We start from the raw sequence: 57671 nt of genomic DNA, 5'->3' as shown, positions 1-57671 counted from the left end.
ACTAACGTTCTTGCTGGCGGCAGACATAGTTGAATCCACCATAGCGCCCACCCGTGAAGATCTGATCAGACTCGCCGTGATTGCCGTGATCCGAACATTCCTTAACTATTTTCTAGACAAGGACCTTCACGAGTTCAATGCCATAAATCGTAAACAGCAGGAACACCAGGCTTCGCGAAGTTAGGGGGTATTCGTTCACGCGGTGCCGGATTCGATGCCGGTAGCTAGCGGCTTTCGTCCCAATCCGACGAGATTCCATCCAAAGGTCTGCCGCGAATAGTGGCAGGGAGGTACAACTTGCTTGCGCGAAGAATCGATGGGGTAGGTATTTGTACGCGAGTGTCGTAAGTAGAAGTACCGAGGACGAGTCGTGAGTGGTTGGTAGAAAATCTCGGTGCCTTTCGCCCGCGTTGAGGATAAGACCATGGCAGCAAGTAAGCCGAATATCGTAATCATTTGGGGTGACGACATCGGTCAGTCCAACATCAGCGCCTACTCAGATGGAATGATGGGTTACGAAACAGCGAATATCGACCGTCTCGCCGCCGAGGGGGTTCGATTCACCGACTACTATGCTGAGCAAAGTTGCACTGCGGGGCGCTCATCTTTCATTACGGGGCAGTGCGGATTTCGTACCGGAAACACTAAGGTCGGCATGCCTGGTGCTGCACAAGGTTTGCAGTTCCGAGACGTAACCATTGCGCAACTTCTCAAGGCGCAAGGGTATGCCACCGGCCAGTTCGGCAAGAACCACTTGGGTGACCGAAACGAGCACCTGCCTACTGTGCACGGATTCGACGAGTTCTATGGTGCGCTTTATCACCTCAACGCATCTGAGGAGCCGGAGTTGCCCGACTATCCGCCCGCCAAAGATTTTCCAGACTTCCTGGCCAACTACGGTCCTCGAGGTGTCCTGGACTGCAAAGCAACCGATAAGGAAGACGCAACAGTTGATCCGCGTTTCGGCAAGGTCGGCAAGCAGACGATCAAGGACACCGGACCCTTAACCAAACTGCGAATGGAAACGGTCGACGACGACATCGCTGATCGCGCAGTTGATTTCCTGAAGCGCCAGAATGATGCCGGTAAGCCAGTTTTCCTTTGGGTCAACTTCACCCACATGCATTTCCGCACTCACACAAAGCCAGAGAGCATCGGCCAGGCGGGAAGGTGGCAGAGTCGCTATCACGACACCATGATTGACCATGATGAGAACGTCGGCACAGTGTTGAAGGCATTGGACGATCTTGGCATGGCGGAGAACACCATCGTCATGTACTCAACCGACAATGGCCCCCACATGAATTCGTGGCCAGATGCCGCTATGACTCCGTTCCGCAACGAGAAGAACTCGAATTGGGAAGGAGCATTTCGTGTGCCTTGCATGGTCCGGTGGCCAGGTCAAATTAAGCCGGGCACAATCTGCAATCAGATCGTTTCTCATCTTGACTGGGCGCCGACGCTCCTGGCCGCTGCTGGTGTGCCTGACGTAACTGAGCAACTGAAGAAGGGCATGAAGGTGGGCGACACCACGTTCAAGGTTCACCTAGATGGCTACAACCTCATTCCGATGCTCACCGGTAAGACTAAGGAAAGCCCACGGAAGGAGTTCTTCTATTTTAACGATGACTCGAATCTGGTCTGTCTGCGTTACGACAATTGGAAGTTTGTCTTCACGGAGCAGCGTGCAAAGGGAACTTTGCAAGTTTGGGCTGAACCATTTACGACTTTGAGGGTACCGAAACTGTTCAACCTCCGGACAGATCCGTATGAGAGGGCCGACATTACGTCGAATTCGTACTGGGACTGGTGGCTCGACCACGCATTCATTTGCGTGCCAGCACAACACGTCGTTGCCGAGTTCCTGGATACGTTCAAGGAGTTTCCACCGAGCCAGGCCGCCGGTACGTTCGGCGTAGATCAGGTCCTAGAGAAGCTCCGCGAGAGCACAGGGAGCACCTAAAGCTGGATGCAGTTCTCTCTCTCCTTAGCAGTCAACGAAAAGCCGGAAGTTGAGCTTCCGGCTTTCTTGTATGCCTGCATGTGAATGTGCTCGGTGCGCGTGATGCAGCTTGAATCGTTTGAGTCGAGAGTCAACGTCCGCTTCTGGCCGGAACCGGACATCGGTGGGGACGGAGATTTAGGAAGATTTATCGGGGGTACGGCTTGGCAGCTTCCGAGCCCAAGCGGACACTCAGCCGCTGTCAGGCTGGCACCAGGCGAGGCTTCTGGATTTATTGAGGAGTGCGTCAAGCCAGGGGGATAGCCGCCCGTCGGGCTGGTGTCCGCTTGCGACTTTCCCCCTCGTTGGCCGTATCAAATGGCCACAGGGAAATGGGTATGAAGGTTCTCCCGCTAGTCCTTATTCTGCTGTGTGCGGCCTTAGTGGCCGGCAAGGTTTGCGCTCAAAGCTTCTTCTGCAATGGGCAGCCGAGAACCACCTACAGTACGTGTGAGCCTTGCCCCAATTCGTATCAAACGCGATCACAACTTAGGTGCACGCAGCCGACCGACATTCAAGGCAACGGATGCGGCGCAATTACGTGCGAAGGGACATGCACCTGCGAAGAGGCGCCATCCAACGACGCCAGTACCGGCAACGCGGACTGGGTTAGGCAGTTCGAACGCAGGAACAGCGGGGCACCATCTGGGGCCCGTGAGCAAGCAGGTACGCTACCGCAGCAACCCCAGAGAAGCTCCTCCCCGCAACTGCAGAACGCGGAACTACCGGCGGCTGGCGGACCTCGCATTCGTGCTGATGACTCAGTGCCGATGGCCGACGTGGAGATTTCATCATGCCTGCGAAGAGTGGGGAAGGTTGGACCTCTCAACAGGGATGACGCTTCGTTGATCGTTGTTACGCTCCAGAACACCTGCTCCCAGTGCATCTCGGGCAAAGTCCAAGTGACGAATGGTAAGGGAGAGGTGGGAAGAGACCCATTCGGTAGACCGGCACGCCCGTCCTACTTTAGGCCAAACCTTTCTGTGAGCACTTCCTTCAGAGTAGGAGACAACGCTGAGTGGGTTTGGAGAGATGATGTTGCTGTCGACGTTCCTGACGGACGCAAGCGAATCTGCCAGTAAGCAAGAACGTGATCGAAGACTGCTTGAGATCTGAATATGCGCCTACGGTCGGTCGATGATGGGTAATCATCTCACCAGGTTGTCCCATGTGAATGCCAAACGTCCACGCCGAGAATCTTGCCGCGCTAGTGGACTCCATCTTCACTCAGTTTGCCCACACGCCGTGGCACCACGGCATCTGGTTTGTGCCAAGCATTCGCTACGCAAGTGCCCCCCCTAGGTTACGTGTTGCACAACTAGCTTGCATGCGATATTGGCCGCAGGTATGACAGCGGTCAGAGTGCTTCGGTCGTGACCTGCAGTTCCTCGTGGCAGCCCTGCGAACGCCCTGGAACATAGCCAGTGCCTAAGTCCATGCGGTATGTAAAAGGCCCTAACTCGGTGAGTTCTGTCAGCATCGTCGTTGAGGAGGTGGAGTGGTCGTCTGTGCGCTCATGCGGCCGAAGAAGCGGATTCGATTGAGCGCCTGGTCAGTTTCCGCATCCGAGCCAGAAGATGAATAGCTCGCCTACGTTGCCCACCCTGTAATGGGGTTCGAAAAATGCGATTTCAGGCTGTTATCTGTAATTTTGTTATGTTGTAATTCCGGGCACGCCAGGGACGGCACTCCTAGAGATTGCCGTCCCTTTAACTGGGGATTTGCAATGTATAGAACATTGGTCGGTCGCTCCGCATTGAATCTGCTTGCAGCGGCATTTTGTTTACTAGGTAGTGTTCCAGTTAGTGCACAGGACACCTACGAGTACACCTATGAAGGGACGTATGGACAGGGCAAGGACATCGAGAGCCTAGCCTCCGACGGGCTGTTTGGTGACCGGGTCAGTTACATCGACGGCGGTGTGAGCTTCCAGGTTATCGATGTAGCCGCCAAGACCAACGTCAAGCTTCCATTGCAATTCGGTCGCCTTTTAAGGCCCTTCGCGCCGTACTATGCGGACTCGGCGACTCTAGCCACTGACCGCTCGCTCATTCTCGGCACACAGTGGCGAGCCGACATCCCCTACGTCGCTGGCATCTACCGCAAGAACAGCGATTTCTATCGCAACACTCGGCCCCGCTGCAGTGTTGTCGGATTGGTCCCGCAGGCACAACCCGTCCAAGGCCGCCCTCCTATTCTCCAGTACAACTTCTGGTACGGGGTGGAGGCCAATATTCCCGGTTATGGACGTGAAACCTTGTGGCCCATTGCGGCGAATTCTCCGGTACCTAGCTCGGGCGGCCCTTATAGGTACTCCACAATGAGTCATTGGCGGGTCTCGTGCTTACCCGCACTTAAGAACGCTACGGGCGAAGGCTTCAAAATCACACTGCCGGATGGCGCTTCCTACGACTTCGATTGGCTGGCTCTTCGCCCCGTGACGCCATTCACCTCACCGTATGGCGGCGATGCGCGCGAGGAGATGTACTTCATGGCCTCCAAGGCGACGGACCGCTTTGGTAACACAGTGACGTACGAATATGACCCTAGCTTCCCCACGCATGTGACGCGCATGCTTGCCTCGGATGGTGCGGAGATTCGAATCAACTACGGCTCCGACGGGCGCGTTTCCACCGTCACCGACGGGACTAGTACCTGGCAGTATGTGTACGCGGTAATGACGGGAATGACCACGCCAGAGCTAAGCCAGGTCATTCTGCCAGACGGCTCGAAATGGCAGCTCTCACTGCCTCAGTATATTGGCGGCCAAGTCAACCTGCCAACGTTCGGCTATCAGTGCAACTTCTCGCCAGGGCAATACACATCCGCAGGTGACAGTGCACGCATGCGGCAGACCTTCGTGCACCCGTCCGGGGCGGTGGGCGAGTTCACCTACAAGGTCATTGCTCTGGGCTACAACAACGTGGCCTATGGCTCCTGCAATTCTGCTCAGCCGCCGGAGTACCCTCAGGGAAGACCAAAGGCATTTCTGTCAAATCCTCTCATCTCGAAGATGGTAAGCGGGCCGGGCATAACGCCCTTGATGTGGACGTTGACGTATGCCCCGAGCTGGTCGTACGCCACGGAGTGCGCAAGCGGCTGCCCGTCTACTTCGACGACTACCGTTGTGAAGAACGATGGGAGCACGACGACGTACGTCTTCGGCAATGATGCTCAAGTCAATGCCAATCAACTGTTGTCCGAGTCGGTGAGCAGTGGGGGCATCACGCTTACACGGACAGACTACAAGTATCTGGCTTCTGTCACCGGCCAGGCATTCCCCGACTACGTCACCGGCGTGCTAGGTGCTCAAGATCTCGGCACGTTGGCGAACGAATTCTTTCGGCGCAATCGTCCTATGTATGAACGAACCATTGTGCAGGATGGGCGAGCATTCAAATACAAAGTGGACCAATTCGATGCGTTCGCGCGGCCTGTGGCCACCACGAAATCCAGCGCGCCTGCGCCCTGAAAGGAATCAGACCAGTGAACCACAATCTTGCCACCGGGCAACGCCGGCGTTCGTATCGTGCCATTGGCTTGTCGCTTGCCCTTTTGCTCGCCGGGGGCGCAGCCAATGTCGCCAGCGCTCAAACCTACTCCAAAACGCAGACAGTGGAGTACCAGGACGACTTGGGTCTATGGGTTCTAGGGCAGGTTAAGCGCACAACGACAAACAATGTCGAGACATCCCGCACGCTCTATGAGTGGAAGGCGATGCCGACGAAGGTCTATGGCTTTGACAATCAGCTGCGAAAATCGATTGACTATGACCGTACGTCTGCAGTTAGCACCGGGCAGCTGGGCACGGTCAAGACCGTGGCCGACGGACGTAACAATACAACCACACTGACGAGCTGGAAACGTGGAACGCCGCAGCGCATTGACTTCGCCGATGGCCGCTATGCCACCGCTGGTGTAGGAAACAGCGGCCGAATTGATTGGGCGGAGGACGAGAATCGCTCACGTACTTGCTATGCCTACGATGGCATGGGGCGGCTGGCTCGCATCACCTACACGTCCGAGTCGGCCACCAATACTTGCGATACCAGTGCCTGGGCCGAGACCACTTTGAACTTTGCGCCCAGCGCAATCGGACGCTATGGCTTGCCGGCGGGCTACTGGATTCAGTACGTGGATACCGGCAAGGGCCGCACCGTTCGCCATTTCGACGCGCTGTGGCGCCCGGTACTGGAAGAGCAGTTCGACAACACCGACAATCCCACCGCGCTGGCGACCCGCAGCATGGTGGTCAAGCGCTATGACGCGGCTGGGCAGCTGGAGTTCCAGTCATATCCGGTGGCCAGCCTGACCACCATCGGCGACGCCAGCCTGAAGGGTGTGTGGACCGACCATGACGCACTTGGGCGCGTTACCTCCAGCAGCCAGGACAGCGAACTAGGGCTATTGACCACGCTGACCGAGTATCTGACCGGCTTCAAGGTTAAAGTCACCAACCCCAAGCTGCAGAGCTCGACCACCAGCTTCATGACCTATGACCAGCCGACCATGGACTGGCCGGTGCTGGTGGAGCACCCCGAGTCGGCCTTCACCCACATCAGCCGCGATGTGTACGGCAAGCCGAAGAAGATTCGCCGCAGCAACAACGTTAGCCCCACTGGAGGCTCGTTGGCGGTGGACCGGGTCTACACCTACAACACCAAGCAGGAGTTGTGCGCCTCCACCGAACCGGAGACCGGCACCACCTTGATGGGCTATGACGCCGCCGGCAACCTGAGCTGGTCGGCCGCGGGCCTGGCCGCTGGCACGGCGTGCGATGCCACCGGCACGTCCTCGGCGGTGGTGGCACGCAAGGCCGCACGCAGCTACGACGCCCGCAACCGGCTGCGCACACTGAATTTCCCGGATGGCCTGGGCAACCAGGTCTGGACCTATCTGCCCACGGGCAAGCCCGGGGTGCTGACGGCCTACAACGCCGCCAACAATGGCGAGCCGGTGGTGACCACCTACAGCTACAACCGCCGTGGCCTGCTGTACCACGAGCGCCTGGTTACCTCGCTGCTGGACTGGCCCTACGAGTACAAGTACAACGCCAACGGCCACCTAGCCAGCAACAACTGGCACGGCATCGTGGTGGCGTACGCACCCAACCAGCTGGGCCAGCCGACCCAAGCCGGTTCCTACGCCAGCAACGTGCAGTACTTCCCCAATGGCGCGGTCAAGCAGTTCACCTACGGCAACGGCATCGTCCACACGCTGACCCAGAACGCGCGCCAGCTACCGGCGCGCAGCGTCGATGGCGCGCTGCTCGACCTGAGCTACGCCTACGACAAGCACGCCAACGTGGCCAGCATCACCGATGCCACCGCTGGCGCGCGCCAATCGCGGACGATGACGTATGACAACCTCGACCGATTGCTCACTGCCAATGGCCCCAGCTTCGGTGCGGCCACGTATGGCTACGACGTGCTGGACAATCTGAGCAGCGTCAAAGTCACCGGTGGCATGCATCCGCGTGACCACAGCTACCACTACGACCTGGGCAACCGCTTGGACAGCGTGACCCAGGTGCCCGGCAGTGCCATGGTCACTGCCCTGAGCTACGACCCTCAGGGCAACGTGTACAACAAGAACGGCGTGGTCCACAAATTCGACTACGGCAACCGCCTGCGTGAGGTGGTAGGCAAGGGCAGCTACCTTTACGACGCCCACGGCCGGCGCGTGCGCGACACCATCAACGGCGTGGCCGCACACAGCCAGTACCTGATGAACGGCCAGTTGGCCTTCTCCACCGACTCCCGCACGGGCAAGGTCCGCGAACACATCTACCTGGGCGATGACCCGGTCGCCATCCGCGAGCGCGATGCGCCCACCAATGTGTACACCTACCGCTACCTGCACACCGACGGCCTGGGCTCGGCGCTGGTGGAGACCGATGCCACCCAAGCGGTGCTGGAGCGCAGCGAGTATGAGCCCTATGGCGCGCTGACCAATCGGGCGGAGAAGGATGATGTGGGGTATACCGGGCACCGGCAGGATGCGGCGACTGGGCTGACGTACATGCAGCAGCGGTACTATGACTCGGAGGTGGGGAGGTTTCTTAGCGTTGATCCGGTTACTGCTTACGCCTCTCCTGGCTCAAACTTCAATCGATACAGCTATGCTCTCGGCAATCCTTTTAAGTTCTTGGACGCGGACGGTCGGATGCCGACCCAAGCGCAGAATGATCGCGTGCCTGTCGATACTAATGGACGTGGGCTTGCGTATGCTTTCCTAGCTTGGCTCCTCGGGCAAGCCGCGGTTGATGGAGTACAGCAGAATCAAACATCAGATGATGGGAAAGAAGGGACGCGAGAACTCGGCAACTTGGAACCGATTCATGCGCCCAATCATCCGGAAAACAATCCGAAGATTAAAGAGCTTTCGGATCGCGACCTGGGAGAGGCGATCAACAACCCCGCTGATGGAGAAAGCGTTAAGGTTCGGGGAAATACCGTCCTTGATGGAAACACCAGGATCAACGAAGCACTTGACCGTGGTTGGCCGGCGGATACCGTCATCCCAGTCATTGAGTACGAAGAACTACCGGACCCGGACTCAAACCCCCTTGGGCCGTATGGAGACTACGATTGATGGAAGAGGGTTACAAAGAATCGATTGCAAACGTGCGTCGTATCGTTCATTTCATGATGATGTCAGCGTTTGTTGAAATACGAGCGGCGAAGTCGCTGAATGGTGCGGCCAGGTTCGCTGACATCTTCCATAACGTGCCTATGCGCCTCTTGTCATGCGAGGACCTTGAGGATTACGAAGACCTTCTCTCAGACATCATGGCGCGAGCAAGCCGACACAACTTGGTAGCCTACTTAGAAGGATTGAGGAAGTTGGCGATCCGCCATGCTCCCGAAAAGAAATCAAATGATTGAGTCCCGCGTTCGATTTTGGTTCGATACCTGAGGGGCGAGACCACCTGAACTAGCTGCTGAGCAAATCGGGTGAGCAAGAGATCGGCGCGAGAGAATAGGCGTTGCAACGCGCTTGACTATCGCTGCATCGATGGTGACAAAGGTGAATAGAACTACCTTGTGCGCTACGCAAATAGCGTACCTGTGCGCGTGCGGGCCTGTTTGCGGCAAGGTGTGCAGACGCCAGCACTGAGCAGGCATTCACGAATTGGTATCCGCCAGTCGACTCGCGAAAACTGACGTGCTTTTGCGTGGAATCGACTTCCACCCGTCCAGAAGAGAATCGAGGACTACAAAATAGTGAAGTATCCGGGTTTCGATGGACCTGAAGTCCTTTCCAGAGCGGTGCTTCCACATGGCACGAAGTTGCACATAACAGGCGCGCAGAGATGTACGAACTGCTCTCCGCAGCCGGACCTAGCCGCCCTGAGATCGAGCCCTATCAAGGGGATAGCTCGCCATACGTTGTGCTGTGGATGAGTCGTCCCAGGCGCGCCGACGCCCGTCGAATGTCCGCTTTCGACCCAAAGCGGACATTGAGCGAAGGCTATGCAGTCCGGAACCCGAGATGCCCCAGGCCTCGGTCCTGCAATCAGTTGCGTGCCCCAACCTGGCGGCTAACGCCGGTCACCGTACCCGCGTCCATCCGGATACATGCCATTCGTAATGGTAGGGTCGGCGAATCTCCGGCTCTGGCTGTCAAAGAAATCTCGATTTAAGAAGGCTTGCTGATTGCCAGGAACTTCCAGGAACTGATTTCTAACCGTATGCTCAGGACAGTGACGAGGGTTGATGAGATGGAACTCCTACAAAGCCTTCTACAAGGCGTGACGAGCTTTTGCGTTCCTGGCCCGCGCTGCCATCCTGATTGGACGGCATGGGGCGCTATCATTACGTTTCTCGCGGTGCTCGTCCCGGCAATGCAACATGAAAGAAGCCGAACGGACGAAAGAAAGAGCAAGATTAGACGCGGCAGGCAAGCAATCGAGCAATTTGCGGCCGAGGTCAACGACCTGGCCGGCCAGATTGATTCGCATCGCCAGTATTTGCCCGCAATGCCCAGGTTCGTAAGCGGCGTCGGACCGCAGGCGATCGCAGGAATTCTGCGACTCCGAATCTCCATTCCACAATTCGATCCAATCGAGGAATTCGAACAAATAACTCAGGCTTGCAGCAATCTCTCCATCGGAGTGAAGGCATTCAACCAACTGATCGATTTGGGCCTCGCAGTCCCAGCAGTGCCAGGCGTAACGCACGTGTTTTCAAATGTATCAATGTTCGAAAGCATGCTTGATGAGATAGACCGTTCCCTACAGAACGTCATGCATGCGATGGAAAGCACGGTGCCAGGCTCGACGAGCAATATCCGAAGACGCCATGCAAACGGTTAGCACAAGGCGCTACTACCGGCAGTGCTGTGTGGTGTCGACAGGGCATATGTGGATGTGTCCACGCACCAACGTCTGAGCGGAGAAAGTCATTTCCTCTCGGATTGGCGGCCCTTCCCCTCCGGAGGTCCACACCCGACCAACGGAAGTTGCAAAGACCCCTAGTCTTCGTCTAGGGTTCCTCCGGGGAAATTGACAGGGCCGTCAAAATGTTAAAGGCGAAGGCTGGGGCAACCGTTCGTCTGCACGTTTCGTATGCATTAATGTCGCCGTTTATGCGCGAGGGCTGCTCACGGCCCGTCAATCGCGCCTTCTCGCGAGCGCGCAAATCGCCTTCGGCCAGTGCATTTGACGCCTGGCCGCCTCTCCGGAGGCCATACAGGCGGTCTGAGGGCCATCGAAGGCCCTCTCTGTCGCTCGTTTCGTGTCACCCGTTTGGGTCTTGTCAGCGTCTTTACGACGAGGAACTTATACTGTACCCGGTAGGTCACTAATGTAGCTACGTCGGTGGCCGATAGCCGTAAGTGTGCGCGTTGGCACATCTGTACTGAATGGGTTTGTTAGGCTGCGCGCCCCAAGGACATGTGGGGTGCTACGAGAGGGGTGAGGTATGGGCGACGCTATTACAAAATTGAAGACGAAGGAAGCACTACTACAAAACCTTCGAGACGCCAAAAAGCCATCTGCTGCTGAGGTGAGGGAGCAGCGTGTGTCGTTTGTTTTCGGATCGCTCGATTCGAAGAGCCCGATCACTCGCGAGATGGTTCGAAAGGCTTTGGAGAGCGCTTAAGGAACAAGCAAACGAGGGCAAGGGAGGCTTTCGTGATCTTGTATGAATTGACCGGTACGGAGCAAAACCCGGTCTACCAGGCTTTGGAAATCTCAAACGGCAATCGGCAGTACGATTTTCTGCTGTCCATTGTGGAAATGGCCACTGCAGTCGGTCGACCATTTCTCTCAGAGCACGTCATCAAAGCTCTCAACTTCCAGGCGATTACCTGTCTGCACACGAACGCAGGCGAGTATCGACCGTGTCAAGTGACTGTCGGAACGCACACTCCGCCCGAACACTATCGAGTCGACGCGCTAATGGAAGACTTCGTCAACTACGTGAATCGGCATTGGAGTGAATCTGATGCGGTCGCGCTTGCAGCGTTCGTCTTGTGGAGGTTGAACTTCATTCACCCCTTCATCAATGGCAATGGACGTACGGCACGAGCAGCCTGTTACTTCGTTCTATGCCTGCACCTCGGTCAATTGCTACCTGGTAGTACTATCCTACCGGAACTAATCAAGCGTGATCGAGCCGAGTACGTTGCCGCGTTACAGGCAGCGGATCTCTCTCTGTCGACCGGCCAGCTAGATCTTGCTGCTCTTCACCAGTTTCTCGAAGACCGGATTCAAGAGCAGATTCAATCCGCGCAGCCACCGCAGCCACCCCAGCAATCTGTGTCACCGTCGCCGTAACTCTGCTCGATGGGCCCCTCGGCTGCTCGGAACTGACTGGTTACGCCCCGCGCGTAGATGGCATTTCGCCGATGCGGTGCCGGATTGCCCATGAACTTGCGAATCCCCGCAAGCGCCGGAAGCGCCTTCCGAGAGCTATTTCGGCGTAGCCGGGAGCGGATGATTACCCCTTTCCAGAAGCAGCGCCTGAGCCTGGCATGCTCTGAGTTCTTCAGTATTCTTCCGCTCCGGTCGATAGCATCTGTCATGACTGTGTTGCTCGCGTATCCAGTCAAGGGCAATGCCCGCAATCAGCGTCTATGTTGTTGATATATACGGTTTCGCATTCGATCGCTTGGCCGACGCCTGCAGTGGCGCAGGACGCACGGTGTGGGATGACAACTATTGAAGGAAAGCACGGTCAACTTTTGCAGGAATGCACACTCCGCTCCGCGAAGCGTCGAGAAATCACACTGGCCAGCGCAGGACGCTGTGCGCCGCAATATTCGTACTCAAAGAGTCGCCTCGGCGCTCAGGGACTGACGTCAGCCATCGCTTCGTACTGTTCCGCAACACTCGCAAGAATTTCCGGAGTCGATTGAGATTTGTCTGATTCCGCGTCCCGAAGCGGACCGGTAGTCTGGAACATGTAAAAAACCGCATGGGTTCTTTTAGGACAATTCCGATATCCCCCGCTGCCGCCGGTCGCTAGCGTGACCGTGAACGAAGGGGCGCGCCGATTCACCAGACGTGCGCGTGTGCGGAACGAAGGACAGGGGTTAATCGAAGTGCGCAGTGGACGTGGTGGTGGTGGCAAACGCCACGGGCGTTGGATCGGACTGGTGCCGGGCATGGCCACGCTGTCGCTGGCAATGGCGCAGGTGGGGCCGGATGCGCAGGAACTGTTGCGCCAGCAGGAGCGCGAGCGCGCGCTGCGCGAGCAGCAGAAGCAGTCGCCGGATGTGCGCCTGGAATCGCCGACCTCCGCGTTCGAGTCGCTGCCCGCCGGGCGGTCCCCCTGCTTTCGGATCGATGCCATTCGCCTTGAAGGTGAAGACGCTGATCACTTCCGCTGGGCGTTGGAGTCCGCCGATCCGAAGCGCGATCCCGCGACCGGCCGCTGCTTGGGTACGCAGGGCATCAATGTGGTGATGAAGCGCGTGCAGAACGCGATCATCGCCAGGGGTTACGTAACCACTCGTGTACTGGCCGCCCCGCAAGACCTCACCGGTGGCGCGCTCACGCTCAACGTGATTCCAGGCCGAATCCGTGCGATCCGCTTTGCCGACGGCACCGCGCCCAATGCAACGCTGTGGAATGCGGTCCCGGTCAGTTCCGGTGATCTCCTCAATCTGCGCGACGTGGAAATGGCGCTGGAGGTGTTCAAACGGGTACCGACCGCCCAAGCCGATATCCAGATCGTGCCCGCGGACGGACCCGAGGCGCAGCCAGGTCAGAGTGATCTAGTGATCGCCTGGAGCCAGTCGCGGAAGATCCGGGCGAATGTATCGCTGGATGATTCCGGCAGCGAGGCCAGCGGGAAACTGCAGGCGGGAGCGACTCTCTCTGTCGATAACGCCCTGCAAGCCCATGACCTGTTCTACCTCAATGTGGGTCACGACGCTTTCTCCGGCAGCGGCAAGGGAACTGAAAGTTGGGCCGCTCACTACGACCTGCCTGTCGGGTACTGGCTGATCGGGGCCAATGCCAGCGCCTACGACTACCACCAGACGGTGGCGGGGCACTCACAGAACTACGTCTACAGCGGTAACAGCCAAAACGCCGACGTACGTTTGTCGCGGCTGCTCTATCGCAACGCCACCCGCAAGTTCGGTGCGTATGTGCGCGCATGGGCACGGGAGTCGAAAACCTACATCGACGACACCGAGATCGAAGTCCAGCGCCGTCGTACCGGTGGTTGGGAAGCGGGACTCACATGGAAGCAGTTTCTGGGCAAGGCCACGCTCGATGCGAACACGGCCTTTCGCCGAGGCACCGGTGCGTTTGACGCGCTGCCAGCACCGGAAGAACGGTTCGACGAAGGCACCTCTCGCATGAAGGTCATCACGGCCGATGCGCAATTGACCGCGCCATTCCAGATCGGAAAGCAGGTGCTGCGCTACACCGGCAACTGGCGCGCGCAATGGAACCGCACGCCGTTGGTCGCGCAGGACCGGTTCGCCATTGGTGGGCGCTACACCGTCAGAGGCTATGACGGCGAGGTCTCGTTGACCGGCGAGCGTGGCTGGCTGCTGCGGAATGACATTGGCCTCCCCCTCGGCGGCGGGCAGGAAATGTATGTCGCCGCCGACTACGGCCACGTCGGCGGTCCCGCGACCGCATGGCAGCTGGGGGTTCACCTCGCAGGCATGGCCCTGGGTCTGCGCGGCGGCTGGAAGGGTGGCTACTGGGATTGTTTCGTCGGTGCCCCGATAGACAAGCCCAAGGGTTTCCCAACCGCGTACACCACCACGGGTTTCAGCTTGGGCTGGTCGTTCTGACTTCGTCTCCGATCAAGCTGAGCTCCGCGCGACAGCTCGCCGTCGCGCGGCAAGAACAACAACCAAGAAGTACGCACTAGAACAAGAAAAGCACGTTGTGAATCGCATCTATCGTCTGGTCTACAACAAAGTACTCGGGCTCGTACAGGTTGCTTCGGAACTCACCTCGTCCGCACAGGGTGGTTCAGGCGGTGCCGGAGGCGAGCGCACGACGTCTTTGCCGGCGCTGCGAGTGGCGATGTACGTGGGCTTGGGTTTCGTGATCAGTTTGCCCGCGCTCGCGCAGGCGGTGCAGGGCCAGATCAGTGGCGATCCCAACACGCCCGGCAACCAGCGCCCCACGGTGCTGGAAACATCGAACAACGTGCCGTTGGTAAATATCCAGACGCCCAGCTCTGCAGGGGTATCCAGGAACACGTACGACCAGTTCGACGTGGGCACTGAAGGCGCGATCCTCAACAACGCGCGCGCCAATGTGCAGACGCAACTGGGCGGCTGGGTCCAGGGCAATCCGTCGCTGGCCACTGGCACGGCGCGCGTGATCCTCAATGAGGTGAACTCCGCCCATCCCAGCCACCTCACCGGCTATGTAGAGGTCGCCGGCGACCGCGCCGAAGTGATCATCGCCAATCCGAGTGGCATCCAGGTGAGCAACGGCGGTTTCATCAACGCCAGTCGCGCGACGCTGACAACCGGCCGCCCGATCCTCAAAGGTGGGGCACTCGACGGCTACCGAGTCGAAGGCAGTGGCGCTATCCAGGTCAACGGCGCCGGCCTGGATGCCAGTCGCAGCGACTACACCGATCTGATTGCACGCTCAGTGCAGCTCAATGCGGGCGTTTGGGCGAACCGGCTCAAGGTCACGATGGGGGCCAACAAGGTCAGCGCCGACCACACGCAGATCACTAAGGTCGACGGCGACCGTGGCGCTGTCCCGCAGTTCGCATTGGACGTCAGTGCGCTCGGCGGCATGTATGCCAACCACATCGCATTGATCGGCACTGAGGCAGGCGTCGGCGTGACGAACGCCGGCACCATCGGCGCACAGGTCGGCGATCTGACAGTGACGGTCGACGGTCGCCTGATCAACACGAGCGCGTTGCAATCGCAGCAGAACACGCGCTTGAACGCGACGGGCGGTGTCACCAACGCGGGCACGCTCAGCGCCGTACGCGAACTGACGGTCACCACGCCGGCCGACGTGAACAATGAAGGCGGCACGCTCAATGCGCGTCGCATCGAGGTGAATGCGTCGTCGCTCACCAATCGCGGTGGCGCGATCGAACAGAGCGGTGTGCAGGCTTTGGCGCTGAACGCCGGTTCGCTCGGCAACCGAGATGGCGGTCGCATCGGCATGGCGGAATTGAGCGGAGGCAGTGAAGGCGGCAGCGGCAGCCACGGCGAAGCCGCTGGCGGTGACGGTAGCGGAGCGGCCGGCGGCACAGATGGCCCGACGGGCATTGGCGATTCCAGCGCAACAGGTAGCGGCAGCCAATCCAGCGTGATTCCGCTGGCTGACGGTGCACTCAACATTGCCGGGTTGCTCAACAACGATGGCGGGCGCATCCGGTCCAGTGGTGGGATGGACTTGGCTTCAGCGCAGGGCCTCAACAACGACGGCGGCCACCTCGCGTTGCGCCGGTTGACGTTGAAGGGGGGCGACCTGCGCAATGCCGGCGGTGAGTTGACCGTGACGGGTCCGACCACGCTCCACGTCGGTCAGGTGAACAACGATGCCGGCCAGCTCAAGTTGGCCGGTGCGCTCACGCTCGACGCCCATGATTTCAGCAACCGCGCCGGTACGTTGTCGCACAGCGGCGCCGATGCGACGACGCTCAAAGTGGCGGGCACGATCGACAACACCGACGGTGTCGTCGCCAGCAATGCGAGCGCGCTGACCGTCAGTAATACCAACCTCCTCAACGAGCGTGGTCGAATCGAGCAGTCCGGCACGAACGGACTGACGATACGCACGGGCGTGTTGACTGGCGCAGGCGGCACCATCGCCACCGCGGGCGCAGTGAACCTGACGGCCACTCAGGCCAATCATCGCAGCGCGACCCTGAGCGCCACGCAGATCACGCTCAGCGCTGACACTTTCGATAGCCGTGGCGGTCACCTCATTGCCAGCGGCGCGGCAGCCAACATACTCAGCGTGCGCGGCACACTCGACAACGGCGACGGCGGCACGATCGAGAGCAACGGCGATCTGACGATCAGCGCCGCGACCTTCGGCAATGCTGGCGGCACCGTGCGTCAGGCCGGAACCGGCGCGCTCGCGATGACTGCGAATGCGCTGAACGGCGCGGGCGGAACGCTTGGGAGCAACGGCTCGCTGACCATCACGGGCGATACGACGGATCTGCGCGATGGCACCACGTCGGCGCAGCGTATCCGCATCGACACCGGCAAGTTGACGACCGCGGGCGGCACGCTGACGGCCACGGGCGCCGGGTCGCTGGACCTGCGTGTGCGTGGTGCGCTGGACAACGCGACAGGGACAATCGCGACTACCGGCGCCCTGCAACTGGATGCCGCTAGTTTGAACAATAGCGATGGCGTACTCAGTGCTGCCGGAGAGGCAAAATCGCGGATTGAGGTGGCGCAAACGCTGGACAACACCCGCGGCACGATCGCCTCGGCGGAGGCGATGGGTCTGACATCCGATCAGGTCCTCAATCGCGCCGGCATGATCAGCGCCGGTGACGCGTTGGGATTGGCGGTTGCGCAGGCTCTCGACAACCGTGGCGGCACAGTCGTGGCCTCGAGCAGAGCTACCGTTCGCGCGGGCAGCGTGCGCAATGGCGAGCACGGGGTTATCGCCTCCCTCGAAGACGATCTGCACCTCACTGCAGACGGCCTGCTCGACAATGCGGGGGGCGCGCTGCAGGCCGACGGCGATATCGCGCTGGACAGCGCCGGTCTGGAAAACGCGAATGGCCAGATCGTCGGTGCGAACACCACCATCGACACGCGCCAGCAAGCGCTGGGCAACGCCCACGGCACCATCGCCGCCACCTCCGGTACGCTCGCCATGGCGGCGCATTCGGCCGCCATCGACAACAGCAATGGCTACCTGCGCGGCGACAATGTCCGGCTCACTGGCGCCGCGCTGCGCAATGCCGGCGGCACTGTGCAGGCCGGGACGAATCTGACGGCGTCGTTGACGGGCGATGCCGACAATACCGGTGGCCTGATCGCTACCGGCGGCGCGCTGGACCTGACGGCTGTGTCGGTCCTCAATCGCGACACGCTCAGTGCGGATCCGGCCCTGGTGCTGGGGTTGCAGGGCGACAAGGTGACGCTCAACGCCAAACGCGTCGACAACAGCGCCGGTCTGATCGTGGCCAGTACGCATATTGGCGTTGCTGGTTCGGGCACGGGTAGCGCGCTGACCAACACGGGTGGCACGGTCTCGTCGGCGGCCAGCATCGGCGTCACCGTCGACCAGATCACCAATACCGGTGGCACACTGTTCTCCGGAACAAACCAGACCCACACGGCCAACGGCATGACTGGCGACGGCACCGTGCTGTCGCAGGGCGACCTGACGATCGCGCTACAGCAGGACTACGTCCACACCGGCGAGGTCACCGCAAACGGCAAGCTCGACATCCGCACCGCCGGCACGCTGATCAACCACAGCCTGATCCAGGCCGGCGACCTGACCGTCAGCGGCGCGACCATCGACAACGCCGTCGACGGCACGATCAGTGGTGGCCGCACGCACGTGGTGGCCGACACTGACCTCACCAACCGCGGTCTGATCGATGGCGGCGCTACCCGTATCGATGCCGTCACCCTGGCAAATGTCGGCACCGGTCGCATCTACGGTGACCAGGTCGCAATCCAGGCCGGGACCGTCAGCAACCATGATGAAACCGTAAAGGGAGAAACCAAGGCCGCGACGATTGCCAGCCGTGGCGACCTGGACCTCGGCGCCGGCGAACTGGTCACCAGGAGCATGCCAGCTTGATCGCCATGGGCGATGCCCGCATCGGAGGCGCTCTCGATGCCAATGGTATTGCGACAGGCCGTGCCCAATCGGTCCGCAATCTTTCCGCGACAATCGAGATCGCCGGCGATCTGGCCCTGGGTGCCGCGTACTTCGAGAACGGCAACGCCCACTTCCGAGTGAGCGATGCGCCGGTACTGGTTGGCAGCGAGGCCATCACCGACATCTTCGTCAACGACCACGGAGACAACTATGCGGCTGACCTGCCGCAGGACGCGATGGGCCGGCTCTACTCGAACGACGATTTCGCGATGGTGCACGACCGCGAACCCAGAGCGGGGCAGTTGCAGTTCAAGCCTGGCACCGAGTTCGCAGGGCAGCGGGTCAATGCGTGGACGGCAATCGAGTACGAACGCACCACGCAGCAAACCCAGGTGCAGGAGAGCGATCCGGGCAAGGTGTCGGCCGGCGGCAATCTGCACCTGGACGGCGACGACTTCGTCAACGACAAGAGCCGGATCCTGGTCGGCGGCGCCATTACCGGCGCCATCGGGTCGCTTCGCAACCTCGACGCGGAAGGAACGCGCAGCATCCACGACGTGGGCACGACCGTGTTCACCCACGACGAGGGCAGCAGCGGCAGCAAGAAGCGTAACTGGGGCGACCCCTCGCCCTATCAGCAGCGCAAGACGAGCACGATTACGCTGCCGATCGCGGAAGTGAAGCAGAACCTGGACGGCGGCGACCCGTCCGCCACCACAGGCGGATCCGCGAACGGCGCCGCCGACATCCCTCATGGCACAGGTGATCGGGAGATCACGGAGGTCGGACCCACGGTGGCCGTAATCACCGACAGCCCGGAGGCGGCCCACCAGCACGAGGTGCCGCAGGGGCTGGTGGTGACTGACGGTATGACGGTCGATGCCGGCAACCAGGCGACACCGCTGCTGCCGGCCACCGTGCGCACGATCGGCGCCGACACCGCGTTCCCGGACAGCAGCCTGTTTCGTTCGGCACCGGGTGCGAGCGGCTACCTGATCGAAACCGATCCGGCCTTCACCCAGTACCGCAACTGGATGTCGTCGGACTACCTGCTGGGCCAGCTCGGCACCGACCCGGCCACCATGCATAAGCGTCTGGGTGACGGCTACTACGAGCAGAAGCTGGTGCGCGAGCAAATCGGTCAGCTGACCGGTCACCGCTTTCTGGAGGGTTACGCCAGCGACGAGGCGCAGTACCGCGCCCTGCTGGCGAATGGCGCCACCTTCGCGCAGGCGTGGAATCTGCGCCCCGGCATCGCCCTGACCGCCGAGCAGATGGCCGCGCTGACCAGCGACATTGTCTGGCTGGTCGAGCAGACCATCACCCTCCCGGACGGCACGACCACCACGGCGCTGGCGCCGCAGGTGTACGTGCGCGTGCGACCGGGCGATCTAAACGCCAACGGCACGCTGATCTCAGCCGACACCATCAACCTCCATCTCAAAGGCGACCTGGTCAACTCCGGCAGGCTCGCCGGCCGAACGGCCGTGCAGCTGAGCGGCGAGAACCTGCGCAATCTGGGCGGTCGCATCACCGGCGATCAGGTGGGCCTGCACGCCCGCACTGACCTGGACAACATCGGCGGCATCATCGATGCGCGCAATTCGCTGGTCGCCACCGCCGGCCGCGACATCAACTCGGTGAGCACGACCACGTCGTGGTCCACAACGGTCGGCGACAGCAGTTTCAGCAACACCACGCTGGATCGCTCAGCCGGTTTGTCTGTGACCCAGCCGGGCGGCACGCTGGCCGTGGTCGCCGGCCGCGACGCCAACCTGAGCGCCACCCAGGTGTCCAATGCGGGCGAGGGCGGGCAGACCCTGGTGTCCGCGGGCCGCAACATCAACCTGGGCACGATCACCGTCGGTGAGCAGAACCGCAGTGTCGCCGACGCCGACAACCATGCGGGGTGGGGGCACAGCCAGGAGCTCGGCACTGAAATCCAAACTCGCGGCAATGTGCTGCTACAGGCGGAAGGCGACATCACGGCCCGCGCGGCGACGGTCCGCAGCGACAACGGCGCGGTGACCGCGATGGCCAAGGGCAACGTCAACATCACCCATGGTGTGGCCACCACCCATCGCAGCGAGAGCCACTCCTTCACGGATGACCACGCAGTTGGCAGCACCAGCACACTGCAGCGAAACAACGTAGACGCGACCTTCGTCCAGGGCAGCACGTTCAGCGGACGCAGCGTCGGCATCCAAGCTCAGAACATCACCATCGCTGGCAGCAACGTGGTCTCTGACCTGGGCACGACGGTGATCGCGAAGGACAACGTGACGATCGAAGCCGCCTACGGCACCCGCACGGCGAACCGTTATCACCGCAAGGACGAAAGCGGCGTGTTCAGCGATGGTGGCGCCAGTGTCACGGCAGGCACCCGCAGCACCACGCGGGAGACCAACGAGGACAGCCATCATGCGGTCGGTTCAATGGTGGGCAGTCTGCATGGCGACACCACGCTGGCCGCGAACGACGGTGCCCTGCACATCGTCGGCTCGACGGTGTCCTCGCCGGAAGGCAGCACCACGTTGCTCGGCAAGTCCGTCAACATCGAAGAGGCGTACAACACCACCACGTATCAGGAGAAGACCCGCTTCAAGCAGAGCGGTGTGACCGTCGCAGTGTCCGCACCTGCATTGGATGCCGCCATCGGAGCTTACGAGTCGGCCAGGACCCTGGGGCAGAGCAAGGATGATCGCGTCAACGCCATGGCCGCCGCCAACACCGCATACGACACCTATCAGGCAGCTGGAGCGGTGGCCGGCGCCATGCAGGGTGGTCAGGGCGTCAGTGCGTCCATCACCTACGGGCAGCAGCAGTCCGAGAGCGAGACCAACACGACCCGTCGCGAGGCTGTCGGTAGCAAGATCAACGGCAAGAGCACCACGGTGGTGGCGACCGGCGCCGGCGAAGCCTCGACCCTCCGGATTTCCGGTTCGGAGGTGTACGGCCAGGACAGCACCACGCTGTACGCCGACGGCGACATCGACGTGGTCGCCGCGCAGAACACCTACGAGCAGCACAGCACCAACAGTTCCAGTGGCTGGAAGGCGGGTGTGGCGATCTCGTACGGTCAGACCGGCACGGCGATGGGGGTGACGGCCGGTGGCAACGTCGGCAAGGGCCACAGCGACGGCACCACAGTCCACCACCTCAACTCGCACGTCGGCAGCGGTGGCAGCACCACCGTCACCAGCGGCGGCACGCTGACCCTGAGCGGCGGCCAAATCACCGGCGAGCAGATCGCGGTGGATGCGAAGAACCTGGTTATCGAAAGCCGGCAGGACACGCAGACCTACGACAGCAAGCAGAAGAACGCGAGCGCCGAGGTCACCGTGGGCTATGGCGCTTCGGTCAGCGCCACCTACGACCAGTCGAAGATCACTGCCGACTATGCCAGCGTCAATGAACAGAGCGGCGTCCTGGCCGGCGACGGTGGCTACAGCGTCATGGTCAAGGACAAGACCACGCTGATCGGCGGCATCATCACCAGCACGCAAACCGCCGAGGATGCAGGCAGGAATAGCTTCAGCACGGGCACGCTGGAGATCGCCGACATCGAGAACCATGCCGACTATGAGGGCGAAGCGTTCGGCATCAGCGGCTCGCTGGGTGTCAATGGAGGCGGTGAGCGCGGCGAACACCAGATGGCGCAGGGCTCCAAGGACGGCAAAGCCGGCGGCGTTGCGGCGAGTCACGCGGTGGGCTTTGGCCAGGATGAGGACCATCAGCGCAGCACCACGCACAGCGGCATCAACACCAGGAACATCACGATTGCCGATGCTGCCGGGCAGGCTGCGACCGGCAAGAGCATCGATCAAATCAAGGCCGAGGTTGCAACGTCCACCAACACCGACACGGTGGCCGCAAACAGCGGTGCGCTGGTGAACAAGTTCGATGCGGCCGAACTGCAGAAGGAGCTGGATACGCAGGTAGAAGTGACGCAGACCTTCGATCAGAACCGGCAGGAGGCGAAGGCCGAAATCTATGCGCACGTTGACGCGAAGCGTGAAGAGGCGCGCGCGATCCGCATGACAAATGGTGGCTATGACACGCCGGAATCAATCGCGCTGGAGAAGGAAGCCGACAAGCGGCAGAAGAACGCGTTGGTCATTGATATGGCGACCATGGCGGTGTTTACCGGCCCTGATCTGAGCAATGCGTTGATTGGGCAGACCGTGACGCAAATCGACTTGGTGCATCGTGCGGCCACGAGGGACCAGAAGATCCTGTTGCAGAAATGCGACGCCGATGCCCAGAACTGCAGCAGAAAGGAAGTCAGTCTTGACCAGGTCAAGATCGTTGATGGGAAGATCTACATATTCAACAACGGAATCTTCAACGATGAAGAGGAAGCGCTGCACTACGGCTCCCTGCAGAGTGGCGATATGGCTAACAAGGCGGGCGTATACCACATCCTGAACCCAAAGACGGGAACTCCGGTGGCCGAAGCGATCTATGCCATTTACGACAAGATCAACGATATGACGGGTGGAAGATTGCCGCTGACGGAAGCGGAGAAGACCAATCAGGAATTTACGGAAATCGCCAAGGAGAAGGACAGTGTCGTTCAAAGCGTCAATCACAGTCGGGGCAGCATGACCTGGATCAACGCAATCGGGAGTCTTCGTCAGCAAGATAAGAACAATGTTGCGATCGGAAATGTGTACTTCTTTGGCGCTGCAGCCAATGCGCAGGAAGCGTCCGATACCGCTTGGATTCTCAGTGGTGGCACATCGAACCAGTATCAGGCCACGCACCCAACCGACTTGGTGGGACGCGTGCCATTGATCTTGGGAGGAAACCCGGCCACGGGTGATAAGAATGAAGGAAGCTTTCCCGACTCCCATCGCTGGTATACGCAGTCGCTGTTCCCGGATGGAGTGTCGTTGAGGGACGTAAGCGTTCGTGAGTCGATGGATAGGAATTGGGGGCCAGGTAGCTTCGGCAAGCCGGTGTTCGTGGAGCCGTCGCAGAAGGCCAAACTCGAGCTTGAGAAACGGAGTAAGAAATGAGTCGTGCTATGAAGCAGTACACCCTATTGGCGAGTGCTGTGTTGATGATGTCGGCATGCGCCACGCAGCATTACCCGACCTCAAGTCCAATGGTCCGTGTGGGGCCTTCCAAGATGTGGCACAAGTCCGGCGCCTCAGGAAAAGAGGCGTGGGAGACATGGCAGAAGTGCATAGAGATCCCAGGGAACAAGAAGGTGACAGATGCATGCATGAAGGAGAGAGGTTTCAAGTACGGCAGAACGGATGACGTCTATATCCCGCCGCGCGCCCCAGAAAGGGACTGGGTCTGTACGAAGCCGGGACTCGCCTGTGCAGGGCTCTTTTATGGGGAGTCGGTACGGCTACAACGTCAATGCTATGAGGAGGCCGACGAGCAAACTCCCGAATATCAGGAGGCCAGAAAGAATCGACGGCTCAGTGAGTACGGGCAAACGATCGTCAACGAATGCATGGCAGCAAACGGGTTCACCTACGAAGTAGTAGAGGGCCAGCCATGAGGAACGGCTTGGCCATTCTGGCGGTCACTGTACTTTGCACGGGCTGCTTGACCATGCATGGGTCTTATCGATTGCGCGCAGTGGACGATAAGGGTGTGGAGCTTGCCCCCAATATAACGCTGATGGCAGAAGGCTCAGGAATCTACTCTGCCCGTGGCGCCTTGTGCGCCAGTTACCCTGGTGCGACGGTGTTGGTTGAAGATGCCAAGACGGGCCAGCCGTTGAAAAGCGAAAGCCCGTTTCGTTGTCGAACGAGGAAATGATGGCCATCAGTGTGGTTGTGTCCCTAACCCTGGAGCATATGTGTTCCGCTGTTATAGCGACGCCGGCGCTCATGAGTCTCCAGTCAACCCGCCGAGTTCTGTCGATTGGTACCGGCCAAATCTTGATGCGACATTCGCAACATCGATGCCAAGGCGGCATCGCGGCTATAAGTTCATTCACTACCTAGAAAAAACACTATGAATCGCTATACATCTACCTTGCTTGTGATTGCCGTACTGTTTCCAGTTGCGCCCGTGTCCGCGGTTGAAGCGGCGCCGACTCTTGGGGTCGTTTTTGAGGGCCTGCCGTGGGGTGCAACAGAATCACAGATCCGCGAGGTTTTCGGCTCCAAACTCTCCAAGGTGCAATGCACCGATACGGAGAAGGTGTCCCAGGCGGCGCGCCCAGGTGCGTTTCAGTGCGATAGCCCCATCGTGAATGACTACACCATCGATGGGATCACTTTTCGGGCGTACTTCAACATGGGCGGTCCGAATGACACGTTGAACGAAATTCGCCTCGATCGCGTGGCGACGGTCACCAATGATCAGATCAAGGCGGGCGAGGGAGCTGAGTACAGGTTCAACAGGGTCAAGGCCGAGTTGGTTAGGCGCTACGGGGAGCCGCTTGGGTCCGGCAAGTCGCAGAAGATTTCGAACGAATCGCTCACTGTTCTTGCCGAGAAGTGGGTTGCCGATAAGACGGTGGTCAGCATGACGGACACGGTGATACCGGATAAGCGCGGCCAAATGTACTTATTGACTGTTGTCTATACACCCCTGGATGAAGCGATCAAATCCCAAATCGTGCCGCCGAAGTAGGCATTGTCGACGATATTGGAGGCGCCTTTTGGTTATGCCAATTGGACGTTTCAGGCTGGGCAAGTGATGCCAGAACTGTCGAATCACGCTTCCCGTGCGCGCGAAGCTGGTGTTTCCCGCGCGCGAAGATGGCACGAGCGAGCCCCTGGCGGTGGGCGATGCGCTGGACTTCAAGCCGAGCTCGGGTGGCTCAGGCTGGATCGTGCACCACAGCGGCGGCGCAGCCATCGCATTCCTGCCTACGCCTCAGGCCCAGCACGATGGCGCCAGTGAACGCCCTTAGCTCGACCGAAACATCCCGGCTTCGGTGAATTGTCACGCTGTCTCGTCTTCCATGAGGTTGTCCATGCGGTACAGGTCTTTAGCAAATTTTTCCCTTCTGGCTTGCTCTTTCAGTGCTGCTGCGGCGGATGGAGCGGCCGTGCAAGGTCACGGCAGCCGCATCCGCGTCTTTGGCCAGAATGGCGTCATGGCCCAGCTCTACGCAGGCAGTGCCTGCATCAAAAGACGCGGTGGTGAGCGTGTCTCCGGCAGCCTGGGCAGCGCATTCGGCTCGCTGATCGGAACGGTGTCCAATGTTTCGCTGGGCATGCCGGACAGCGAGAACACCCGCAATCTGGCGCAGATGGATGGCATCGCCTCCAAGGCGTACTTCCGCGAGTACGCCATCCCTGCCGCGGTTCCGACCAGCCTTCGCCTGGGATACCAGAGCGTTCCCGCGTTCTACTCGGTCGGTGGTGTGCGCTACTCGGGTCCCACCACTTCCTGCGGCGGCGCCATCTCGTTCGTGCCGGAGGCCGGGCGCGACTACGAGGCGGGCTTTTCGTGGCAGGGTCAGACGTGCCGGCTTTCGGTCTACCAGATCGTCGATGAGGGTGGAGACACGCGCCTGGTGCCCGTAAGGGTTCAGCCGGCTCCCAAATGTTGATGCGTGCGCGTTGACGCTCCGCCGGCATTCGGCCCTGGATCCCTCCAGGGCCGAAGCTCATCCCTTGCTGCCAGGCGTCGTGCTCAGAAGGTGATGTCCAGGTTCACGTAGATGGCCCGACCCTGGATGCCGTAGATGTTCTGATAGAACGGATACCAGGTCATCGTTTCATCCTTGGGTCCGTACTCGTCCAACAGGTTGGTGACATCGACGCCCAGCCGCAGCTTGTCGGTCAGTTGCTTGGACAGGTTGGCGTTCCACTGGACGTACGAGGCCAGGTGATCGGTCGCCTGGTAGTTCACCCGTGCGCCATTGCGATAGCCGTACAGACTGCCGGCCCAGGCGCCGCGGTTCCAGCTCAGTGTCCAGTTGGTGCGCGTGCGGAATGCCACCGGCTGGCTGCCGCAGCTGTAGGTGGAGGAGTACGAGCACGGCATGTAGTCCTCCCACGGATCCCCGTTGGTGACCTTGACGTCATAGTCCAGCGTGCGGCTCATGCCGGCGTTGAGGCTGAAGTTGCCCAGTGCCTCCGTGGCCCATGCATACCTCAGGCTCGCATCGTAGCCCTTGGTCCGCACGCCGGCCTGGTTGATCGCATCCAGGAAGTACTCGGTGACGTTGCCCTCGGCATCACGCTGCACGTAGCTGGCATAGAGCGCACAGGCGGCGGAATTGGGATCCACCGGCGTGCCGTCGATGCGCGCGCCGAGCAGGCAGTCCGAGTTGGCGCTGAGCAGGGTGGCTTTGTCCAGGTACTGGCTCTTGCCCTTGAGATCGATGTCCCAGTAGTCGGCGCTGATCGACAGGTTGTCAGTGATATCCCACACGACGCCCAGTCCATTGGAGGTCGCGGTTTCTTCGTGCAGCCGGGTGTTGTTGCCGCCTTCCACATACCACGCACCCTGGGTGTACTGGCTGCCGCACTGGCTCATGCCCGCCGTGGTGCTCAGGTCCAGCCCGTTCACACGGCAGAGATATTCGTTGGTGATGTAGTCGTCGTAGTTGGTGACCGGTTCGCCATAGAGCCACATGATGTTCGGCGCCATGAAGCTGGTCTGGTGGCTCGCGCGGATCAGCAGGTTGTCCGTGGGGCGCCATTCCAGGCTTGCCTGCCAGGTGGTGGCGTCATCGACATCGGAAATGTCGTTGTACTTGTCCCATCGCCCCGCCACGTTGGCGGTCAGCCGGGAAAACACCGGAATCCGCAGTTCGACGCCGACGCCATAGCGATCCCGTGGACCGCCGCCGATGACGCCGGTGTGATTGAAGGTCCGGTCGGCGCCCTCGTACGTGCTGACGCTGCGCGCGTCCGGGCGAAGTTCGTATTTGGAGTGTGACGCCTCGGCCACGGCCGCCATCTGTACTTCGCCCGCCGGCAGCGAGAACAGCGGGCCACTGAACACCACCTGCGCCTGCGAGGTCTGCGAGAGGTTCTTGTTGCGGATCGTGTCGACCATGCTGGCGTACTGCTCGGGTCCGACGGGGCCAAACAACACGGCAGGGTCGATCTCGTAGAGCGGCGAGCCATCGACGCTGCCGACCGGCTCGCCGAACAGGAAGTGGTGGACACGGTCGGTGAGCAACTGCTTCCAACGGCTCTTCATCTCGTCGCGCGAGATGCTGAGGCTGGCATCCCAGTCGAACCGGTTGCCCAGCGTGCCGCGCACACCGACGTTCGCGCTGATGGTGGACTCCTCCCAGATGCGCATCGGCGCGCCGCCCATCGTGTTGGGATTGAGTGCGCGCCAGTACTCGAACTGGCCGATGTTGACGTCGTAGGCGCTGCCGGCGTTGTACAGGTACATGCTGGTCCGGTGCGCCGCCTCGCTCTTTGAATACTGCACCAGCGCCTGGCCATAGCCTTCGATGTTGTCGTTGAACCAGTAGCGCGCGGCCACGTAGCCCGAGGTCTTGTTGTACTTGTTGGCCAGCGTATCGCCGTCGTAGTAGTTGGCGTTGCCGCAGGCGGCCGGCAAATCATCGTCGGCCGACCAGTACATCGGGAAATACTGCGGGTCGGCGTTGTAGCAGGAGTAGGCCAGTGCGTCGGCGGCGGTGTCGGGATCGGTATCGGCGGCGTAGATCAGCTGGCCGGCCTGGTTCATCCAGTAGTTCGCGTTGTAGCCGCCGTCCATCAACGCCGTGTCGAGCCCGAAGGTCGGCTTGTTGGTGCCCACGTTACCCGGTGCATTCATGCCCGTGCGGATGATGTTGCCGCGTTGGCCTGACAGGATCGGTTCGCGATTGAGCTGCTCGAACGCATAGGTGAGGCTGCCGCGATCCCAGGCCTTGCCGCCACTGAGCTGGATCTGGCCGGTATCGCCGCCGCCGCGTGTCGTGCCGCCACCGCGGATGCGCAGGTGCTGGCCTTCCCAGTTGTCCTTGGTCACGATGTTGACGACGCCGGCCACGGCATCGGAGCCGTAAATGGCCGATGCGCCGCCGTTGAGCACCTCGATGCGTTCAACGGCCGCGGCCGGGATGCTGCCCACGCTGACGCCGGTGGAGGCTGCGCCGGAACTGGCCGCGTACTCGGTCATGCGCTTACCGTTGAGCAGGATCAACTGATAGCCCACGCCCAGGCCGCGCAGATTGAGGAACGAGGCATCGGGCTGCGACGAGTCCGCATTCCACTCACCGGCCACGACATCGCCATTGAACTGCGTGAGCGTCTGCAAGGCTTCGGAGATGGTGCTGTAGCCCTGCTTGCGGATGTCTTCGGCGCTGATCACCACCACCGGCGATGGGCCTTCCATGTCGGCGCGCTTGATGCGGGATCCGGTGACTTCCACTTTGTCCAGCGTCTTGGCCGGCGCCGCCTCGGCGGCGTTGGCCACGGGCGTGTCTGAAGGTGCTTCCTGCGTGCGGCTCTCCGCATCGGTCATGCTTCCGGCAAACGCCAGGCCGGGCGCACTCAATCCGACAAGGATCGCAGCGGCCAGACGACGATGCTGCAGTACGTGGTAGCGGTTGGACATGGTGATACGGCTCTCCGGTCAGGACGGCGTAAGTGGGTGGCGCGGCATGGCCACGGCAAGGGACGGACGGGCACAGCACCCCACGGATCCCGACATCGCGTCGTGGACGGTGGGCATCGTCGCGAACTGCTGCTTCCGCACCCCATGCGGAACGACGGCGCCGATGCTAGTGGGCGCGCCAACCGAGATGCATCAGGAGAAACCCCGATCCTTCATGCGAAGTGGAGGGATGACGATTCCACAGCAGCAAAGTCGAGTATCGTCGCGCCTACGCTTCAGACTGATCGCTTGCTATTCCCTGCACGTTCTTGCCGAGGATCGAATGAAAGTCCACGCTGCACAGATGGCTGTCCTGACGATTGCGTTGGCCGCACCCGGTGGTATGTGGGCAGATCCGCTGCGCGCCGACTCCGTTCCTGCCGTGGAGGCGCGGACGCCGACGGCAGGGGAAGGAGATCACGCACAGGAATTGCGCGAGCAGTTCAACGCCGTGCTGCAATCACATGCGATTCCGGGCGCGCAACTGGCTTACACCCATCAAGGGACCTCGCAGACGTTCTCGTACGGGGTCATGAACAACGCCACCGGCGCGCGCGTCAGCGATGCCACGGTGTTCCAGGCGGCTTCCTTGTCCAAGGTCCTGGCCGCCTACGTGGCGCTCAGGCTGGTCGATCAAGGCCAGTTCGATCTCGACCGGCCGCTGTGGGAGTACTGGCATTCAAACCGCACGCGTGACAGTGCGTCGGCCCGGCGGATTACCGCGCGCATGGTGCTCAACCACACCTCGGGCCTGGTGAACTGGCAGGTGTCGCCCTCCAACCCGGTGATCGACAGCACGCCACTCACCACCATCTTCGAGCCCGGCGCTCGCTTCTCGTACTCCGGTGAGGGCTTCTATCTGCTGCAGAGGACGCTCGAGCATGTCACCGGGCTGGCCTGGAACGAACTGGCGCAGCGCGAAGTGTTCTCGCGATTCGACATGCCCAGCAGCAGCTACCTGACCAGGAAAGAGTTCGACGCCCGCAACGCCACGGGTCATGACGGTGATGGCACACCGCAGAAGCCGCGCGTGTTCGCCTGGGAAAACACCGCGTGGACGCTGGTGTCCAATGCGCACGACTACAACAACTTCATCCAGCGGGCGCTGTTCAAGGGCGAGGGGCTGGCAGCGGCGACGCATGCGGCCATGCTGGCGCCTTCCAGCGATGCCAATGACGCGGCGGTCGTCTCGCCGGCGGACCCGTACATCGATTGGGGGCTGGGCGTGGGCATCCAGTCAACGACAGACAGGCGCCTGATCTGGCACTGGGGTGACAACCCGGGCTTCAAGGCGCTGTTTGTGCTTGATCCGATCAGTGGCGACAGCCTGGTCTTGTTCACCAACAGTGAGCGTGGCCTGTCGACGTACCGCGAGTTGCTGGAGACCTTCATGGGCAAGGCGGAGTATCCCGCCGTGGACTGGGCCCAGTCGCAAAGCTGAGCTTGACGCCGGTCGCGCGGATCACGCCGAGCCGGTATCCCCCGGCTCGCCTTTGGAGACCACGGTCGCCAGCACCAGATCGCCGGTGACGTTCAAGGTGGTCCGGCACATGTCGAGAAACCGGTCCACGCCCAGGATGATGCCGATGCCCTCGGGCGGCACGCCCACCATCGCGCAGATCAACGCCACCACCGGCAGGGAACCCGCCGGCACGCCAGCGGTGCCAATGCCGCCGAGCACGCAGACGAACATCACCAGCAGCTGCTGGCCAAGATCCAGCTGCACGCCGAAGAACTGCGCCAGGAACAGCACGGTGACCCCTTCATACAAGGCGGTACCGTTCTGGTTGGCGGTGGCGCCCACGGTCAGTACGAAGCGCGACACGTTGCCCGGCAACTTCAGCTCGTCCTGCGCCACGCGCAGTGAGGTGGGCAGGGTTGCATTGCTGGAGGCGGTGGAAAATGCCATCAGGATGGCTTCCTGTGCGCGGGCGAACCACCGCAGCGGCGACCAGCCGGCCCAGCGCAACGCCAGCGAATAGACCACCACGAAATGCAGCGCCAGCGCGAGCACCACCACCATCACGTAGGCGCCCAGCGCCTGCAGCACGTCCCAGCCGAACAGGGCGGCAAGATTGAACATGAAGCAGAACACCGCATAAGGCGCGAGCCTGATGACCAGCCCGATCAGCGTCATCGACACCTGGAACAGGCCCTCGATCGCCTTGAGCAGCGCGGCGGTGGCCGGGCTCTGTTTGGACAGCACCAGGCCAGCGCCAATCATCATCGCGAAGAACATCACCGCCAGGATTTCGTTCTTGCCGGCGGCGCGGATGATGTTGTCAGGCACCAGTGACAGGACCAGATCCATCGCGCCCTGGTTCGACGCGCCATCGCCGATGATCGCGTGGGCGCGCTCACCGCTTTGTGCGAGCAGCTGCTGGGCCACGGTCAGGTCGATGTTCGTACCCGGCTTGAGCAGGTTGACCAGCGATAGCCCAATGAGTACGGCAATGCCCGACAGCACGATGGTCGAGGCCAGCGTCCGCACGCCAATCCGACCCAGCGCGCGGACATCCCCCATCTCCGCCACGCCCACGATCAGCGCCGAGAACAGCAACGGCAGCACGAGCATGAAGATCAGGCGCAGAAAGACAGTGCCGGCGGGTTGGGTGATGTGCTGCGTCAGCCACACCACCGCGTGGTGTTCCGCACCCACGGTGGCATGGGCCAGGAAACCCAGGGACAGGCCCGGGGCAAAACCAATCGCCATCTTCCAGTGCAGGGGAATCGACGGGGTCGCGCGCGCGCTTGCTTCAACCACGGTGGGTCCGCCTTGTTGGGTCAGGGAAACGACAGCGCCGAGTGCTCAACCCCAGATCACGGGAGCGGGCAGCGACATGCGTCCTTTTCGGTAGACGATGCCGCGTGGCCAGTCTTCGGCCTGCAGCCAGGGACCATCCAGGTCGCAGATTTCGCACTGCTGCGCCAGTACCAGTCCGGGCGCGACGGAGATCGTGCCGCCCAGCATGCAGCCGACCATGAGCCGGAATCCGGCCGCACTGGCGGCCTGCGCCAAGGCCAGGCCAGCGGTCAGCCCGCCGGCCTTGTCCAGCTTGATGTTGACGAACTGATAGCGGCCGATCAGCCGGGGCAGATCGTCAAGCGTGGACAAGGCCTCGTCCGCGCAAATCGGCACGCTGCCGGTGTAGTCGGACAATCCCTGATCGCGGCCGGCGGCCACCGGTTGTTCCAGCAGATCCACGCGCAGTTCCTGCAAGCCAGGGGCAAAGCGGAACAGATCCTCGACGCTCCAGGACTGGTTGGCATCGACGATCAAACGCGTCGTGGGCGCGCCTCTGCGCACCGCCGCCACGGCGTCCAGCGGCGCGTCCGCGCCCACCTTCACCTTGATCCAGGGATGGTCTGCGTAGAGGCGGGCGGTCGCCTCGTATTCGGGCAGCGTGCGGATGCCAACGGTGACGGCGCTCTCCACCGGTCGCCAGTTTTCCACGCCGGCGCGCTTCCACACCGGCACACCGCTCAGTCGAGCTTCCAGATCCCAGAGTGCGGCGTCCACTGCGTGACGCGCGCCGCCGGCGGGAAGCAGGTGTAGCAGCGACTCCCGATCGGCGCCGTTTTCCAGGTGGGACCGCAGCTTCTCGATCTGCGCGATCATGCTCTCGGGTGTTTCGCCGTGATAAGCGACGCCACTGGATTCGCCTCGCCCCACCTCGCCGTCCTGATGCAGCTCCACCACCACCACCCTGGCTTCGGTGCGCACTCCGCGTGCGATGGCGAAGGGCTCCTTCAGTTTCCAGGCATGCGGCCTGAGGTGCAGCGTGCGTACCATCGGTCAGGGGCCCACGATCGATGCGACCGCCATGTCCAGCCGCGTGCGCAAGGGATCGAAGGCCGGCACACCCAGTTCGCGTTCGGCGCGCACCAGCGCTTGTTCGGCAGCGGCTTCGTCCAGGCTGGAGGTGTTCAAGCTCACGCCCACCAGCCTGGCGGCGGGATTGGTCAGCCTTGCTGTCTGCTCGTAGAGCTGGGCGGCATCTTTCAGGCCGGGCACCGGATACTCCGGCCAACTGACGATGCGGGTCCGTGAGGGATCGTGGCAGAGGATCAACGCGTCAGGCTGGGATCCGTGCAGCAGTCCAAGCGTGACTCCGGCATAGGCCGGATGGAACAGCGAACCCTGGCCTTCGATCACGTCCCAATGATCGGCCGCGTTGGCCGGCGAGATGCATTCGGCCGCGCCGGCAATGAAATCGGCGATGACCGCATCCACCGCGATGCCGGCGCCGGCAATCATGATGCCGGTCTGGCCCGTGGCGCGGAAATCGGCGTTCAGGCCTTGCGCGCGCATGGCCTTGGCCAGTGCCAGCGCGGTGTACTTCTTGCCCAGCGCACAATCCGTGCCGACCATCGCCACGCGCTTGCCGCTGCGGCGCTGGCCGGTGGCGCGCGGCAACTCCGCGGGCGGCTTGCGCACATCCACCAGTTGCACGCCGGCCCTGGCTGCCGCCTGTGCGAGTCCCGGTATGGATTCCAGCGGCGTATGCAGGCCGCTGACGATGTCCAATCCGGCGTCGGCCGCGGCGACCAGCATGCGTGCCCAGTGGGCCGGAATCCGACCGCCCGGCGGGGTGACGCCAATGACCAGTGAGCGCGCCCCGGCGGCGGCAGCGGCGGCGGGCTCGCGTTCCGGCAAACCCAGTTCGATCGTGCCGCCCGCCAGTCGTGTCTGCGCGATGCAACTTTCCGCCGCCCAATCGCGCAACCCGAAAGCGGTCTTGGCCTTGAGCGGATTGGTTTCCTCACCCAGGAACAGCACATAGGGCTGGCGCAGCTTCACTGTACCGACGGCCTGGTTCATGGCGTCCTTGCCTGACTGATCCGCTGCGAGTCCACGCCGCTGTGCATTGATGCGCTCCATGTTCCTGCTGGCCCGCGCCACATCGCGGAATGGGCGATATTCGAACACAGCCCAGGCGAGCGGGAATCAGGAGAAACCCGGATGTTGGCTATCTCGGCGCCGGTGGTTGCGCGTCGCCCGGCAGGCTTGCTGGTCCGTCTGCTGGAGTGCTACAAGTGTTGCCCTTGTCGACACACGCACGGCACTGTGGGGTCCACGTCCTGGTCGTGGAAACAGCGGCCTGCCCGGGGAATGGACATGTTGATGCTAGACAACTCCGGCACCTTTGCTTATTCGGACCATGCGATCCGCGAGCGCGCCGGACTGGTGAAGTCGCTCGACATGGCATCGCTCTGGCAATCCTGCTCGGCCCTCATCAGCAAGGTGTTGCCCTGTCATTCCTGCAGTCTGCTGTTCGACATCGATGGCTATCAACCCAATCAAGGCCGGCACCTCCTGACGGAAGGGCGCGAGGACGGCGTCCGCCTGGCGACCAGTCTTGACGTGGCCGCGCCCTACCTGGACGCCAATCCACGCATCCGCTGGTACACCTTTTCGCAGATCGCGTCGCAGGATGCGCATGCCTCGGATCGCCTGAAGGCGCAGAACCCCACCCCGGGCTGGCGCGAGTTCATCCACTTCGCCTTCTGGGAAGACTCGCGGCTCGAGGCGGTGTTGAGCATCCGCATCCTGCACGATCATGGCGACCTCACGGAGAGCCAGTTGTCCTTCCTGAAGGACCTGTATTACCTGCTGGATGCGAGCCTGCAACGGATTCGCACGCTGGAATCGGAGCGTACGCGCCAGAGCGCGCTTGAAAGCCTGCTGTATGACCTTCCGCTGGCCACGATCCTGCTGGAAGAAGACCTCACTCCCTGCTTCGTGTCGCAGGAAGCCCGGCGTCTCTGCCGCCGCTGGAGCGATGATTTCGACAAGGACGACGCCTTGCCCCGCGCCATCGAAGAGCCGCTGCGGCAGTGGCTGGAAGCGTCAGCCGGATCGCGTGATCTGCCGCTGGGCAAGTCCAGTCTGGTGATTGGCCACCACCATCGTCCCGGCCATCGGCTCAGGGTGGAAGTCTCGTCCTCGCCAGCAGGCAATGCACGCAATAGCAGGCACCTGCTCATCCTTGCGCCCGACGTCGACGATGACTCGGTCGTCGACGCCAGTTCGCCGCGGGTGTTGCCGCTGCTCAATTGCCTGTCGCCCAGTGAACGCAAGGTCGCCGCGCTGGTGGCCGAAGGCCTGCGCAACGAGGTGATCGCTCAACGGCTGTTTCGTTCGCGCAAGACCGTGGAAAGCCAGATCAGTTCCATCTTCCGCAAATTGAACGTGGCCAATCGCACCCAACTGGCGCGCCTGTTGAACTGACGACGATGATTGGCACGCCTCAGGGGACGAACCTGAAATAGTCATACACCGAACGTGCCATCTGCGCGATCACGCGATCTCTGGCCTGGTCGCTTTCGCCCGACTTCAGGAACACGGTGATGATGATGTCGCCTCTGCCGTCCGGCAGCGTCATCACTCCCACATCGTTGATCACCTCGCCGACCGTGCCGGTCTTGTGCGCCACCGGCGTTCCGTCCGGCAGCATGCCTTTGAGCCGGGCCTGACCTGTGCGGCAATCGAGCAGGATGGCCTTGAGCACCTCCGTGGAAGCCGGGGTGAGCGCCTTGCCCTGCCAGATCAGTTTCAGCAGTGCGGCCATGCCCTGCGGCGTGCTGGTGTCGCGGGGATCCTGGTGATACAGGCGGGTCAGGCGCGTGCGCTCTTCCGCGCTGCGATGTTCGGCATCCAGCTGGGCATAGGCGGCGGGGGTGACCGGATGGGTGGGGGAGGCGTCCAGGCGACCCAGGTAGTGCGACAGCATCTCCCAGATGTATCGATCAACCCGCACGCCTTGCACGCCGAGCGTCTGCATGCGCTGGTTGACTGCTGCCGCACCGCCGCCCAGCCGGATCAGGATGTCGGTGGCGTTGTTGTCGCTCACGGTCAGCATCATATGCAGCAGGTCGCGAATCGTAATCGCCGAGCCCGGCGTCAGATGCGTGTCCATCGGTCCCCCCATCGAGGGGTACAGGTCGCCTTCCTGCAGTTGCACCTGGCGGTGCAGATCCAGGCGGCCTTCATCGACCAGACTGAGGATGTGCACGGCGACAGGAATCTTGACCGTGCTGGCCATGGGGAATGCATCGGCCGGGTTCAACACCGCGGAACGGCCGGTGCGCAGGTCCAGCGCATACAGGCCCACCGTTCCGTCGAACTTCGCTGCAAAGCGATCCAGTTCAAGCTGCAGCGCACTGGGTGCCTGCCCGGCGTGCGTTGTTGCAGCGGCGGCGGCCGGGCGTGCAAGCGTCAGCAGCACGATCAGCATCAGCATCGGCATCAGCAAGGCGGGTAGGGCGATGGCTCGGCGCAGCAGCGTCGGAGGGGTGGCGACAGGCATGCGGGTCTCCATGGCAGGGCGTCGGCCCGCCTCGTCAGTGGGTTCGAGCGCCGACATCGGCGCGCGGAGTGGCGTCACGGAGCAGGGGAAGCGTCCGGCTTCAATACCCCGGCGCGGTCCAGCGCTTGCAGGACTTGCGCCAGGGGCAGGGCTGCCGCCGTGCCGCGATGGCCTTTGACCGTGGTCGCACGAAACAGGGAATTGAGGACCGCTTCCTCGCTGGCCTCGGCGGTGGCCTGGAACAGCGGCGACATCGCTTCGCCCGCCACGCTGCGCGCAGGCTGCACCGGTACCTCGGGATCGCGACGGTTTTCCTTGGCGGTCGAGAAGGCGATGACATAGTCGCCGGAACCGTTGGACATCACTGAACCGGTACGGGCCAGGCCGACCAGGGCGCGGCGGGCCACGCGTTGCAACTGGGCGACATCCAGCGGCGCGTCGGTCGCCACCACGATCATGATGCTGCCGTCACCGGTGCTCGGTGGCGGCACGGCGAGGCTGCGGGCGTACTCGGCAGGATCCGGCAGGTGCTTCCAGACGGGAACGCCCGCGATGGTCAGCTCGCCACCGAAGTTGCTCTGCACCAGCACGCCCACCGTGTAGCCGCCATCGGCTTTCGACAGCCGCCGCGAACTGGTGCCGATGCCACCTTTCCACCCGAAGGCGACCGTACCGGCGCCGGCGCCGACGCTCCCTTCCGGCACCTCCGCCAGGCTCACGCGAGTGAGCGCCTGTTCGACCAGCGCCGCCGTCACCGGGCGTGCGCGTATGTCGCTGAGGTAGCCGTCATTGGTTTCTCCCACCACCGGGTTGATGGAGCGCACCTGCTCCATGCCGGGCTGCCGCAACAATCGCTCGACCAGGGCATCGGCGGCCTTCCAGCTGCTGAGCGTGCCGGTCAGCAGGATGGGCGTTTCCAGCTCGCCCAGTTCCTGGACCTGGGTAACGCCGACCAGCTTGCCGAAGCCGTTGCCGACCACGATGGCCGCCGGCACCCGCTGCCGATAGAGGTTGCCCGGATGCGGCAGGATCGCGGTCACGCCGGTGTTCAGTCGTTGCCCCTCGGACAAGGTGGCATGGCCTACGCCGACGCCTTCCACATCGGTGATCGCGTTGCGCGGTCCGGTCGCCAGGGTGCCGATGATCACGCCTGCCTCGCGCGCCCGGGGGCGCTGTTCGGCGGCGGGCGCGGTGAACGCGGTCGTGGCGAACGCCAGCAGCGGAAGCAGGGTCCAGAGTTTCATGGAGTCGACCTTTGGAAATGTTGTAATCAGGCAGCGAATGGATGTCACCCCCACCGCATGACCTCCCGCCCACACGGTCGGCCGCGACGACTGACCCACCGCGTTTGAATTGAGCAATCTTGTGCTGGATGGGCAGCCCCGCATATCAGAGTAAACACCTATTGTGCGGTGGCGTTTTCCCGTGCGGCGATTCTTTCGACCAGCGTATCGATCGCCGCCTCCATCGCGCGCGTAGTAGACGCCCCCCTCGAAAGATAGCCGATAGCCAAACCGTTCGTGCGTGGCCAAGCCGCCACTACGCAGCGGCAGTAGGCCGTAAGTCACCGCGCACATCGGCACTCCTTGGCCGCCACGCATTCGCCTCACCCTAGCCCCACCCGCCGCAGGCACGCTGCCGGCATACCGTTCATTGGCAGGCCGTCATGCAACTCGAGCTCCGCGACATCTGCAAGTCCTATGGCCACGGCGTGCAGGCGCTGGACCAGGTCAGCCTTACGATTCCGGTGGGGATGTACGGCCTGCTCGGCCCGAACGGGGCGGGCAAGTCCACATTGATGCGCATCCTGGCCACCTTGCAGGAAGCCGACAGCGGCAGCGCCACGCTGGGTGATCTGGATGTCCTCCATGACAAGGATGCGGTCCGCAGGACCCTGGGCTATCTGCCGCAGGAGTTCGGCGTGTATCCGCATGCCAGCGCCCAGGATCTGCTCGATTACTTCGCCGTGCTGGAAGGCCTGGGTGGGCGCGGTGAACGGCGCGAGGTGGTCGAGTCGCTGTTGCGGCAGGTGAACCTGTGGGAGGTACGCAAGCAGAAACTCGGCGGGTTCTCCGGCGGCATGCGGCAACGCTTCGGCATCGCCGTGGCCCTGCTGGGCAATCCGCAGCTGCTGATTGTCGACGAGCCCACCGCCGGGCTGGATCCGGCCGAGCGCGCGCGCTTCCTCAACCTGCTCAGTGAGCTCGGCGAAACCAGCGTGGTGATCCTGTCGACCCACATCGTCGAAGACGTCGCGGAACTGTGCACGCGGATGGCGATCATCAACCGTGGCCGGATCCTGCTGGAGGCCGAGCCGCAGCAGGCGATGGCCGGCCTCCGCGGACGTATCTGGCGGCGCGTCATCGCACGTGACGAACTGGCTGCCGTGCAGCGCGAGTACGCGGTGATCTCGACCACACTACTGGGCGGACGCACGGTGGTGCACATCTACGATCCCGCCTCGCCGGGCGCGGGCTTCGAGCAGGCCGAGCCCGATCTGACCGACGTCTACTTCAGCACCATGGCCGGACATATCGGTGCAGGCCGCGCCCGCCTGCCACCGGCCGATGCCGCATGAAGCTGGGCAGGATCGCCCGTTTCGAATTTGCCTACCAGCTGCGTCGACCGGCGTACTGGCTGTTCTTCGCGGTGCTGCTGTTCGTGGCCTGGAGCATCATCCAGGCCAATTACGTTCCCGATGCACGCGACGGCTGGCTGCTGCTGAACGCACCGCTGGTGATCGCATCGACCACCGTGGTCGCCGGCATGCTGTGGTTGTTCCTGGCCGCTTCGATTGCCGGCGAAGCGGCTTCGCGCGATATCAGTTCCGGCCTGCACCCGCTCAGCTACAGCGCGCCGGTTTCCCGGTTCCAGTATCTGACGGGGCGCTTCCTCGCGGCGTATGCGCTCAACGCGGGGCTGCTGTTGGCGGTGCCTGCCGGGATGCTGCTGGGCATGCACTGGCCCGACGTGGAGCCGGAGATCATCGGCCCGTGGCGACCGGTCGCCTTCCTGCTCGCCTACCTGTCGATCGCATTGCCGAACGCGTTCCTCGCCACGGCGGTGCAGTTCGCGCTCGTCGCGCTGAGTGGCCGCGCGGTCCTGGCCTATTTCGCCAGCCTGCTCCTGTTCCTCGCGACGATGGGCCTGTCCGTCTTCATGATGACGGTGCTCAAGCAACCCGACCTGGCGCGCCTGTTCGATCCGATCGGCATGATCGCCATCGTCAGCGGACTGTCCGACATCTGGACGACCCACGAGGTCAACACACGCCTGGTCGGGCTGCAGCCGCTCTGGCTCGGCAATCGCCTGCTCTGGTTGATCGTGGGCGTGACGGTGCTCGGCTTTACTTTCCGGCGCTTCCGGCTTGCCCATCCGGCGGAGCGGCGGCGCCGTGCAAAGCGCGCGAAACTCCGCGCTCCCGAACCGGATGACGCGCAAGCACCATCAGCGCGGCTGCCCATGATCTCCAAGGTGGCTGCGGCATCGCGGTTCGGCGCGCGGGCGCAATGGCGTCAGTTGTGCGCGGCGACTGCATTGTCGTTGCGCATGCTCGCCAAAGGCTGGACCGTGTTCGCGCCGCTGCTTGCCGGCGGGCTGCTGGTCTGCATCGCGATTGCGGCCAACATGGAATTCATGGGCGTGCCGTTGCTGCCACGCACCGAGCATGTGCTGGACTACCTCACCGCCGCGCTGGCCAATCCCGGCAACCGCCTGTGGATGGTGATTCCGCTGCTGACCGTCTTTTACGCCGGCGAACTGGTCTGGGGCGAGCGGGATGCGCGGATGGGCGAGATTACCGGTGCCATGCCCGTGCGCGAGTGGGTGTTCTTCGTGGCCCGCTTCCTGGCCCTGGCCGTACTCCTGCTGGCCTGGATGGTGGTGATCGGCCTGGCCACCGTGATCGCGCAAGCCGTATTGGGTTACCGGGACTTCGAGATCGGATTGCTGGCGAAGGCCCTGCTGGGTCTGCAGTGGCCCGAGTATCTGCTGTTCGCTCTGCTGGCGCTGGCGGTGCAGGCCATCGTCAACCAGAAGCAGATCGGCATGTTGCTGGTATTGGTGCTGTACGGGCTCATCGCCTTCGCGCCGATGCTCGGCATCGAACACAAGTTGCTGGTGTTCGGCGCCAGTCCGGCGTGGTCGTATTCGGACATCCGCGGATTCGGAAATTCGTTGGCGCCGTGGCTTGCGTTCAAGGCCTACTGGTTTTCCTGGGCGCTGCTGCTGGCCGTGTTGGCGCACTTGTTGTGGGTGCGCGGCCGCGAATCCGGCCTGCGGGCGCGTTGGCAGCTGGCCCGCACGCGGCTGACCCGGGCCACGGTCGTCACCGCGATGCTCGCTGGCGCGGCGGTGCTGGGTCTGGGGGCTTACATTCTCTACAACACCCACGTACTCAACACCTGGCAGTCACAGGCCGATCGGCTTGCGCGCGCGGCCGCCTATGAGCGCCAGTACGCGCGCTACGCCAAGCTCGCGCAACCGCGGTTGGCGGTGTCGACGATGCGCGTGGAGCTGCATCCGCAACGGCGAGTCGCCGACATCCGCGGCAGCTATCTGCTGAGCAACGCAGGCACGCAGGACATCGAGACGGTCCATGTGGCCATCTCCACCCGCGACGGCGTCGACACCCGCCGTGTGGAGTTTGATCGACCGGCCACGCGCGTGCGCGATGATGCGGTCCTGGGCCATCGCATCTACCGGCTCGCGCGTCCGCTGCGGCCAGGCGAGTCCATGCAGCTGCGCTACGAAGTGGTTTTCGCCCCACGCGGATTCGCCAATACGGGCGCCGACGCCTCCATCGTCGGCAACGGCAGCTGGGTGAACGCACAGGATGTCCTGCCGACCATCGGCTACCAGCCCGGGCGCGAATTGCGCGAGGCAGGCGATCGAAGGACGCAGGGCCTGCCAGCGCGTCCGCTAGTGCCTGACCTCGACGATGCGGCGGCGCGCACGGGCGCGGCCGACGAGACGGGGATGCAGTTCGAGGCCATTGTCGGCACCGACGGCGATCAGGTGGCGGTCGCGCCCGGCAACCTGCTCGGCAGCTGGCGCGAACACGGTCGTCGCTATTTCCACTACGCCAGCAAAGCGCCGATCGGGACGGATGTGCAGTTCTTCTCCGCACGCTACGCCGTGCATCGCCAACGCTGCCAAGGCGTGACGGTCGAGGTGTTCCATCACCCCGCGCACGACGGCATCGTGGCGGCCACCGCGCGCAGCGCCTGCGCCTCGCTCGCGCTGTACAGCCGGCTGTTCGGCGCCTATCCGTACGACTCGCTGCACATCGTTGAAAACCCGGAGCGCGACATCGGTGCGCATTCGGAGCCCGGGCAGGTGGATTACGGCGATGGCTTCGCCCTGCTTCATCCCGCGACCGACGAAGGTGGCCTGGACCTGGTGACGGCAGTAGTCGCGCACGAGGTGGCACACCAGTGGTGGGGCGGCCAACGCTTCCGTCCGGCGCGCGTGGAGGGCATCGGTCTGCTGATCGAGAGCATGGCGACGTACTCGGCGACCCAGGTGGTGGAAGACAGCCTGGGCGCGGAGCAGCTGCACGCCTACCTGTCGATGATGCGCGAGCAATACCAGGTGCCGCGCTCCCTGGCGATGCCGCCGCTGCTGCGCGCCAGCGAGCAGTTCCTCAACTATCGCAAGGGGCCGCTGGCCCTGTACGCCCTCAGCCAGTACATCGGTCGCGACAACGTCAACCGCGCGCTGCGCCGCTTGCTCGACGCACATCCTCCGGGTCGCACGCCACGGGCGACCACGCGCGATCTGTACCGTGAGCTGGAGGCGGTGACGCCGCAGCGTTACCGCGGCGTGTTGCACGACTTGTTTGCGATGAACGCCTATTGGGAGTTCTCGGCCACCCAGGCCAACGCCAGCAAGCGGGCTGATGGACGCTGGCAGATCACGCTGGAGGTAAAGGCGCGCAAGTTCATCGTCGACGAGCAGGGCGCGGAACAGCCGCAGCCGCTGGATGAATGGGTCGAGATTGGCGTCTATCCCGGCGCGGCGAAGCGGCAGGAAAACCGGCAGGTGATCGTGGGCTCGCCGCTTTATCTCGCAAAGCACCACATCACCCAGGCCCGCGAATCCATCACGATCGTGGTCCCGGGCGAGCCAGGCCATGCCGGCATCGATCCACGATCGCTGCTGGTCGAAATGCGTACACGTGACAATTTCGCGGACGTGGCCCGCTAGCAGGCGCGGGTCGCTAGTTCGCGCCGGCGGCTTGGCGAGCCGCCAGCCGGTATTCGAAGTCGTAGTCGTGCCGACCGTCGGTGATGGTGATCGTCATGGCGCCCTCCAGTCCGACCAGTTCGCCCGTGCCGGAACCGGGCACGACGGTCACCGTCCATTCCTGCGGCACACCCTGGCGCATCAGCGCACGATGGACGAAGGCAAAGCTGCCCTTGCGACCGTCCAGGCTCCCGGACACAATTTCCACCGCGACATAGGCGCCGTCCTGACGATCGGCGCTGCCGGCGGCCAGCATCTCGCCACCGCTGGTGGCGTCGAGCGCACCGCTGAACTGCTTGTCGATCGACAATCGCGACAGGCCGGATGCCGCCCTGGCCGGTGCGTTGTCGGGAGTTTGTGGTTGCACCTTGACGGTGAACGTGCCGCGCGCGTGATGGTTCATGGCGGTTCCTGGTGGCGGTGAAGTGGACGTGGCAGCCGGGGCCGTCTGCGCCAGGCCTTCAGCGGCGAGGCAAACGACGAGCACGCTGGCGAGGATCAGCACGGGCAGGCGGTTGAAGACACGAGTCATGGCGGTACTCCCGGTGGACAGGGGTATTCAAAGGCAGGTAGCCGCGCGATGCTAGGAAAAATGCGACAGCAGGGCCACCGCCGGTGACACGCGATCCGGGCCCGGCGCGTGGCGTCCTGCATGCCGACCCGTCGGCAGGCGCCTTCGAACACGCGCGCATCGCGCCTGCGCCGGAACTCGACGCCATCGTCGCGCATTACTGGCGGGTGCGCTGGCAGCTGCGCGGAGGGCTTGAACAGACGCGGCAGACCTTGCCGCATCCCAACGTGCACCTGGTCATCACCAACGGCGTCGCGACGGTGAGCGGCGTGCACACGGCGCGCTTCACCACCACGCTGCGTGGCGATGGCGAAGTGTTCGGGATCAAGTTCCGCGCCGGCGGCGTGCGCGCCACGCTCGGCATGCCGGTGTCGAAACTACGCGATCGCACGCTTCCGGCGCGCGAGGTATTGGGCGCGTGGGTCGACGAGTTGGTGGCGGTGTTGGCGCGCAGCCACGAGGACGCAGAACGGATCGCCGCGATCAACGCAGTACTGTTGGCGAATACGCGCGCGCCCTCCCAGGCCGGGCAGCGGGCAGGGATCATCCTCGATGCGATTGCCGGCGATGACACCCTGCTGCGCGTGGACGACGTGCTGAGCCGCTGGCCGATGCAGCGCCGCACGCTGGAGCGACTGTTCGACGACGAGGTCGGCGTCAGCCCGAAGTGGGTGATCCAGCGCTATCGCCTGCACGAGGCGCTGGCGCGCATGACCCGTGAGGCGCCCGTGGATTGGGCGCAGTTCGCCCAGGATCTAGGCTACTTCGACCAGGCGCATTTCATCCGCGATTTCCGCTCCCAGGTCGGCATGACGCCGAGCGCGTATCACCGGCGCCTGCAGCGCACCGACTGATTCCACCCGAACTCCTGATGCGCAGTCTGGGATCCTTGCGGACATCGAGTGGGCACAATCGCCTCATTGAAACGCCAGCGTGAGAACACGCAGCGCATTCTGCGTTCGCCGGTCGCTGAGGTTGCTGTAGAGCATCACGTCCTGCGAGCGGATGGGCGGCAGCGACAGCAGTCCGCTGACGTCGACGGCGCCGGGCGGCACCGCGCGCCGCGCCAGTACCGCCACCGCGAGGCCGGCCACCGCGGCGGCGCCCAGGATCGCGGCGCCCTTGCCGACAAAGACCTCATGCCATTCGATGCCAGCGCGATCCAGTGCGCGCACCGCCTCGCTGCGGATGCGGCATGACTCGCCCTGCGTCGCCAGCGGCAACGGCTGGCCGGCGCGCGCTTCCCAGCCGGTTGCCGCGAACCAGGAAAAAGGTTCCGCGAACACTTTCTTGCCGCGCTTGCCGCGATCCTCGGGGCGCAGCACCAGCGCCGCGTCCAGCTCGCCACGTTCCAGCGCCCGCATGAGCTCGCTGGTAGCGGCGACGCGAATCTCGACCATCAGCTTGGGATCATGGTCGCGCATCCGCCGCAGCAGCAGCGGCAGCTCGTTACCCAGCAACAGGTGGTTGATGCCAATTGCCAATCGGCGCTGCTCGGTTTCGAAGGCGGCGGCCGCGCGGTCGTGGGACGACACCAGCTCGCGCGCCACGCCGAGGAAGGTCTGCCCCTCCACCGACAGGCGGACATGCCGCGGCGTGCGTTCCAGTAGGCGGCGGCCGAGTTGTTCCTCCAGGCGCTGCAGCTTCAGGCTGACCGCGGACTGGGTGGTGCCCAACACGTCGGCGGCGCGGGTGAAGCTCTGCAAGTCTGCCGCCAGCAGGAACGCCCTGACCGCGTCCACGTCCATGGATTTCATCGGGATGGATTCGATTCTGCAATGACAGATATCTCTGTAGATGCATTTTTCCAATTAAGCAAGCGGTCTACGATGGGCGGGTCGACCCCACGCAAGGAACCCATGCCATGAATCTACTGACCGGCGCACTGGTCGCCATGCTGGGAGGCATGGCCGCGGGTGACGCGCAGCCCACGCGCGCATTTCCGCTGCAAGGCACCTGGACCCTGGTGGCTGCGGACAAGATCCTGCCCGGCGGCGAACGGACCCGCGACTACGGCGAGCATCCGAAGGGCAGGCTGGTCATCGATGGCCAGGGCCGGTACTCACTGCAGATCTTCAAGTCCGAACGCCTGCGTTTTGCCGGAGACAGCAAGCCCGATGGCAGCGCCGAGGAACTCAAGTCCGCGGTGATGGGAAGCAGCACGCACTATGGGACCGTGGCGATCGACGAACGGGCAACCGCGCTGGTGTTCTCGATTGAAGGCTCATCCTTCCCGAACTGGGAAGGTACGACCCAGCGGCGCCAGTACCGACTGGACGGCGCCGAGTTGCAGTACGAGGTGCCGCCGCGCGCGGATGGCAGCATCCCGGTTTCCGTGTGGCGACGGCTGGATTAGGTGCCGCAGTCCTCCGGCGGGGGGAGCATGGCACCGGCGAACGTGCCCCGATGCGGTCGCCATCGGGTGGGTTCGACTGCCGCCTAAGGCGTGGACTCGACGCGTTTCAAGTCCGTCCAATACGGCCACATCATCATGCTGGTCGAAGTCTTGCGCCAGGCGACGATTTCGCCGTCGAGACGGTCGCCGCGCCGCTTCAATGACAGCGCCAGTTGATTGAGTTGATCGCGACGCGTATCGGGGCTGCCGATGTCGCCATGGGTGTCGCCGGAGAGCAGGCCATCGACCAGGCCCAGATCGGTGATGACCTGTGCGGGTCCGTCGCCGACGCTCAGCGTGCCCGTGCCGTCATCGCCGATCGCCAGCACCACGGGCACCTGCCTGCCCTGGGCAAGCAGGCTGCCGCGCCACTGGCCGCGGTAGTCCTGCGCCGGCTGCAGCGGCTGCAAGCTCGGCGTGGGCGGCGAGGGCACCGTCTTCCAATCGGCCACCACCGTCTTCAACAGGCGATCGCGCACACCGGCGATGAAGCCCGGCGGACCGCGTCGATTGCTCAACACAATCGCGGCAACGCCGGCTGACGGCACCAGCACGAACTCCGCGGTGACGCCCGACTGCCCACCGCGATGATGCAGGATGCCGAGTTGCCCTGGCGCGTTGTACACCTCCCAGCCCAGCGCGTAATGGAAGCCTGGCGCTACTTCGGTGGCAGGACGATGCAGCTCGTCCAGGCGCGCCTGATCAAGAATCCTCGCCGAAGATTCCAGACCTTTTCCGCCCAAGTGCAGCATGGCAAAGCGCGCCAGATCATGCGCGCTGGCATACAGCTCGCCCGAACCCGGGGTGGCGGTGAGGTAGAACGGCAGCGGCGTGCCGTCGTCGGCATAGCGCACGGCCATCTCCTTGCGCCGGCTCAGATCGGTGTCGAAGAAGCTGTCGCGCATGCCGAGCGGCTGCAGCACGCGTTCGCGCAGGAACTGGCCGTATTCCTGCTGCGATTGCCGCGCCACGACTTCCGCCAGGATGCCCATGCCCAGGTTCGAGTATTCATAGCGTTCGCCGACCGGCGCCACCAGGTGTCCGTAGTCGCGCACCAGCCCGGCGATGCTTGGTTGCTTGGCCTTGCCGCCTTCCGGATACATGCCGAACAGGGTCGGCAGGCCGGCCGAGTGCGAGGCGATGCGCCGCAGCGTGGCTTCGCTCGAAGGGCCGTGGGCATCGACGATCTTTTCTTCGCCCAGGTAATCATTGGCCGGACGATCCAGGTCCAGCGTGCCATCGGCCGCCAGCAACATCATCGCCGTGGTGGTGAAGGGCTTGGTGGTGGAGGCAATCGAGAAGGCGGTGCGTTCGGTCGCGCGCCGGTCAGCGCGCTGGTCTGCCCAGCCGAAGCCCTGCTCCCAGACAATCTTTCCGTCCTTGACCAATGCCACGGAAACACCGGTGAGCTCGCCAGCAGCGATGCGCGCCTCGATGTCGGCCTGTATCGCGGCGTAGGGTGTTGCAGGCTTTGAATCGCTGGCGAGCGCGACGGGTGCAATCAGCAGCGCGCTGAACAGGATGCAGAGCAGGCGAAGCGTTCGGGCTGTGGTCATCGACACATTCTTCCGGAAGACGTAGTGATGGGATGCGAAGAACCGGTGGAGGGTTTAGTAAAAATGGAAAGGCCCTTCGAGCAGGGCCTTGGGGTGTTCTTGATCTGGACTTCGTTGTTGCCCCCACCCCAACCCTCCCCCGCTTGCGGGGGAGGGAGTAGAGAATGATCTCCCCCGCTTGCGGGGGAGGGAGTAGAGGAGGATCGCTCCCCGCAACTTAGAAGTCGTACTGCACCATGAAACGGAACGAGCGCGGCGCCTGGAACGACAAGGGCAGCATGTAGGTATCCAACGGGATGCCGGTATCCACGTCTTCGGCCGTTTCGTTGACCGAGGTGACCTTCTGCTCATTGAAGACGTTGAACACGTCCACCTTGAACTGCAGTCCCTTGGCCCACAGCGGCGCGTAACGCAGGTTCAGATCCAGGTTGCGCGTCCACGGCAGGCGACCCTTGGTGCCGCGCGGGAATTCCTGCACGTTGTTGGTCGGTTCGCCGTCCGGGCCCAAGGCCTGGCCCGCTTCGGTGGTACCGCAACGCATGAAGGACGAACCATAGGGATGGAAGCCCGACTGGCTCGGCCACGGTGCATACACGCCGAAGCAGTTGAGCGGGCGGCCGGACTGCACGATCAGGTTGGCGCCGAGTGACCATTCCTCGCTGAACTCGTAGTTGCCGAACAACTTCAGGCTGTGCCGGCGATCATTGGGCAGGTAGCCGTAGGTGTTCTCGGTCAGTTCGAGGTAGTCGAAGTCCTGCGTGGTGTTGGTATTGGCCTGGCCAATGTCCGACTTCACGCCGCCCTCGGTGTTGCCCTTGCTCTTGCCGTAGGTATACGAACCCTGGAAGAAGAAGTTGTCCCAGCTGCCATCCATGAACAGCTCGATGGCGCTGTAGGTGCGCTTGGCCTTGGGCGACAGGCGCGCGCCGTCCACGTGCACGGCGGTCAGGTTGCCGTCGCCGTACAGGTCGGTCATGAACACCGCGTCTTCGCCCGGATTGAAGATGCGGCAATACGGGAAGCCGGCGCCCGGCAATTCGGCGAAACGGCCGGCTTGGTCACGCCAGGCGCCGTTGGGCAACTGGGTGAAGCCAGCCGAGTCCATGATCGCGGTGTAGTCGCAGTTGTCGTCGATCGCCGCCTTCAGATCGCGGTAGATCGCGCGCACGCCCAGGTTGACGTGATCGCTGAGCGCGGCCTGGAAACCCAGGATGTACTCGTCCTGGTACATCGGATCCAGATCCTTGGCGGCGATGGTCTGCGGATTCTTCGGCTCGCCGAACTCGCCGTTGATGTAGGTCAGGTTGTTGATCGGGGTCAGGCCCAAGGGCGCCCCGCTGACCGGATCCACGCCGGTGAAGCGGAAGTTCTGCCGGGTGAACACCGACGCCGAAGCGCCGCGGGTGGCCACGTCGGCGGTCAACGGCAGCGCGTAGCGGCCGGCGTTGCCGAACAGCTTGAAGGTGGAGTCGCCGTTGATGTCCCACGAGAAGCCCAGGCGCGGACCCAGCTGGTTCTCGACCTTGACGAAGCTGTTGCCGAAGCCGTCGCGGTTGTCGAACGTATCCCAGCGCAAGCCCAGATAGGCCATGAAGTTGTCGGTGACGTTCCAGTTGTCCTGGATGTAGAAGGCGCGCTGCTTGATCTCGTTGGACGAGCCCTGGTTGACGATCTGCTCGCGCACCAGGTCGTATTCGTCACCGGTGTTGGGCAAGGTGTCGTCGCCGTTGCTGGTGGCATAGCGCCACACGCGGCCGCCTTCCGTGGAAGTACCGGCGATGGATTCGAAGTTGTCCAGATCCAGGCCGAACTGCAGACGATGATCGGCCAGCTGCCATTCGGCATCCAGGCGGAACTGGTGGCGGGTGTCCTCGTTGTTGAAGCCCTGGATGGCGCCGCCGGTGATGTTGCAGGTGCTCACATAGGGCAGGCCACCGCTGGTGAGGTCACGCCGGTATTGCGGACGGATGTCGGCAATGATCGGGCAGCCGGTGGCGGGATTGTTGAGGTCGCCGTTGTAGCGCACGTCCAGCCCGGCCGCCGTGCGCAGGTGCTGCGAGCGCGAGGACTTGCCGATGCCGCCGAGCGCCGACAGGGTGAAGTTGTCGGTCAGGTAGCCGGTGTATTTGAGGATGTAGTTGTCGCCGCCGGACTCCTGGAAGTTGGTGCCGATGAAGCGCGTGCGATCCAGCCGGCCCAGGGTGTTGCCGTACACGTCGGTCTCGGTGTCCTGCTTGTCGGAGATGCCGGTGAATTCCAGCAGGTGGTTGTCCGACAGCTGCCAGTCCAGCTTGACCACCCAGTTGGGCGTGTCCGCCTTTGCGCTGGTGTTGGTGCTGTTGACCACGCTGTTCCAGGTATCGCTTTCCTCACGCCGGTACTGCACCAGGCCGTAGGCGAACAGGCGATCCTTGATCAACGCGCCGCTGGCCCAGACCGAGGCAGTGGCCTGCCATTCCTTGTCCTTGCTGTTGTCCTGGCGGATCTGGCCCAGCGTGTCGGGCACCAGCGGATTGGAGTAGTAGGTGTTCAGGGTTTCTTCGCGCAGTGATTCCGGCTCGTAGAAGATATTGGCGCCGGCATGGAACTCGTTACCGCCGCGCTTGGTGATCTGGTTGATCACGCCGCCCAGCGAACGACCGAACTCGGCGCCGTAGCCACCGGTCTTCACCTGCTGCTCGGCGATCGCCTCGAACGGCACCTGGGTGAAGTTCAAGCCGCGGAAGGTGTTGGTGATGTTGAAACCGTTGACGAAGTACTGGTTCTCCGCCACCGACGAACCACCGAACGAAGCCAGGTTGCCGAACGCCGCGTCACCGCGCACCGTGCCCGGCGCCAGCAGCGCCACGCTGGTGGCATCGCGACCGACCGGGATCTTGGCAATCTGCTCGGCGGTCAGGATGGTGGTGGATTCCACCGACGACACGTCGATCGGATTGACCGCACTGGAACCGACCACCGTCACCGAGTCCAGTGTGGTCGCGCCGCCCTGGCTGGTGGTGAAGTCGGCATTGCTGGCCGTGCCCACGTTGACACTGACATTGCGGCTGCCGCCGGCGCCGGTGGTCACCGTGTACTGGCCGGTGGGCAGCGCGGAGAAGCGATAGCTGCCGTCGGCGCCCACGGTCACGCTGCGGGTCAGGCCGGTGGCCGGATTGGTGATGGTGACGGTTTCACCAGCGGCCGCGCGGCCACTGATGGCGCCGGAGGTATTCGACTGCGCGTAGGCGCCGCCGACGAAGCACACGCCCAAGGCGGTACTCAGTGCGGTGCGTTTCAGCCCCCCTACCACGCGTTGCATGTTTCGGTTGATGCTCACTCTGGGTCTCTCCTGAAGATCAAAGAACACGATCACGCGGTGGTCGCGTGACGCGGAAGATCAGGTGCCGGTATCCCCCACGCCTGATGCGACGAGGCTAACGATCCGTTTACGTTTGATATGTGCGGAAGTTGAGCATTGCGTCGACGCGCAACACAGCGAAGGCAATTCCTGCACAGCATTTGCGCGAGCGATGCACAACTTTGGCGGCGACATGCGGGCAGTATGGATTTCGCCGGAACGTTGCTCTCTCTCCGAACTGGCGCAGGAAGGCCACGATTTCGATCGTGGCCTTTCTGTTTGTGCCACCGCTTCGCTGCGGATTGGCTTGCTTGCTCATCGCGCAATTGGCTCTCGGCGCGGCGCGCATTGGCCCCTAGGGTGCAAAGCAGGCAGAGAGAGACACCCAATGACCGATGTCGTCCAGCACCGGCTGCGCCCGTTTGGCCAGCTGGATCTGCAGCACGAATCCACCCACGCACTGCATGTGGTGCTCGCGCAGGGGCGCGGCACGTCCGTGTCCGTGCCAGCGCACTGGATGAGCCTGGGTTGGGCCATCCGCAGTCGCCTCTGGTGGCAGTCCGGCGGCAGGGAATGGGCGCTGGAGCCGGGTCGCTGCCAGTTGTGGGGCAATGGCGCGCTGCAATGCCGGGCAGCGGAGTCGAATGGCTGGCTGCTCATCGCCGGCCCGCGCGAGGTGTGGCCGCAAGCCCAGCCGCGCGAGCCCGAGCAGATGCTGTTGCTGCCGTGGCAGGGGCGGATTTCCCGTGATCTGGCGCGCGCCATGATTGCCGTGGTGCGCAGTCACGAAAGCGGCCCGGCCACGTTGGACGTCGCGCCTGCATTGATGGCGGGCATCGCGCGTCGGCAAGCCGCGCTGCACGGCTTGCTGGAACGTTGCGCCGGCCGCACCCGCCATCTGCGCCACCAGACCATGAGCCGGCTGCTACGCGTGCGCCATGCCATCGTCTGCGATCCCGGCCTGCGCCAGGATCTGGATCAGCTCGCCACCCTCGCCAACTATTCGCCCTGCCATCTGCTGCGCATGCATCGCCGGGTCTTCGGCGAAACCCCGTTCGAGTACGCCGCACGGCTGCGCGATCGGCGCGCGCTGGAGCTGCTGGGCGGCACCGATCTGTCCATCCTCGACATCTCGCTGCGGCTGGGCTTTGAGAGCCAGAGTGCGTTCTGTCGCGCGTTCAAGCTCACCTTTGGCGCGACCCCCACCGATATCCGCCGGCATGCGCTGCAACGCCCGCAGCGGGCGGCGTGATTCAACACCACACCCTCCACCACACAGGCAGACAACGATGAGCAGCCATGACGCCAACGTATCGACAGGGGCGCGGGTCGCGCTGGGGACGCTGGTCACCGGCCTGGCCGATCTGGTGTTCGCGATGGGCTTCTGGTGGGTCAGCCATCAGGTTCCGCCGCTGCGCATCCTGCAATCCATCGGCGCGGGCTGGCTGGGTGAAGCCAGCTTTGCCGGCGGTGCACGCAGCGCCGCGCTCGGCGCGGTATCGCACTTCGCGATCATCCTGCTGTTCATCCTTGCCTATCGTCAGGCCGCGCGCTACAGCGTGCTTCTGCGTACTCGCCCCAACAGCGCTGGCGCCATCTACGGCCTGTGCCTGTACCTGCTGATGAACTTCGTGGTGTTGCCGCTGTCTGCCGCGGGCATGGCCAGCTTCAAGGACCTGGCATGGGTGATCAGCAGCATCGTCATGCACGCCGTCATCGGCGTGCTATGCGCGCATTACGCCCTGGCGGGCAGGCCCCCGGCCGGCAAACGCGCGAGCAGTGCGGCGGGAATGCCCACCAACAGCGCGTAGGCGAGCACGCACAGTGCATGCCAGATCAGCGGATGCGGTGCGGGATTGGCGGCGCTGACATGCGGCACCAGCACCAGGAAGATCAGCAGGTACATCAGCGCCCCGTAGAGCGCGCCTGCCGTGATCGGGCGCGCCAGCAACAGCGGCAAGCGCCGCGCCAGCACCCGGTACAAGCCCATCACCCCGCACAGCACGGCGGTATACAGCAGGCCACCGAACACAACCGTGGCATCGCCACCGAAATACGCCGAACGCCCCATCACCCAGGTGGCGATCGACTGGAACACCCGCTCCGCCGGCACGCCCTGCGCGCCAAACCAGGCCACCGCCACGCCCAGGTCCAGCAGCGCCGCGCCGGTGGCGAGCAGGACCAGCCAGAACAGCATCGGCAGCGCAGGTGACAGCGGCAGGGATGGGCTACGAACAGGCATGGAGTCGCACTCTGTGGCAATTTGGCCCTATCTGAAACAATGCAAATGGCCCTATCAAGGGCCAATCCGGCTGGTTCCAATAGGGCCATTACAGGAGACCCGGATGCTGACCCAACTTCAACTGGATGGAAACGGCCCGTTGCACGCGCAACTGACCCGCGCGCTCAAGCAGGCGCTGGAGTCAGGCCAACTCGGGCAGGGCAGCCGCCTGCCGCCCACCCGCTTCATGTCCGAACAGATGGGTCTGTCACGCAACACGGTGCTGGCCGCCTACGAACAACTGCGCACCGAAGGCTATATCGATGGCCGCGTGGGATCGGGCAGCTACGTCACCGCGCCCACGCGGCGGCCGGCAGAACCCGCGCCGGCCACCCGCCTGCCCGCGCCCAACACCTTCGTCGCGCGCACGCGCCAGCACCTGGATCACCAGAACCTGCCCGGCAAGGCGATTCCCGGCGTGCGCTTCTCGCTGCAGTACGGATCGCCGTACACCAATCCCGCCCTGACCACCGCCTGGGCGCGCGAGCTGAGCCACGCTGCCCTGTACACCTCGCCCAACTATTCCTGGGCGCAGGGCCTGCCCGAACTGCGCCAGGCGATCAGCGAGTACGTGCTGCGCCGTGGCGTCGAGGCCAGCCCGGACGACGTATTGATTGTCGCCGGCACCCAGCAGGCCATGTCGCTGTGCGCACGGGTGCTGATGGAAGCTGGCGACCCGGTGGCGATTGAAGAGCCGCAGTACTACGCCACCCGCTCGATCATGCTCGCCTACGGCGCGCATCTGCAGCCGGTGCCGGTGGATGAGGAAGGGCTGCAGGTCGATGCGCTGCCAGACGTGTCCTCGCTCGGGCAGGCCCCGCGCCTCATCTGCACCACGCCTTCGCATCAGTTTCCCTACGGCGGCACCATGCCCGAGGCGCGCCGCGCCGCCCTGCTCGAGTACGCACATCGGCATGGCAGCTGGGTGATTGAAGACGACTACGACGGAGAAATCCGCTACGACGCACGCCCCCTCTCCTCGCTCAAGTCGCAGGACCGCCACGACCGCGTGATCTACGTGGGCACCTTTTCCAAGATGCTGTTCCCCTCGATGCGGCTGGGTTTCATGGTGGTGCCGCGCGGCTTGCGCAAGGACTTCGTGGCGGCCAAGTGGATGGAAGACTTCGGCGCCTCGGCCATCGACCAGGCCGCGCTGGCCAACTTCATGAAGTCAGGCGCCTTCGACCGCCACCTGCGGCGATCCCTGGTCGCCCTGCGCGAACGACGCGACGCCCTGCTGGAAGGCCTGCGGCAGATGAGCAACGGACGGCTGGAATTCCGCGACTCGCAGGCCGGCATGCATATCCCGGTCTGGCTCAAGCACCGCAGCCGCGAGGAAGGCAGGCAGTTCATCGAACGCGCCAGGGGCATGGGCCTAGGGCTGTACTCCCTCTCGCCGTATTACCTGGACCCGCCGGACAGGGCGGGGTTGATTCTGGGGTATGCGGGGTTGCCGGTTAGGGATATTGAGTTGGCGTTGGAGGTTTTGCGGAGGTGTTTGGAGGTGGAGTATTCGGCGCGGGCGCATTGAGCGTGTCGACCCGCCTCGTGCTTAGCAGTCGCGCCTAGATTACGTCGATTACTGGTACATCAGGCAACGCCCAATCCAAGGTACGAAGATCGGCTGGAGAACACCACATCACTTCCGAATGCGCGGATAGAACGACCACTTCAGATTGCGCAACGCAACGGAAGCACTGCAAGTGAATCCTTACGTCTCCAATGACAGTCGCGAAGGTTCCGATGTCCTGTTGCACCGAAATCTCTAGGCTCAACTCTTCACGAATTTCGCGCTGAAGAGCATCTTGCGGCGACTCGCCCTTCTCGACCTTCCCCCCAGGAAATTCCCACTTAAGGCCGGAGGGTCCGCCTGGCAGCCGCTTTGCAGCTAGAATCTTGTTGCTGAATTGAATCACAGCGGCAACGACGTGCAGGTCCCTAATGGGAGAAGGACATGCAGTATTGGTGGGTAAACCAGAATCAGACATACAAGCACGAAGTAAGGGGCGGATATCTGTGGTCACCAAAGACCAAAGCCAATGGAGGACAGAACCGTTTCTACCATGCAATGACAGAAGTCGCATCAGGCGATGTCATCTTCTCGTTTGCTGACACCCTCATCAAGGCAATTGGAATTGCCAGTGGCCCGAGTGAGTCAGCGCCAAAACCAAGCGAGTTCAAAAGCGCGGGTGCGAATTGGGCCAAAGACGGGTGGTACGTACCAGTTGAGTTTACGACGCTGGAGAACACCATTCGACCCAAGGACCACGTTGACCGCCTAAAGCCTGTGCTGCCAGCGAAGTACTCACCGTTGCAAGAAAATGGGAACGGCAACCAGGGCGTTTATCTGACCCCGGTACCCGAAGGCATGGCGCAGGTCTTGATTGCGCTGTTAGAGGGCCAGGTGGAGAAGATACTTGCGAAGGCGAGTAATACGTCTGCTGCCGATGACACCACGGCCATAGCGAAGGTACTTAGCGACGACGGATTGAAAGTGACGCAGCGCACGCAGCTTATTCAAGCGCGCATGGGGCAGGGGTTGTTTCGTTCGCGAGTTACAGAGATTGAGTCGAGGTGCAGAGTCACTGGTATCGCTGATGTCCGCTTCCTGATAGCGAGCCATATCAAGCCGTGGTCGCGAAGCAGCAACGTCGAGAGGTTGGATGGGAGCAACGGACTTCTTCTCGCACCGCACATTGATCGACTGTTTGACAATGGATTCATAACTTTCGTAGAGGATGGAGAGCTGCGGGTTAGCGAGCGGCTTCCGCCTGAAGTGCAAGCGGCTTGGGACCTGGAGTCCAAAGTCGCGCCGATGCCTCTGAGTGCTCAGCAAGAGGCGTATATGGCATACCACCGCGCAGAGGTCTTCCTAGGGTAGTGCTAGAGGTGTTGGCGTCTTGCCTTGCAAGGCAGGCAATGTGCGTTGACACTTCAGAGGTACAAGTCGCAGCCTCGAGTGCGTGGAGTGTCAGAACTCCCGCTGAGATTGAGCCGACCGTTTACGGAGGGTCGGCACCACGTCATCTCGCCATGAGCTGACGCCCGATGCGGAAGGTCTGCGTCGGGAGGGCTGCGAATACAAGACCCGAAAGGGAAATAAGCGCACCGTCTCTCTCAGCACGGTTCTGAACCTCCCGACACCCCTCCCCAACCTCCGTTGGGGTAGGGCACATCACTGCACGTCCGGAGCTTCATCCAATGACCCAAACACCCCTGAAAGAAGGCTTCATCCCCGAAGCCGGCTACGCAATGCCCGAGGATGCCTACGACATCCTGGATCTTCTCGAATCCTCATTGCTCACCCTTGCAGCGCTCGCCACTCCGTACAACCACATAGATCCTCCCGAGCTAATCCTCTCCCGCACAGCCACCTCGGTCTGCCTGACCGAACTGGCGCAGCTCGCCATCCGCTTGAAGCGGCAGATGCATCGTTACCGCCTGCCGCTGCCTGTGGTCCACTGAAAGCCCGCGTTTCGAGCCGGGGCAGGGTCGAGGAGACCGGTTCGAGCACGCGATGTCAGGGCATCAACGCAAGGTCGAAGCACGACTTCACCCAAGGCGCGGCCCGCTCATCCTGCCAACCACACCACCGCGGCCACAAACCCCGCCGCTAGCAGCAGCGCCAACGCATAGGCCACCAGCCTTCCGCGCCACGTGCGCTTCGGCTTCCACTCCGTCCACGCCGTGTCCTTCTCCGGCCAGGCCTTGTAGTGGTCCACCGCCCGGCTGGCAATCGACAGCCCATATCCGCACGCCAACGCCACGAGCTTGCGCTCCCGGATGGACCCAAACGACATGCCGCGATCTCGTGATCGAGTGGCAAGCGTAAATCCATCCGGAGCCTGTCGGTGACGACAGAAAGCCGCCAATCGGCCGTCACTTGCCAACAAGGCGTTGCACCTCGAGCGCATCCGGCACCGCGAACCCCAGCGCGGTGTTGTCCAGGATCACCCACGGCGCTCGCCGCCCGGCCAGCTCGCGCACCTGCGCCGCCAGCCCGGCCAGCGCCTGTGCGGAATACTCGCTGTAGTACATGCGCGGCGATCCATGCCACCGCCAGTACTGCCAACGCGTGTCACCGCCGGGCAGTGCGGCCTCGGGCAGCCTGGCCGGATCCGCGGCAACGCGGGCAATCGCGTGTTGCCGCAGCAGCGCCTCGGCGCGTTCGCTGAACCAACTGGCATGGCGCGGCTCGCAGGCGACGGGTACCTGCGTACGTCGCCGCAACAGGCCGAAGAAGGTGGATGCTGGACGCCCTTCAAACGCAAGACTGGGCGGCAACTGCAGCAACAGGGCGCCCAACTTCTTCCCCAGCCCATCCGCCTGCTCCAGGAAGGCATCCAGCAGCGGGCCCGCGCGCTGCAGCGCGTGCTCATGCGAAATCGCCTGCGGCAGTTTCACCGCGAAGCGGAAGTCTGCCGGCACGCTGGCCGCCCAGCGTTCGTAGGTCTTGCGTTGGTGGGGGCGGTAAAACGAGGAATTGATTTCCACGGCGCTGAAACGCGTGGCATAGCGCGCCAGCATGCTCTCTCCCTCACCGAAGTGGTGGGCATGCTGGCGCGGCAGGGACCATCCGGCGGCGCCGACGCGGTGTGTGGGTGTTGGCATCGCGGCTTCCTGGTGAAGCGGCAATGTCGGACAACGCCCGTCTGGGTCATGCGAAGGTCGTTGATGGACTCAGCGCAACCACCCCAGGTCATCGGGCGATCCATCCGGATGCGCAAACCCGCGCACGCGGTTGACGCCGTCCGGGCATCCCACGCCCTGCGTATGCGCCGTCAGTGCGCCCGCTTGCCAGGTCACGCGTTCGCGGAAGCAGCTGCCCAGGGTGTCGTTGAAGTAGTGGCTGCGCGCGCCCTGCCAGTTGCTGTACGTGCCGTCGGCCAGCAGGCGGCGACCACCGGCGAAGTTCGCGTACACGCGGCTGGCATAGGCACCGGCCGGCCGCACGTGTGAACTCGTCCGGTGATCGCCTTGCTCGACCGAGGCCTGCGCACTGGTCAGGAAGGAATCATTGAGGCCGCCCGGCCCGGTGCCGCCGCTGGCGCGCAGGAACAGGGTGAGCGGGTAGTGGTAGCGATCGCGATCGAAGGCCAGCACGGTGCTGCCTTGCTGGCGCAGGGTGGTGCGCTCGGTCAGGCTGACGAGATCGGCGCGCTGT

The 57671-nt window shown here is 63.0% G+C and carries 41 protein-coding genes (2 of these 41 only partly in view); 25 read left to right on the top strand and 16 right to left on the bottom strand.

Going from position 1 to position 57671, the window contains the following annotated elements; translation table 11 throughout:
- The 14 genes from B5X78_RS07900 to B5X78_RS07830 all read left to right on the top strand — a co-directional run.
- Nucleotides 1-184: the 3' end of a DUF1622 domain-containing protein gene (locus B5X78_RS07900; RefSeq protein ID WP_079723873.1), read on the top strand. The gene continues 200 nt to the left of window position 1, outside the view; the window shows 184 of its 384 coding nt (coding positions 201-384); the start codon falls outside the window, past its left edge; the stop codon is at nt 182-184.
- 240 nt (nt 185-424) lie between these two features.
- The gene (locus tag B5X78_RS07895; protein WP_079723872.1) at nt 425-1963 is read left to right on the top strand and encodes an arylsulfatase; all 1539 of its coding nucleotides are present in this window, start codon (nt 425-427) and stop codon (nt 1961-1963) included.
- Between the two features lie 1795 nt (nt 1964-3758).
- Nucleotides 3759-5474: a hypothetical protein gene (locus B5X78_RS07890; RefSeq protein ID WP_188444693.1), complete on the top strand. Its 1716-nt coding sequence runs from the start codon at nt 3759-3761 to the stop codon at nt 5472-5474.
- A 14-nt stretch (nt 5475-5488) separates the two neighbouring features.
- Nucleotides 5489-8596, top strand: coding sequence for an RHS repeat domain-containing protein (locus B5X78_RS07885; protein ID WP_139381458.1), 3108 nt, complete (start codon nt 5489-5491; stop codon nt 8594-8596).
- Nucleotides 8596-8889 (top strand): hypothetical protein, encoded by a 294-nt coding sequence (locus B5X78_RS07880; RefSeq protein WP_079723869.1) that lies wholly within the window; start codon nt 8596-8598, stop codon nt 8887-8889. Before B5X78_RS07885 ends, B5X78_RS07880 begins: the two co-directional genes overlap by 1 nt.
- Nucleotides 8890-9653: 764 nt before the next feature.
- Complete coding sequence (locus B5X78_RS07875) at nt 9654-10319, top strand: hypothetical protein (protein WP_079723868.1); 666 nt, start codon at nt 9654-9656, stop codon at nt 10317-10319.
- 819 nt (nt 10320-11138) lie between these two features.
- Nucleotides 11139-11783, top strand: a complete 645-nt coding sequence (locus tag B5X78_RS07870) for a Fic family protein (RefSeq protein WP_139381457.1) — start codon at nt 11139-11141, stop codon at nt 11781-11783.
- 830 nt (nt 11784-12613) lie between these two features.
- The gene (locus B5X78_RS07865) at nt 12614-14263 is read left to right on the top strand and encodes a ShlB/FhaC/HecB family hemolysin secretion/activation protein (RefSeq protein WP_079723866.1); all 1650 of its coding nucleotides are present in this window, start codon (nt 12614-12616) and stop codon (nt 14261-14263) included.
- Nucleotides 14264-14360: 97 nt separating this feature from the next.
- Nucleotides 14361-18239 (top strand): two-partner secretion domain-containing protein, encoded by a 3879-nt coding sequence (locus B5X78_RS07860; protein WP_079723865.1) that lies wholly within the window; start codon nt 14361-14363, stop codon nt 18237-18239.
- A gap of 5 nt (nt 18240-18244) precedes the next feature.
- A complete protein-coding gene (locus tag B5X78_RS07855) occupies nt 18245-23281 on the top strand; it encodes a hemagglutinin repeat-containing protein (protein WP_229730941.1) in 5037 nt (1678 codons plus the stop codon).
- An 8-nt stretch (nt 23282-23289) separates the two neighbouring features.
- A complete protein-coding gene (locus B5X78_RS07850) occupies nt 23290-23778 on the top strand; it encodes a hypothetical protein (protein ID WP_079723863.1) in 489 nt (162 codons plus the stop codon).
- A 461-nt stretch (nt 23779-24239) separates the two neighbouring features.
- A complete protein-coding gene (locus B5X78_RS07840; RefSeq protein ID WP_079723861.1) occupies nt 24240-24863 on the top strand; it encodes a hypothetical protein in 624 nt (207 codons plus the stop codon).
- A 94-nt stretch (nt 24864-24957) separates the two neighbouring features.
- On the top strand, nt 24958-25146 hold the full coding sequence (locus B5X78_RS07835) for a hypothetical protein (protein WP_079723860.1): 189 nt from the start codon (nt 24958-24960) through the stop codon (nt 25144-25146).
- Nucleotides 25147-25332: 186 nt separating this feature from the next.
- Nucleotides 25333-25791, top strand: a complete 459-nt coding sequence (locus B5X78_RS07830) for a hypothetical protein (RefSeq protein ID WP_139381456.1) — start codon at nt 25333-25335, stop codon at nt 25789-25791.
- Between the two features lie 83 nt (nt 25792-25874).
- On the opposite strand, the gene B5X78_RS07825 is transcribed toward B5X78_RS07830, so the two are convergent.
- Complete coding sequence (locus tag B5X78_RS07825) at nt 25875-28769, bottom strand: TonB-dependent receptor plug domain-containing protein (RefSeq protein WP_079723858.1); 2895 nt, start codon at nt 28767-28769, stop codon at nt 25875-25877.
- Between the two features lie 343 nt (nt 28770-29112).
- Here B5X78_RS07825 and B5X78_RS07820 point away from each other — a divergent pair, with 343 nt between their 5' ends.
- Nucleotides 29113-30249, top strand: coding sequence for a serine hydrolase domain-containing protein (locus B5X78_RS07820; RefSeq protein WP_188444691.1), 1137 nt, complete (start codon nt 29113-29115; stop codon nt 30247-30249).
- Between the two features lie 21 nt (nt 30250-30270).
- On the opposite strand, the gene B5X78_RS07815 is transcribed toward B5X78_RS07820, so the two are convergent.
- Genes B5X78_RS07815 through B5X78_RS07805 form a run of 3 tightly spaced genes read right to left on the bottom strand, consistent with a single transcriptional unit; the run spans nt 30271 to nt 33630 of the window.
- Nucleotides 30271-31572 (bottom strand): dicarboxylate/amino acid:cation symporter, encoded by a 1302-nt coding sequence (locus B5X78_RS07815; protein WP_425478696.1) that lies wholly within the window; start codon nt 31570-31572, stop codon nt 30271-30273.
- A 45-nt stretch (nt 31573-31617) separates the two neighbouring features.
- Complete coding sequence (gene dgcA, locus B5X78_RS07810) at nt 31618-32601, bottom strand: N-acetyl-D-Glu racemase DgcA (RefSeq protein ID WP_079723855.1); 984 nt, start codon at nt 32599-32601, stop codon at nt 31618-31620.
- Nucleotides 32602-32604: 3 nt separating this feature from the next.
- The gene (locus tag B5X78_RS07805; RefSeq protein WP_176140801.1) at nt 32605-33630 is read right to left on the bottom strand and encodes an N-acetyltransferase DgcN family protein; all 1026 of its coding nucleotides are present in this window, start codon (nt 33628-33630) and stop codon (nt 32605-32607) included.
- A gap of 297 nt (nt 33631-33927) precedes the next feature.
- Here B5X78_RS07805 and B5X78_RS07800 point away from each other — a divergent pair, with 297 nt between their 5' ends.
- On the top strand, nt 33928-35040 hold the full coding sequence (locus tag B5X78_RS07800) for a helix-turn-helix transcriptional regulator (protein WP_176140800.1): 1113 nt from the start codon (nt 33928-33930) through the stop codon (nt 35038-35040).
- Between the two features lie 19 nt (nt 35041-35059).
- Here B5X78_RS07800 and bla read toward each other — a convergent pair whose 3' ends face one another.
- Both bla and B5X78_RS07790 read right to left on the bottom strand, forming a co-directional pair.
- On the bottom strand, nt 35060-36118 hold the full coding sequence (bla, locus tag B5X78_RS07795) for a class A beta-lactamase (RefSeq protein ID WP_176140799.1): 1059 nt from the start codon (nt 36116-36118) through the stop codon (nt 35060-35062).
- Between the two features lie 74 nt (nt 36119-36192).
- Nucleotides 36193-37362, bottom strand: a complete 1170-nt coding sequence (locus B5X78_RS07790; protein ID WP_079723852.1) for a DmpA family aminopeptidase — start codon at nt 37360-37362, stop codon at nt 36193-36195.
- Nucleotides 37363-37784: 422 nt separating this feature from the next.
- Here B5X78_RS07790 and B5X78_RS07785 point away from each other — a divergent pair, with 422 nt between their 5' ends.
- Together B5X78_RS07785 and B5X78_RS07780 are read left to right on the top strand one after the other, a co-directional pair.
- Complete coding sequence (locus B5X78_RS07785; protein WP_079723851.1) at nt 37785-38696, top strand: ABC transporter ATP-binding protein; 912 nt, start codon at nt 37785-37787, stop codon at nt 38694-38696.
- A complete protein-coding gene (locus B5X78_RS07780; RefSeq protein ID WP_079723850.1) occupies nt 38693-42325 on the top strand; it encodes an ABC transporter permease/M1 family aminopeptidase in 3633 nt (1210 codons plus the stop codon). Before B5X78_RS07785 ends, B5X78_RS07780 begins: the two co-directional genes overlap by 4 nt.
- 13 nt (nt 42326-42338) lie before the next feature.
- On the opposite strand, the gene B5X78_RS07775 is transcribed toward B5X78_RS07780, so the two are convergent.
- The gene (locus B5X78_RS07775) at nt 42339-42896 is read right to left on the bottom strand and encodes a DUF3224 domain-containing protein (RefSeq protein WP_229730871.1); all 558 of its coding nucleotides are present in this window, start codon (nt 42894-42896) and stop codon (nt 42339-42341) included.
- A gap of 83 nt (nt 42897-42979) precedes the next feature.
- On the opposite strand from B5X78_RS07775, the gene B5X78_RS07770 reads away from it, so the two are divergent.
- Nucleotides 42980-43789 (top strand): AraC family transcriptional regulator, encoded by an 810-nt coding sequence (locus B5X78_RS07770; RefSeq protein WP_079723848.1) that lies wholly within the window; start codon nt 42980-42982, stop codon nt 43787-43789.
- Nucleotides 43790-43852: 63 nt separating this feature from the next.
- On the opposite strand, the gene B5X78_RS07765 is transcribed toward B5X78_RS07770, so the two are convergent.
- Nucleotides 43853-44683: a LysR family transcriptional regulator gene (locus tag B5X78_RS07765; protein ID WP_229730869.1), complete on the bottom strand. Its 831-nt coding sequence runs from the start codon at nt 44681-44683 to the stop codon at nt 43853-43855.
- A gap of 116 nt (nt 44684-44799) precedes the next feature.
- Between B5X78_RS07765 and B5X78_RS07760 the strand changes: the two genes are divergently transcribed.
- Nucleotides 44800-45291, top strand: a complete 492-nt coding sequence (locus B5X78_RS07760) for a lipocalin-like domain-containing protein (RefSeq protein WP_079723846.1) — start codon at nt 44800-44802, stop codon at nt 45289-45291.
- Nucleotides 45292-45374: 83 nt separating this feature from the next.
- On the opposite strand, the gene B5X78_RS07755 is transcribed toward B5X78_RS07760, so the two are convergent.
- The 3 genes from B5X78_RS07755 to B5X78_RS18615 form a co-directional block, all read right to left on the bottom strand.
- The gene (locus tag B5X78_RS07755; protein WP_079723845.1) at nt 45375-46886 is read right to left on the bottom strand and encodes a serine hydrolase domain-containing protein; all 1512 of its coding nucleotides are present in this window, start codon (nt 46884-46886) and stop codon (nt 45375-45377) included.
- Nucleotides 46887-47103: 217 nt separating this feature from the next.
- Nucleotides 47104-50205, bottom strand: coding sequence for a TonB-dependent receptor (locus tag B5X78_RS07750; protein WP_079723844.1), 3102 nt, complete (start codon nt 50203-50205; stop codon nt 47104-47106).
- Between the two features lie 109 nt (nt 50206-50314).
- On the bottom strand, nt 50315-50545 hold the full coding sequence (locus B5X78_RS18615; RefSeq protein ID WP_176140798.1) for a hypothetical protein: 231 nt from the start codon (nt 50543-50545) through the stop codon (nt 50315-50317).
- A gap of 69 nt (nt 50546-50614) precedes the next feature.
- Here B5X78_RS18615 and B5X78_RS07745 point away from each other — a divergent pair, with 69 nt between their 5' ends.
- Both B5X78_RS07745 and B5X78_RS07740 read left to right on the top strand, forming a co-directional pair.
- A complete protein-coding gene (locus tag B5X78_RS07745) occupies nt 50615-51478 on the top strand; it encodes a helix-turn-helix transcriptional regulator (RefSeq protein WP_176140797.1) in 864 nt (287 codons plus the stop codon).
- A 37-nt stretch (nt 51479-51515) separates the two neighbouring features.
- Nucleotides 51516-52037: a hypothetical protein gene (locus tag B5X78_RS07740; RefSeq protein ID WP_079723842.1), complete on the top strand. Its 522-nt coding sequence runs from the start codon at nt 51516-51518 to the stop codon at nt 52035-52037.
- On the opposite strand, the gene B5X78_RS07735 is transcribed toward B5X78_RS07740, so the two are convergent.
- Nucleotides 51962-52468 carry a hypothetical protein gene (locus B5X78_RS07735; RefSeq protein ID WP_139381453.1) on the bottom strand — a complete coding sequence of 169 codons (507 nt, stop codon included), beginning with the start codon at nt 52466-52468 and terminating at the stop codon, nt 51962-51964. The genes B5X78_RS07740 and B5X78_RS07735 overlap by 76 nt on opposite strands.
- Nucleotides 52469-52571: 103 nt before the next feature.
- On the opposite strand from B5X78_RS07735, the gene pdxR reads away from it, so the two are divergent.
- Nucleotides 52572-54038: a MocR-like pyridoxine biosynthesis transcription factor PdxR gene (gene pdxR, locus B5X78_RS07730; RefSeq protein ID WP_079723840.1), complete on the top strand. Its 1467-nt coding sequence runs from the start codon at nt 52572-52574 to the stop codon at nt 54036-54038.
- Nucleotides 54039-54072: 34 nt separating this feature from the next.
- On the opposite strand, the gene B5X78_RS18880 is transcribed toward pdxR, so the two are convergent.
- Nucleotides 54073-54495 carry a (deoxy)nucleoside triphosphate pyrophosphohydrolase gene (locus B5X78_RS18880; protein ID WP_079724469.1) on the bottom strand — a complete coding sequence of 141 codons (423 nt, stop codon included), beginning with the start codon at nt 54493-54495 and terminating at the stop codon, nt 54073-54075.
- On the opposite strand from B5X78_RS18880, the gene B5X78_RS07720 reads away from it, so the two are divergent.
- Both B5X78_RS07720 and B5X78_RS07715 read left to right on the top strand, forming a co-directional pair.
- Nucleotides 54462-55388, top strand: a complete 927-nt coding sequence (locus B5X78_RS07720; RefSeq protein ID WP_079723839.1) for an HNH endonuclease — start codon at nt 54462-54464, stop codon at nt 55386-55388. The two genes, B5X78_RS18880 and B5X78_RS07720, sit on opposite strands and share 34 nt — an antisense overlap.
- Before the next feature lie 320 nt (nt 55389-55708).
- A complete protein-coding gene (locus B5X78_RS07715; protein WP_079723838.1) occupies nt 55709-55972 on the top strand; it encodes a hypothetical protein in 264 nt (87 codons plus the stop codon).
- Between the two features lie 107 nt (nt 55973-56079).
- Here B5X78_RS07715 and B5X78_RS07710 read toward each other — a convergent pair whose 3' ends face one another.
- From B5X78_RS07710 to B5X78_RS07700, 3 genes are all read right to left on the bottom strand, one after another.
- Nucleotides 56080-56307 carry a hypothetical protein gene (locus B5X78_RS07710; RefSeq protein ID WP_079723837.1) on the bottom strand — a complete coding sequence of 76 codons (228 nt, stop codon included), beginning with the start codon at nt 56305-56307 and terminating at the stop codon, nt 56080-56082.
- A gap of 79 nt (nt 56308-56386) precedes the next feature.
- Nucleotides 56387-57118 carry a DUF72 domain-containing protein gene (locus tag B5X78_RS07705; RefSeq protein ID WP_079723836.1) on the bottom strand — a complete coding sequence of 244 codons (732 nt, stop codon included), beginning with the start codon at nt 57116-57118 and terminating at the stop codon, nt 56387-56389.
- A 69-nt stretch (nt 57119-57187) separates the two neighbouring features.
- On the bottom strand, nt 57188-57671 hold the 3' portion of the coding sequence (locus B5X78_RS07700; RefSeq protein WP_139381452.1) for a hypothetical protein. Its footprint extends 1376 nt past the window's final position; only the last 484 of its 1860 coding nucleotides appear in the window; the start codon falls outside the window, past its right edge; its stop codon occupies nt 57188-57190.

It is taken from the genome of Pseudoxanthomonas indica, assembly GCF_900167565.1.
GTDB lineage: Bacteria > Pseudomonadota > Gammaproteobacteria > Xanthomonadales > Xanthomonadaceae > Pseudoxanthomonas_A > Pseudoxanthomonas_A indica.
The sequence above is the reverse complement of the archived record's forward strand: the minus strand, read 5'-3'. Positions and strand labels throughout refer to the sequence as shown.

Coding starts and splice junctions, on each gene's coding strand:
- B5X78_RS07895 (WP_079723872.1), top strand. CDS start 425: ATGGCAGCAAGTAAGCCGAATATCGTAATCATTTGGGGTGACGACATC.
- B5X78_RS07880 (WP_079723869.1), top strand. CDS start 8,596: ATGGAAGAGGGTTACAAAGAATCGATTGCAAACGTGCGTCGTATCGTT.
- B5X78_RS07865 (WP_079723866.1), top strand. CDS start 12,614: ATGGCCACGCTGTCGCTGGCAATGGCGCAGGTGGGGCCGGATGCGCAG.
- B5X78_RS07855 (WP_229730941.1), top strand. CDS start 18,245: ATGGGCGATGCCCGCATCGGAGGCGCTCTCGATGCCAATGGTATTGCG.
- B5X78_RS07850 (WP_079723863.1), top strand. CDS start 23,290: ATGAAGCAGTACACCCTATTGGCGAGTGCTGTGTTGATGATGTCGGCA.
- B5X78_RS07840 (WP_079723861.1), top strand. CDS start 24,240: ATGAATCGCTATACATCTACCTTGCTTGTGATTGCCGTACTGTTTCCA.
- B5X78_RS07830 (WP_139381456.1), top strand. CDS start 25,333: ATGGCCCAGCTCTACGCAGGCAGTGCCTGCATCAAAAGACGCGGTGGT.
- B5X78_RS07825 (WP_079723858.1), bottom strand. CDS start 28,769: ATGTCCAACCGCTACCACGTACTGCAGCATCGTCGTCTGGCCGCTGCG.
- B5X78_RS07820 (WP_188444691.1), top strand. CDS start 29,113: ATGGCTGTCCTGACGATTGCGTTGGCCGCACCCGGTGGTATGTGGGCA.
- dgcA (WP_079723855.1), bottom strand. CDS start 32,601: ATGGTACGCACGCTGCACCTCAGGCCGCATGCCTGGAAACTGAAGGAG.
- B5X78_RS07805 (WP_176140801.1), bottom strand. CDS start 33,630: ATGAACCAGGCCGTCGGTACAGTGAAGCTGCGCCAGCCCTATGTGCTG.
- B5X78_RS07800 (WP_176140800.1), top strand. CDS start 33,928: ATGTTGATGCTAGACAACTCCGGCACCTTTGCTTATTCGGACCATGCG.
- bla (WP_176140799.1), bottom strand. CDS start 36,118: ATGCCTGTCGCCACCCCTCCGACGCTGCTGCGCCGAGCCATCGCCCTA.
- B5X78_RS07790 (WP_079723852.1), bottom strand. CDS start 37,362: ATGAAACTCTGGACCCTGCTTCCGCTGCTGGCGTTCGCCACGACCGCG.
- B5X78_RS07785 (WP_079723851.1), top strand. CDS start 37,785: ATGCAACTCGAGCTCCGCGACATCTGCAAGTCCTATGGCCACGGCGTG.
- B5X78_RS07780 (WP_079723850.1), top strand. CDS start 38,693: ATGAAGCTGGGCAGGATCGCCCGTTTCGAATTTGCCTACCAGCTGCGT.
- B5X78_RS07775 (WP_229730871.1), bottom strand. CDS start 42,896: ATGACTCGTGTCTTCAACCGCCTGCCCGTGCTGATCCTCGCCAGCGTG.
- B5X78_RS07765 (WP_229730869.1), bottom strand. CDS start 44,683: ATGGACGTGGACGCGGTCAGGGCGTTCCTGCTGGCGGCAGACTTGCAG.
- B5X78_RS07760 (WP_079723846.1), top strand. CDS start 44,800: ATGAATCTACTGACCGGCGCACTGGTCGCCATGCTGGGAGGCATGGCC.
- B5X78_RS07755 (WP_079723845.1), bottom strand. CDS start 46,886: ATGACCACAGCCCGAACGCTTCGCCTGCTCTGCATCCTGTTCAGCGCG.
- B5X78_RS18615 (WP_176140798.1), bottom strand. CDS start 50,545: ATGAGCAAGCAAGCCAATCCGCAGCGAAGCGGTGGCACAAACAGAAAG.
- B5X78_RS07745 (WP_176140797.1), top strand. CDS start 50,615: ATGACCGATGTCGTCCAGCACCGGCTGCGCCCGTTTGGCCAGCTGGAT.
- B5X78_RS07740 (WP_079723842.1), top strand. CDS start 51,516: ATGAGCAGCCATGACGCCAACGTATCGACAGGGGCGCGGGTCGCGCTG.
- B5X78_RS07735 (WP_139381453.1), bottom strand. CDS start 52,468: ATGCCTGTTCGTAGCCCATCCCTGCCGCTGTCACCTGCGCTGCCGATG.
- pdxR (WP_079723840.1), top strand. CDS start 52,572: ATGCTGACCCAACTTCAACTGGATGGAAACGGCCCGTTGCACGCGCAA.
- B5X78_RS07720 (WP_079723839.1), top strand. CDS start 54,462: ATGCAGTATTGGTGGGTAAACCAGAATCAGACATACAAGCACGAAGTA.
- B5X78_RS18880 (WP_079724469.1), bottom strand. CDS start 54,495: ATGTCTGATTCTGGTTTACCCACCAATACTGCATGTCCTTCTCCCATT.
- B5X78_RS07715 (WP_079723838.1), top strand. CDS start 55,709: ATGACCCAAACACCCCTGAAAGAAGGCTTCATCCCCGAAGCCGGCTAC.
- B5X78_RS07710 (WP_079723837.1), bottom strand. CDS start 56,307: ATGTCGTTTGGGTCCATCCGGGAGCGCAAGCTCGTGGCGTTGGCGTGC.
- B5X78_RS07705 (WP_079723836.1), bottom strand. CDS start 57,118: ATGCCAACACCCACACACCGCGTCGGCGCCGCCGGATGGTCCCTGCCG.